General features: G+C 60.1%; 38 protein-coding genes. 12 read left to right on the top strand and 26 right to left on the bottom strand.

All coding sequences use genetic code 11. The annotated features are described in order from the left end of the window. The 12 genes from VJR29_02895 to VJR29_02840 form a co-directional block, all read right to left on the bottom strand. A partial coding sequence (locus tag VJR29_02895) for a class I tRNA ligase family protein (GenBank protein HKY62342.1) occupies positions 1–297 on the bottom strand: 297 nt, incomplete at its 3' end. After that, entirely contained in the window at positions 294–1,202 is a 909-nt protein-coding gene (gene holB / locus VJR29_02890; GenBank protein ID HKY62341.1) for a DNA polymerase III subunit delta', read from the bottom strand. The genes holB and VJR29_02895, both read right to left, overlap by 4 nt. Beyond that, positions 1,199–1,840 carry a dTMP kinase gene (gene tmk, locus VJR29_02885; GenBank protein HKY62340.1) on the bottom strand — a complete coding sequence of 214 codons (642 nt, stop codon included), beginning with the start codon at positions 1,838–1,840 and terminating at the stop codon, positions 1,199–1,201. The genes holB and tmk overlap by 4 nt, the downstream gene beginning before the upstream one ends. A gap of 20 nt (positions 1,841–1,860) precedes the next feature. Beyond that, positions 1,861–3,618, bottom strand: coding sequence for a tryptophan 7-halogenase (locus VJR29_02880; GenBank protein HKY62339.1), 1,758 nt, complete (start codon positions 3,616–3,618; stop codon positions 1,861–1,863). Positions 3,619–3,633: 15 nt separating this feature from the next. After that, on the bottom strand, positions 3,634–4,623 hold the full coding sequence (locus tag VJR29_02875) for an extracellular solute-binding protein (GenBank protein HKY62338.1): 990 nt from the start codon (positions 4,621–4,623) through the stop codon (positions 3,634–3,636). Further along, positions 4,613–6,079, bottom strand: coding sequence for an acyl-CoA reductase (locus VJR29_02870; GenBank protein HKY62337.1), 1,467 nt, complete (start codon positions 6,077–6,079; stop codon positions 4,613–4,615). The genes VJR29_02875 and VJR29_02870 overlap by 11 nt, the downstream gene beginning before the upstream one ends. 8 nt (positions 6,080–6,087) lie before the next feature. Further along, positions 6,088–7,212: a long-chain fatty acid--CoA ligase gene (locus tag VJR29_02865; GenBank protein HKY62336.1), complete on the bottom strand. Its 1,125-nt coding sequence runs from the start codon at positions 7,210–7,212 to the stop codon at positions 6,088–6,090. Between the two features lie 8 nt (positions 7,213–7,220). Next, on the bottom strand, positions 7,221–7,727 hold the full coding sequence (locus tag VJR29_02860; GenBank protein HKY62335.1) for a hypothetical protein: 507 nt from the start codon (positions 7,725–7,727) through the stop codon (positions 7,221–7,223). Beyond that, a complete protein-coding gene (locus tag VJR29_02855; protein ID HKY62334.1) occupies positions 7,724–9,052 on the bottom strand; it encodes an aconitase/3-isopropylmalate dehydratase large subunit family protein in 1,329 nt (442 codons plus the stop codon). The genes VJR29_02860 and VJR29_02855 overlap by 4 nt, the downstream gene beginning before the upstream one ends. After that, positions 9,049–10,269 (bottom strand): homoaconitate hydratase, encoded by a 1,221-nt coding sequence (gene aksA, locus VJR29_02850; GenBank protein HKY62333.1) that lies wholly within the window; start codon positions 10,267–10,269, stop codon positions 9,049–9,051. Before aksA ends, VJR29_02855 begins: the two co-directional genes overlap by 4 nt. 12 nt (positions 10,270–10,281) lie before the next feature. Next, entirely contained in the window at positions 10,282–11,334 is a 1,053-nt protein-coding gene (hisC, locus tag VJR29_02845) for a histidinol-phosphate transaminase (protein ID HKY62332.1), read from the bottom strand. A gap of 306 nt (positions 11,335–11,640) precedes the next feature. Next, positions 11,641–13,386 carry an outer membrane beta-barrel protein gene (locus VJR29_02840; GenBank protein ID HKY62331.1) on the bottom strand — a complete coding sequence of 582 codons (1,746 nt, stop codon included), beginning with the start codon at positions 13,384–13,386 and terminating at the stop codon, positions 11,641–11,643. 523 nt (positions 13,387–13,909) lie between these two features. Here VJR29_02840 and VJR29_02835 point away from each other — a divergent pair. Beyond that, positions 13,910–14,530 (top strand): hypothetical protein, encoded by a 621-nt coding sequence (locus VJR29_02835; GenBank protein ID HKY62330.1) that lies wholly within the window; start codon positions 13,910–13,912, stop codon positions 14,528–14,530. Here the strand turns inward: VJR29_02835 and VJR29_02830 are convergent. Then, positions 14,522–19,207, bottom strand: coding sequence for a sigma 54-interacting transcriptional regulator (locus tag VJR29_02830; GenBank protein HKY62329.1), 4,686 nt, complete (start codon positions 19,205–19,207; stop codon positions 14,522–14,524). The genes VJR29_02835 and VJR29_02830 overlap by 9 nt on opposite strands. Positions 19,208–19,356: 149 nt before the next feature. On the opposite strand from VJR29_02830, the gene VJR29_02825 reads away from it, so the two are divergent. After that, positions 19,357–19,746, top strand: a complete 390-nt coding sequence (locus VJR29_02825) for a helix-turn-helix domain-containing protein (GenBank protein ID HKY62328.1) — start codon at positions 19,357–19,359, stop codon at positions 19,744–19,746. 13 nt (positions 19,747–19,759) lie between these two features. Here the strand turns inward: VJR29_02825 and VJR29_02820 are convergent, their stop codons facing one another. Continuing rightward, positions 19,760–20,554, bottom strand: a complete 795-nt coding sequence (locus VJR29_02820; protein ID HKY62327.1) for a hypothetical protein — start codon at positions 20,552–20,554, stop codon at positions 19,760–19,762. Positions 20,555–20,890: 336 nt separating this feature from the next. Between VJR29_02820 and VJR29_02815 the strand changes: the two genes are divergently transcribed. Beyond that, the gene (locus VJR29_02815; protein ID HKY62326.1) at positions 20,891–22,210 is read left to right on the top strand and encodes an FAD-dependent oxidoreductase; all 1,320 of its coding nucleotides are present in this window, start codon (positions 20,891–20,893) and stop codon (positions 22,208–22,210) included. Between the two features lie 455 nt (positions 22,211–22,665). Here VJR29_02815 and VJR29_02810 read toward each other — a convergent pair whose 3' ends face one another. Continuing rightward, positions 22,666–24,657: a terpene cyclase/mutase family protein gene (locus VJR29_02810; protein HKY62325.1), complete on the bottom strand. Its 1,992-nt coding sequence runs from the start codon at positions 24,655–24,657 to the stop codon at positions 22,666–22,668. Positions 24,658–24,790: 133 nt separating this feature from the next. Between VJR29_02810 and VJR29_02805 the strand changes: the two genes are divergently transcribed. From VJR29_02805 to VJR29_02790, 4 genes are read left to right on the top strand one after another with little or no spacing between them, the layout of a single operon-like run. After that, positions 24,791–25,750, top strand: a complete 960-nt coding sequence (locus VJR29_02805) for a methyltransferase domain-containing protein (GenBank protein ID HKY62324.1) — start codon at positions 24,791–24,793, stop codon at positions 25,748–25,750. A 4-nt stretch (positions 25,751–25,754) separates the two neighbouring features. Then, positions 25,755–26,843: an aromatic ring-hydroxylating dioxygenase subunit alpha gene (locus VJR29_02800; GenBank protein HKY62323.1), complete on the top strand. Its 1,089-nt coding sequence runs from the start codon at positions 25,755–25,757 to the stop codon at positions 26,841–26,843. 13 nt (positions 26,844–26,856) lie between these two features. Further along, on the top strand, positions 26,857–28,122 hold the full coding sequence (locus tag VJR29_02795) for a sulfotransferase (protein HKY62322.1): 1,266 nt from the start codon (positions 26,857–26,859) through the stop codon (positions 28,120–28,122). Next, on the top strand, positions 28,119–29,327 hold the full coding sequence (locus VJR29_02790; protein HKY62321.1) for a sulfotransferase: 1,209 nt from the start codon (positions 28,119–28,121) through the stop codon (positions 29,325–29,327). The genes VJR29_02795 and VJR29_02790 overlap by 4 nt, the downstream gene beginning before the upstream one ends. A 58-nt stretch (positions 29,328–29,385) precedes the next feature. Here the strand turns inward: VJR29_02790 and VJR29_02785 are convergent, their stop codons facing one another. The 3 genes from VJR29_02785 to VJR29_02775 form a co-directional block, all read right to left on the bottom strand. Then, positions 29,386–31,845: a hypothetical protein gene (locus tag VJR29_02785; GenBank protein ID HKY62320.1), complete on the bottom strand. Its 2,460-nt coding sequence runs from the start codon at positions 31,843–31,845 to the stop codon at positions 29,386–29,388. A gap of 4 nt (positions 31,846–31,849) precedes the next feature. Next, positions 31,850–33,229, bottom strand: coding sequence for a delta-60 repeat domain-containing protein (locus VJR29_02780; GenBank protein HKY62319.1), 1,380 nt, complete (start codon positions 33,227–33,229; stop codon positions 31,850–31,852). Positions 33,230–33,575: 346 nt separating this feature from the next. Beyond that, positions 33,576–34,139: a secondary thiamine-phosphate synthase enzyme YjbQ gene (locus VJR29_02775; GenBank protein ID HKY62318.1), complete on the bottom strand. Its 564-nt coding sequence runs from the start codon at positions 34,137–34,139 to the stop codon at positions 33,576–33,578. 281 nt (positions 34,140–34,420) lie between these two features. On the opposite strand from VJR29_02775, the gene VJR29_02770 reads away from it, so the two are divergent. Continuing rightward, complete coding sequence (locus VJR29_02770; protein ID HKY62317.1) at positions 34,421–34,924, top strand: hypothetical protein; 504 nt, start codon at positions 34,421–34,423, stop codon at positions 34,922–34,924. A gap of 5 nt (positions 34,925–34,929) precedes the next feature. Then, positions 34,930–35,451: a hypothetical protein gene (locus VJR29_02765; GenBank protein ID HKY62316.1), complete on the top strand. Its 522-nt coding sequence runs from the start codon at positions 34,930–34,932 to the stop codon at positions 35,449–35,451. A 324-nt stretch (positions 35,452–35,775) separates the two neighbouring features. Here the strand turns inward: VJR29_02765 and VJR29_02760 are convergent, their stop codons facing one another. Beyond that, complete coding sequence (locus VJR29_02760) at positions 35,776–36,954, bottom strand: porin (GenBank protein ID HKY62315.1); 1,179 nt, start codon at positions 36,952–36,954, stop codon at positions 35,776–35,778. A gap of 234 nt (positions 36,955–37,188) precedes the next feature. Beyond that, a complete protein-coding gene (locus VJR29_02755; GenBank protein HKY62314.1) occupies positions 37,189–38,421 on the bottom strand; it encodes a porin in 1,233 nt (410 codons plus the stop codon). A 341-nt stretch (positions 38,422–38,762) separates the two neighbouring features. Here VJR29_02755 and VJR29_02750 point away from each other — a divergent pair, with 341 nt between their 5' ends. Continuing rightward, the gene (locus VJR29_02750; protein ID HKY62313.1) at positions 38,763–39,149 is read left to right on the top strand and encodes a response regulator; all 387 of its coding nucleotides are present in this window, start codon (positions 38,763–38,765) and stop codon (positions 39,147–39,149) included. A gap of 136 nt (positions 39,150–39,285) precedes the next feature. On the opposite strand, the gene VJR29_02745 is transcribed toward VJR29_02750, so the two are convergent. The 6 genes from VJR29_02745 to VJR29_02720 all read right to left on the bottom strand — a co-directional run bounded on the left by VJR29_02745 (position 39,286) and on the right by VJR29_02720 (position 48,740). After that, positions 39,286–40,263, bottom strand: coding sequence for an IS30 family transposase (locus VJR29_02745; GenBank protein HKY62312.1), 978 nt, complete (start codon positions 40,261–40,263; stop codon positions 39,286–39,288). Between the two features lie 364 nt (positions 40,264–40,627). Further along, a complete protein-coding gene (locus VJR29_02740; protein HKY62311.1) occupies positions 40,628–41,173 on the bottom strand; it encodes a RidA family protein in 546 nt (181 codons plus the stop codon). Then, positions 41,173–41,943 carry a methyltransferase domain-containing protein gene (locus VJR29_02735; GenBank protein ID HKY62310.1) on the bottom strand — a complete coding sequence of 257 codons (771 nt, stop codon included), beginning with the start codon at positions 41,941–41,943 and terminating at the stop codon, positions 41,173–41,175. The genes VJR29_02740 and VJR29_02735 overlap by 1 nt, the downstream gene beginning before the upstream one ends. A 44-nt stretch (positions 41,944–41,987) precedes the next feature. Next, entirely contained in the window at positions 41,988–42,815 is an 828-nt protein-coding gene (locus VJR29_02730; protein ID HKY62309.1) for a Nif3-like dinuclear metal center hexameric protein, read from the bottom strand. 47 nt (positions 42,816–42,862) lie between these two features. After that, a complete protein-coding gene (locus VJR29_02725) occupies positions 42,863–44,155 on the bottom strand; it encodes a hypothetical protein (protein HKY62308.1) in 1,293 nt (430 codons plus the stop codon). Positions 44,156–44,294: 139 nt separating this feature from the next. After that, entirely contained in the window at positions 44,295–48,740 is a 4,446-nt protein-coding gene (locus VJR29_02720; protein HKY62307.1) for a sigma 54-interacting transcriptional regulator, read from the bottom strand. 534 nt (positions 48,741–49,274) lie between these two features. Between VJR29_02720 and VJR29_02715 the strand changes: the two genes are divergently transcribed. Both VJR29_02715 and VJR29_02710 read left to right on the top strand, forming a co-directional pair. Next, positions 49,275–49,802 carry a hypothetical protein gene (locus VJR29_02715; GenBank protein ID HKY62306.1) on the top strand — a complete coding sequence of 176 codons (528 nt, stop codon included), beginning with the start codon at positions 49,275–49,277 and terminating at the stop codon, positions 49,800–49,802. Between the two features lie 56 nt (positions 49,803–49,858). Continuing rightward, a partial coding sequence (locus tag VJR29_02710) for an aldo/keto reductase (protein ID HKY62305.1) occupies positions 49,859–50,212 on the top strand: 354 nt, incomplete at its 3' end.

Raw genomic sequence — 50,212 nt, 5'->3', positions numbered from 1 at the left:
ATGCCGCGGCTCGCTGGTCTGGATGAAGTCGTCGTAGCTGATCTCGAGCTTCTGCCAGATCTCGGTGAATTTTCCGCGCATCTCGTCGCAGTAGGCCTTGGGCTCCATGCCTTTCTCGCGGGCCGCCTTCAGCACGTTGGTTGAATGCTCGTCGTTGCCCATCTGGAAATGGACCTCGTGGCCCTCGAGCCGCATGAAGCGGGCCAGGGCGTCGGCGCCGATTTTTTCGTAGGCCGTGCCGAGGTGGGGGATGGAATTGACGTAGTCGATGGCGGTGGTCAGGTAGAAACGCTTCATAGACGGCTTTCCAAAGGCTCGCGAAAGTACATCAGCAGCCGCGGCAAGTGCAGCTTGGGGTTGGCATTTTGCCTCAATTGGCCGCGGAACTCTAGAATTCTCTCGGCGAAGCCGAGCAGGTCGAAGCGGCGCTCGGGATGGCGCTCGGCCAAGAGGCATTGGTGGGTTTCGCGGAGCAAGGATTCGAGGAAGGGCTCGAGCTTGTCGTCCTCGGTGAGGGATTGGCCCAGGCTATAGGCCTCGGCCAGCCCGAAGCCCTCGCTCTCGCCCCAAAGCTGCTCCAACGAAGGGATGTCGGCTTCGACTTGGCCGAGCTGCAGGGCGGTCTTGGCCGAGCCTTGAGCCCAGTCCAGCGCCTGAGCCGCGCCGGAGAACCCTTTGGCCTGGAGGACGGCCTCGAGCTCGGCATGAGTCAGCGGCGAGAAGCGAACTTTCTGGCAACGGGAGAGGATGGTCCGGGGGACCCAGCCGGCGGCGTGGCTGCCGAGGATGAAATAAGTCGCGGCCGGCGGCTCTTCGAGGGTTTTCAGCAAGGCGTTGGCCGCGGCGGCGTTCATGGCGTGGGCCTCGGCGATCAGGACCGCCCGGGCCGAGCTGACCAAGGGCGGCAGGGCGAAGCTGCGCTTCAACTCGCGGACCGCCTCGATCTTGATCCGGCCCGATTCGGGCTTGAGCTCGAAGAGGTCGGGATGCCGGTCCTTGGCCAAGAGCTCGCAGGAACGGCAGGCGCCGCAAGGCGCCGATTTTTCGGAGCAGAGCAGGGCGGCCGCCAAATGCCGAGCCACCAAGGCTTTGCCGATGCCTTCGGGGCCGAGAAACATCAAGGCATGGGGCAGGCGGCCGGTTCGGCGCCATTCCTCGAGCTGGCGGTGGATCTCGCGGTGGCCGATGAAGGGGAGGCTCATCGTCCGCTCCCGAGCCGGGCCTCGGTCGCCGCGAGGATTCGACGGTGGATCTCGTCGATTTCGGCGTCGGCATCGATCAAAACGAAGCGCCGCAGTTCTTCCTGGGCCAATTGGAGATAAGCCCGCCGGATTTTTTCATGGAAGGACTCGGCTTCGGCCTCGAAGCGGCCCTCGCTTTTTCCGGTCGCCTCGAGCCGGGCCTTGGCCCGCTTCAGTCCGAGGCTGACCGGCAAATCGAGCAGGAAGGTGAGGTCGGGCTTAAGGCCCTGGGTGGCCAGCTCGTTCAAGCTCCGAATCAGTTTCAGGTCCAGGCCCCGACCGAAGCCCTGATAGGCCACCGTCGCGTCGGTGAAGCGGTCGCAGAGCACGATCTTGCCCTGGCTCAAAGCCGGCCGGATGGTCTCGGCGACGTGCTGGGCCCGGTCGGCGGCGTAGAGCAGCAGCTCGGTCCAAGGCGCGAGATGGCCGTTCTTTTCATCGAGCAAAATGCGGCGGATCTCGCGGCCGGTCTCGGTGCCGCCGGGCTCGCGGGTGGCCAGCACCGGCAGGCCGCGGGCGGCCAAGGCCGCTTCCAGCTTGCGGATCTGGGTGGTTTTGCCGCTGCCCTCGCCGCCCTCGAAGGTGATGAATAAGGCCATGCCCTGGGCCTAAATCATTCCTAGGTCCTTGGGCAATCCCAATCCACCATGTCCGAAAGCAGGGTCAATAATAGGATGTGCTTTTGCGGGTCACTCAGCTTTTCCTGGAGCTGGCCGTAGGAGTAATCGCCGCTTCGCAGCATGTTGACCAAATCCAGGCCTCCGTGCTGGTCCTCGATGAACTTGACCTTCACGTCGCTCGAATCGTCGTTGAAGTAGAGGCGGTGGCATTGGCGCGGCGTTCCGCAGAGCGGCAAGACCTCCTTGGCGTGCTTATCGGGATCGTCCCAATAGGGCCCATGGAGGAAACAGATCATCCGGCCGTCGGGTGCTTGGACCGGCCCTTCCAAGGTCATGCTCTCCTTGAGCTCGACGTTGCGCTTGAGGCGGATCCGGGCCTCCTTTGGCGGCTCCTTATCCTTGATTTGGTCGTTGGTCCGCCGCAGGGCGCCTTCCTTGCCCAGCGAGTTCACGCTGTTGGTGCCCTTGGTGATGACCTGGATCAGATCGCCGTGGATTTGGCCGTTGACCAAGGATTGGAAGGTTTCGGCCCGGGTGTCGAAGGTCGGCTTGCCGCCGCGGTGTTTCCAGTAGACGCTGTTGGGATTGTGGAGGGCGATCTCGGTGTACCATTGGTCGATGCCCAGGGCGAAGCCGCGGGCCACCGAGCCGAGCGACTCGTGGTAATCCTCCCAGAGCTCCTTTTTGAGGTTGTCGGCGAGCTTGTCGTCGAAAGCGGCTTTGATCATCTCGACCGCCATGCCGGCGTGCTGAAGGGCGAAGTGGACGCCCGAGGAAAAGAGCGGGTCGACGAAGTAAGCCGCGTCGCCGATCCGGATCTCGCGTTTTCCCCAATCACACATCCGGCCGCTGATCCGGGAGTAGTTGGGAGCGGTCTGAAATTTATCGGAGACCAGCTCGGCCTCCTGCAGGAGCTCACCCAGGATCGGAACCTTCCGGGCCGTCTCCATGAAGATTTTCGAGTCGGTGTAACGCTTCTTGGGGTCCTTCAGGGCCGAAGGATCGGTGACCACCCCCAGCGAGTGAGTGAGGACCCGCTTTCCCTGGATCAGCTTGGGCACCGGGATATACCAAAACCAGCCGTCTTCGAAGGCCAGGCTGCCGACCGGCGAAAGCCTTTTCTCCCGGAAAATATTCCAGTCGTAATCCAGTTCGAGGGCCAGCTTGCCGTTGACGACGTGGTTCCAGATCGCGATGTTGCGGTAGTCGGAGAGGAAGGCCCGCTCGCCGGTGATGGTGGTGTTGCCGGCCCGGCCCGAGCTGTTCACGAAGAGCCGGCATTGAGCCTGGCCGTAGACGCCGAGGTCCAAGGTCGTGATGTCGCCTTCGCGTTTCGACGAGAGAGCCGGAATTCCCTCATAGACCTCGACGCCGCTGTCCCGGGCATGGTCCAAGAGGATGTGGTCGAACTCCGACCGGTTGCAATGGATCGCCCAGCGGAAGTAGCCGTCCCTTTCATGGAGGGCGTGCTCGAAGAAAGTCGACCATGGCCGCTTAGGATCCCAGGAGTAGAAGCCGCCGCTTTTCTTGACCCAGCATTCGCTGGCCAAGACCTTCGGCAAGGCCCCGCTTTCCTGAAGCGAGGGCACGATCGTGTGGACGAAAGTCTCCCCGATATGGTCCCGGGGAAAGAACTCGGCCTCGAAGATCGCCACCGAAAGCTTGGTTTCTCGGGCCAGGCGAGCTCCCAGGGTTGCACCGGCCGGGCCGCCACCGACGATGGCGACGTCGTATATTTTTCCTGCGTATTCAGACATGGATCCTCTCCTTTGCTAAGCGGATGAAAATATTCTCTCGAAACGGTTCTGCCACGCCCTCTCCTGGTGGAGCTTCACTTGTTCCGGAATGTGCAAGATCCCCTGAAAATCGTCGGGCCCGGTCGGCAGCCCGCTCGCTTGGCCGAACAGGCCCGAAGGAGCCGCTTGAAGGTTCAGGGGCAAGGCCCCGAGCTTGGCGCACCAGTTTTGGAGGACCGGCGCCGAAAGGGCGAAGTCGATGAATTTTTTGGCCGCCGCGAGCCGCTCTTCGGCGATGTTTTTCGGAATCCAGAGCGCGTCGAGGGTGTCGGCGATCCCCTCTTTGGGCGCCGCCCAATCCACATCGAGGCCGGCTTGCTGGAAGGCGAGGGCGTTGGGCAGGGCCCGGAAGAACAAGTCGAGCTCCCGGCGGCGGATTCGCTCTTCCATCCCGATGCTGTAATCGAGGCCGCCGACCTGGGGCCGAAGGGCCCCGACGAAATTCCAGCAGGGCTCCATGGCTTCGGGAATGTCGTCGAGCCGGCCGCCGCCCATGACCTGGGCGATCGGATGAAGGCCGTTGCCGCCGGGATAGAGCGCGAGCTTGCCGCGAAATCTCGGCTCCAGCATCACGGCCCAGGAGTCGGGCTTGCGGCCGGCGAAAGCCTCGCGGCGATAGCCCAGGACGTAATGAACGGCGTAAGGGCAGACGATCGGCCAACCCCGACCCGAGGCCAGAGGCTTGGCTCGGGGATGGAGCGAGGCAAGGCTGGGCAGCTCGCGCTCGGTCAAGGGAAGGCAGGCATCGGCCGCGGCCATCCGCAGGGCCGGAACGGCGTTGGACCAGACGACGTCGCAATCGAGCGGATCGGGCAAAGTCAGGCCGACGTGAAATCGGGGCTCGACCCGAATTCCGGTTTCGCGCGCGAACGGCTCGATCACGGCCTCGAGCAAGGCTCGGCCCCAGATGCCGCGCCAGGACAGCAGGCGCAGCGCGGGCCGCGTTGTTCCCCCATCATTTCGCAAGCAGCTCCTCCGGCAGCTTGAGCTCGTGGTCGCACCAAGTCAGCATCTTTCCGAGGCAGGAAGAGCCGTCGTGGTGCCACATCATCGAAGGAGTTCCCATCAGGCCCGGCGGCGTGACTCGGCTCACTCCCCAGCGGGCCAGCATTTCCCGGATATCCTCGAAGCGGCCATTTTCGGCGGCCACCGCGGCGCATTGCAAATATTTTCGGCCCAGCGGGCGGATCATCTGATCGAGGGCTTCCAAGCCTTGGACCGGCACGATGCGGAGAAAACGCTCGCCGGGCGAGGGCTCGAAGCGGTCGGTTTCCTCGATAACGACGGTGAAGCTGTAATCCTCGGGAGCTGCGACGACCTTGAATCGGCCGTCGTCCGAATCGCGCATCAAGCTGAGGTCGCGCAGCTTCAGCTTGTTCGAGGCCGCCGACAGATCGAGCTGGCGGGGCGGCAGGCGCCGGGCCCAGGACTTCATGGCTTCGGCGCAGGCCTCGGCGAATTCGAGCGGCGAGACCGCGCCATCGCGCTCCACCAGGCAGACTTGGGGGCAGAGGCAGGCGTGGCCGTCGTGAATGGTGAAGTCGTAGGCGACCTTGTCGGCAAGCTCGGGAAGCCTGCCGGGCTGCAGGGATTCCCGGCAGACATAGGAGAATCCGAGCTTGTGCCCGTGCCAGGTGGCCTCGAGGCCCGGCGGCTTGATCGAAAGCAGCCTCTGGGTCTGGGCGTCGCCACCGTAGGCGACCAGATAGTCGATCGAGCTCAAGAAAACGTTTTCAGCGTCGAAGTCGCCGCGTTCCCAGTAGATGACCGCCAGGCAGGAGGCGAGCTCGGGATCGAGCTCAGCCAAAGTCCGGGCATAGAGCGAGAGAAAGATCGGCTCGCCGGCCGAGACCCGGCCCAGGCAAGCCGCCTTGACCAAGAAGGCCCGCATCACTTCGAGGTGGGGCAGGGCCGGGATATTGGAGCTGAAGATGGCGCCGACCACCTCGGGTCCTACCGCCATGCTGTGTCCGCCCAGTCGCTCGTTGAATTTGAACTTGTCGAGGAATTCGAGGTCGCCGATTTCGTTTTGCAAGGCTGCGAGCAGGTGGGGGCCACGGGAGCTGATTTGCTCCAGATCCATCGAATGAGCCACCATTTCGGGCGAGAATTTGGTGATTTGGGAAATGAGCGGGATCGCGTCGTGCCGCGGGGCGTAGCCCTTGTCGAGCCAAGTCAGCGAGGCCCGGTCGAGGACTTCGGCGATTTCCCGCACCGAGCGCCGCAGCAGGACCTGGCGCCTTCTTTCCCGAAGATGCTCGGCGGCGGCTTGAATGGCCGGCGGAGACAGACGCTGGAAAGAGACGACCAGCGGAGTCTCGCCCTCGTACTCCTTGACGAAGCGAGCGGCTCCGCCCGGAATCGCATCCAGCACTTTTTGCAAGTCGGGTGAAATCCAATCGGCGCGCGGTAAATTTTCCATCGTTTCCTCTAAGCTTGACGACCGTTGAACTCTTCCAGGCTCAGCGAGCAGCCGCGGGGCTCGGCTCCCTTGGTCCGTCTCAAGACCTCATAGCCGTTCCCGTGGGCGACGGCGATGTCCTCGGACTGGATCGCGATCGGCCGCTCGACGTTGGCCAAGTCGAAGTGCCGCAGCAAGCCGGGCCGGCCGGCCTCGGCCTCCGCCAATTCGCCGTCGCGGCTCTTGGCCGGATCGACCAGCAGGCTGCGAACCCAGTGGGGCGGAGCCTTGGCTCGGCCGTTCGCCGAACTTTGGCTTTGGGCGCCGACTTGGTCGTAGATCTGGCTGGCCAGCTCGGTCATGCCGAGCAGGTTGATGACCCGGTCGCTGGGCAAGCCGAGCATCGACATCGCCCATTGGACGAAGGCCGAACGCTCGATCTCGCGGCTCCGCCCCTTGTAGCCGCCGGCATCCATCAGCCGGCTGCCGGCCGGCAGCCGGAATTTCAAGCCCTGCTCCTCCATCGCGTCGAACAGATGGACGAAGCCGAAGGAGGAGCCGAGCAGGGCGACCGGCGCTCCGGTCTCGACGCTGCGCTTCAGCTCATCGAACAAAGCCGGTAAATCCAGCCGCGACATGCCGAAGCAGAAGCGGCTCTCGGCGTCGCCGAACTTCCGCAGCATCCGGCTCATGCCGTGGACCATGATGAGCTCAGGCGCTTGCTCGGGGCTGGGGGTGAGGGCCAGGATGCGGATTTTCTGCCGTTCCGGGAAAAGCCGGGCCCGGGCGTTGGCCTCGACCGACGCGTTCATCAATTGAAGGCCGGTTTCCGAAAAATGAGCTTGGCTCTGCCGGCCGGCTTGGGTGGTTCCGCTGCTTTTGAAGGTCCGGGCCACTTCTTCGGCTTTTCCGGCGAAGAGAAAGAAATGCTTCAGGGCGTCGGCCGGGACCGCCGGAATTTCCCGCCAATGCCGGACGTTCGCGGGGCTCCGGTCCCGGCTTTGGCAAAGCCTTCGATAGGGCGCGATCAGGCGGTACTGGCAGTCAAAGACTTCCAAGGCCAGTTCGTTGAACCGGGATTCGCCGGCGGCTTCTTCGGGGTTGGCGATGAAGCCGGCGACTTTCTCGCTGAGCATCGACAGTTCCTGTTCCACGGGTCCTCCTAGACTCGTTTTTCCTCGATTCCCAGATAGGGCAGCAGGCCGCCTTTCTCGAGCACCGCCTTCCAGAAGGGGTCGAGCGGTTTGAGCGGGAATTTTTTTTCGCCCTGGGCGTCCTTGAGGGTCAGGGTTTCGCGATCCCAATCGAGGCGAAGCTCGGCCTCGGGCGGAAGCGGTGCCGGCAGCTCCGGACATTCGAAGGCCGGTAGGCCCAAATTGCGGACGTTGCGGCTGAAGATCCGAGCCATCGAACGGGCGACGATGGCTTTGATGCCGGCGAGCAAGAAAACTCGGGCGCCGGTCTCGCGGCTGGAGCCGCAGCCGAAATTATCGCCGGCCAGCAGGATTCGGCCCGACAGATCTTCACCGCCCAGCCCCTCATAGCTCGCCGCCGCCTGCATGAAGCCCGAGCGGACCCGGGAGTCGTCGAGCGAAAAAAAGCGGGAAGGGTGAAGCATGTCGGTGTTGACGTTGTCGCCCATCACCAGGGCTTTGCCTTCGAGGATCATCGGGCACCTCCGGCGGCCGAGCGGAGCGGCCAAGGCTCGGCGTGAAAGTGCGGCATCTCGGCTTCGTCGAAGACTTCGCGGGGATCGCCGAGCTCGCCGCTGAGCGCGGCGGCGGCCGCGGTGTAAGGCGAGGCCAGGTAAATCAAGCCGTCGGGCGATCCCATTCGACCCCGGAAATTCCGGTTGGAGGTCGAGACGCAGACCTCGCCGGCTCCGATGAGGCCCTTGTCGATTCCGCCGCAGGCTCCGCAAGAGGAGTTGGTGATCATCGCGCCGGCGTCGGTCAGGACTTGGAAAATCCCGTTGGCCAAGCTTTCGCGGAAGATTCGCTGGCTGGCCGGCGTCACCACCAGCCGCACCCCCGGCGCCACCCGCCGGCCCTTCAGGAGCCGGGCGGCGATGGCCAGATCCTCGAGCCGGCCGCCGGCGCAGGAGCCGATGAAGACTTGCCGGACCTTCACGCCCTTGGCTTCGGCCGCCGGCACGATCCGGCTCAAATTCCCGGGCAGAGCCACCAGCGGCGCCATCTCTTCGGTGTCGATCCGCAGGGTTCGCGAATAGCGGGCGCCGTCGTCCGGCTGAAACCAGCCCTCCTCGCCGGGTTCGATGCCGTCGCGGGAGCGAAGATAGCGGCGCAAGGTTTCATCGGGCACGAAGATGCCGGCGGTCGCGCCGCCTTCGACCGACATGTTGGAGATCGTGAGCCGGCTGTCCATGCTCAAATCGGCCCGGTCGTGGAGCTCCAGCACTTGGTCGACGCCGCCGCCCTCGCCGATGCGGCGGATGATCTCGAGCGCGATGTCCTTCCCGAAGAGCCAGGGTGATTGGCGGCCGGCGATCTCGATCTTGATCGACTCCGGCACTTGGAGGATGGCCTTGCCGGTCAAGAGCACCGCCATAATGTCGGTCGAGCCCAGGCCGGTGGCGAAACAGCCCAGGGCCCCGGCCATCACGGTGTGGGAGTCGGCTCCGCAGATCACCATTCCCGGCCGGCAGCGCTTGTCCTCGACCATCAACTGATGGCTGATCCCCTGGTAGAGGAGGTCCTGGGGCACCTTTTCTTCCTCGACGAAATTCAGATAGCGGGCCAGGATGTCGGCCCGTTCCGGCGTCGAAGGCGGCGCGAAGTGATCGGCGGCGAAAAAGCAGCGCTCCGGATCCCAGATGTGGCGGCCGCTCTTCTTGAAGCGGTCGGCGATCAGAGCGATGGTAGCGTCATGGCCCAGCACCAAGTCCACCGGCACTTGGAAGAACTCGCTGCCCGGCAGGATCGGTTCCAGCGCCCTTCGCCGCAAAATTTTTTCAACGAGGGTGCGGTTGTTCAAAGCCGATTCTCCTTCAGCGCATAGGCCGAGGCCTCGGAGATCTCGCGGTCGACGATCTCCCAAAACTTTTCCTCGGGAAAAGACAGGTATTCGGACCAGAAACGGGAAAGGCGATCGGCCATTTCGGCGTAGGGTTTCTTGTCGCGCGATTCCTTGGCCGATTTGACCCGCTCCAAAATCTTGAGAACGACCCCTTCTTCGGCCCGGATTCCGCGGCTCGAGAGCTTGGCCTCGACGAGGCCGCGGCCCGAATGCTTGCCGAGGATGAGCTGGTGGCGAAGGCCCAAGGTCTCGGGCCGGATCGATTCGTAGGTCGAGGGGTCCTTGAGCATCCCGTCGACGTGCACGCCCGATTCATGGCGGAAGGCGTTGAGGCCCGCGATCGGCTTGGTCGGCATCAGGAAGACGCCCGAGGCCTCGGCCACCATCTGGCAAAGGGCCAAGAGAACGGGCCGGCGGATGCCGAGGTCGGTTCTCTCGAGGTCGGCCAGCGCGCAGACGATCTCCTCCAAGGGCGCGTTGCCGGCCCGCTCGCCCAAGCCGTTGACGGTGGCGGTCACCACGTTGCAGCCGGCGTGGATCGCGGCCAAGGTGTTGGCCGTGCCCAGGCCGTAATCGTTGTGGCAATGCACTCCCAAGCTCATCTCGTTCTTCATGAGCGAGGTGAGGCGCCGAACGTTGGCCTCCATGGTGTTGGGCATCATGACGCCGACGGTGTCGCAGAGAATGACGCTTTGGGCGCCGAGCTCTCCGATCCGGTCGAAAAGCGGGGCCAAGTCCTCGGGGTCGGCTCGCACCGAGTCCTCGGCGACGAAATTGACCCGGAGGCCCCGGCCGGCGGCATGCTCGATGGCCCGCTCGATCCGGGGCCGGACTTCGCGGATGCCGATGCCGAATTTATGCTTCAGGTGCTGGGGACTGACCGGCATGAAGAGGAAGACCTCTTTCAAGCCGCAGTCCACGGCCAGGTCGATGTCCTCCTGGTTGGCCCGAACGGTGCCGGCGATGGTCGCGCGGTAACCCCGGTCGACGAGGGTCTCGAGGATTTTCCGCTCCTGGGCCGAGACGCTCGGCATCCCGGCGTCCAGCACGTCGATGCCGGCCTGGTCCAATAAGTCGGCGATGGCGACCTTCTCCTCCAGGGTGAAGAAGACCCCCGGAGCCTGTTCGCCATCGCGCAGCGTGCAGTCGACGAAACGAAGTTTTCGCCTTTTCATAGCCATTTCCCTCTATAAGTTCGATTCCAGAGCACCGACCAGGCGCGCGTTCTGCACCGCCGATCCGATCGTGATGCGGGCGGCATTTTCCGGCACCGGCCGGATCAAGATTCCCTTTTTCATCAAGGCTTGGGTGATCGCCGCGGCCGGCCGGTGAAAATCGACGAAAATGAAGTTGGTCTGGGTCGGAACGTAGTCCAATCCCAGCCGCTCGAACTCGCGGTAGAGAAAGACCTTGCCCTCCCGGACGATGCTTCGGCTTTTTTCGATGTGGTCGGTGTCCTGGAGGCTGGCCAAGGCGGCGGCATGGGCCAGCGCCGTGGTATTGAAAGGTTGGCGGACTTTTTCGAGCAGGTCGACGATCTTGGGATGGCAGACCCCGTAGCCGATCCGCAGGCCGGCCAAACCGCTCATCTTCGAGAAGGTTCGCACCATGATCACCGAAGGGTGGAGCTCGGGCTGCAAAGGAAAGTCTTGTCCGGGATCGGCGTACTCGATGTAGGCCTCGTCCAACACCACCAGGACGTTTTCGGGTAGCGATTCAATGAAACGGCCGATCTCGGCCGGCGGCAGGAGGGTGCCGGTAGGATTGTTGGGATTGGCGATCATCACCAGCTTGGTTTTTTCGGTAACCTTGGCGGCCATCGCCTCGAGGTCGTGGCGGTGCTCGCGCAGCGGGACCAAAACGTTCTCGGCGCCGCTGAGCTGGCCCAGGATGTGGAACCAAGGAAAGGCCGGAACGGCCGAAACGATCTGGTCGCCGGGATTGATGAAGGTCCGGACGATGATCTCGAGGATGTCGGTGGCGCCGTGACCCAGCACGACGCTGTTCACCGGGACGCCGTGCCGGTGGGCCAAGGCCAATTTTAGCGGCCCCTCGTCGTCGGGATAGCGATGAATGTCGAAAATCGCCGCATCCAGGGCTTTCATCGCCAAGGGCGAGGGCCCGGCGGCGTTTTCGTTGCAGGAAAGTTGAATGACCTCATCCAGCCCGAATTCCCGGCGGATCGCCGACAAGGGCATCCCCGGGCTGTAGGGCCGGACGGCCAAGACAAATGGATTCACCAACCGCGTCTGAGTGCAGAATGCCCTCATCGGAACCTCGCGACTGTTTCAAACCATCGATTTGTATTTGAGCGAGCTGGCTAAGTCAGGAGAGGGGTCCTGCGAGCCCAAAGGACACCTATCGTGCCCCTCCACCTACCCACAAACATCTTTTCCGAACCCCAGATGCGAATGGTACTTTTCAATTTGAAGTCATGTCAAGAAGGCAGGGAAAAAAAAGACCCCCCTAAGCTTGCGACCAGGGGGGCCTTCCGTGCAGTGAGTTGTGTGCATCCCTCTTGGAGAGGAATTTCTTAAATACCCTTATCAATAAACGTACGCGACATTCAGCCCGACGGTGTTCTGACTGGTCGACGGCAAAGCGCCTTGTAAGAAGCTCGGGTTCGAAGAGCTGTCATGCCGGAATTCGGCACGGAGGCGGACGCCGCGAGCCCAAGCCGAATCCATGTGGGCCATTGGCACCACTTGGACGGTGGACCGGCTCGACCACATCGTTTGAGACGTTCCGGTTCGAGCTCCATCGGGGTCGACGAAGACTTCAAAACCTTGAGCCAGGCTGAGCTGAGGAATGAGGCCGACCCGGGCGGTCAAGCCAAGGGCATGCCAGTTGCTCTCGGGACCGCCGGCGCCCGCGCCCTCGTGGCCCCAGTCATAAGTCAAGGAAGCGGTGAAGCGGTCGAAGCCGCCTTCGGTCGAAGCGGCGTCGTTGTATTTCACCGCGGCGATCAAATCGAGGATGCTGCGGAGCCGCCCGCCCTCTTCGCCGACCGTGCCGGCGCCCGACAGGGTCAGCCAGTCGGTCGGAGTGCCGGTCAAGGCGCCGAGCCAGCCGATGCCGGCCGAGCGGTCCAAGACGTTGTCCCAGCCGTTGATGATGCCGGTGGTGGCGGTTAGACGGTCCGGGATGATCGGATACTCGCCCAAAACTCCCAGATGGGTGAAGGGCTCGGCCAAGCCGAACTGCCAGGAATGGCTGATGTGGTTGTTGAGCGGGCCCTCAATGACTTCGGTGCCGATCAAAGTCGCGAACTTTCCGCCGCGGAGAGTCAGTCCGTTGCCGATCGGCAGCCGCAGCCGGGCGTAAATTTGCTGGAGATCGTACCAGTCGCCGCTGAAGGAGGATCGGGCCTTGGCGATGCCGGCGTTTTCGCCGACTCCGAAGTCGGCCCGGAAGCCGAAAGGATGATCGGCGTCGGTCGGCCGGTCCAGCGAGAGCTCCAAGTAGTTGAACATCGGACGGTCGGCCCGGGTGTCGAAGATGCGCATCGCATTGAGTCCGTCGGCCGGCGCGCCCAAGTTGGCGGTGTATGTCGTGTCGAGAATGATGCCGGGCGTGATGCCGCGGGCGAACTCGGCGAGCGAGGTTTCGCGCGGGAAGCGTCCGCCGGCCCAATCGACCAATCGGGCCAGATCGAGGCCGCCCATGAAGAAATAGCCCATCGGATTGAAGCCGCGGGCGGCTCCGCCGTCGGTTCCCGGCACTTCGAGGCCGAAGTTGGGCTGGACTCCGCCGTTGAAGACGAAGATGCCGTGGCCCAAGGTGAAACCGCCGCCCAGCGTCAGGGCCAGCATCGATTGGTTGTTCAGCTCGCGGGTGACCGAAGGAGCGACTCCGGCCTGCTCGGAATAGAGGATATTGGAGCCCAAGCCGGCGTAGAGGAAGAGGCTGAAGATTTCCGGCGCCAACCAGGCTTCATAGCCGCCCTCGATGCCGAAGTGGACCAGCGAAATTCCGTTGCCGGCTTCGTCGCTCAAGCCGCCCATCCGAAAGACGCCGTTCAGGAAGAAGGCGTGCTGCGGATGAACGTGAAAATTTTGACCGACCGTCGCTTGAAAGAGCCCACCGGAATAGGAGGGTCCGCCGTTGCCGAGATTGAGCGAGGTGTAACCTCCGCTCAGTTGGAGCTTGAAAGGCGTCACTAAAGGACCCGGTGCTTGGGGCGCCGCGGCTGGGGCCGGCGCCGGGTTTGGGTTTGCCGGCGGTGGCTCGGCCGGCGGTGGCGTTGCATAAAGCGGGTCGACTACGGTCGACTGTGAAACTGGCGGTGTCATGAGAAAAATACTCCGTCCGAAGATCTTGGATTGGCGTCTTCGGCCGTATTTTCGTCACGTCCGCGAAAATAATGCCTAGCCCTCCAGACCTCCTCTTTCCCCTTCGAGAGATTTTGCAATGGGGGTGCCAGGGATTCAAAAATTCAAAGTTAAGTTTTTTCAGTGGTTTAGGGGAGAAAAGCCCGAAAGGAGTGCAGAAAATCTTGCCTATTCCTATAGCAATTGCCGTCGAGATAGGCAAAAAAATCAGCGTAAAAAAAATTAAAAAAAGAGCTAAACACCCCTGAATTAATCCGGTTGTTTAAGCGCCGTTGCCCCAGGCAACTCTCGCTCGTAATGAAAGATAATAGAGGCTGGAGGCGCAGTGGCCCGTCGTCGAATTTATTTTCTTCTTCTGATCCTGTTAAGCCTGAAGGTGGCGCCCGCCTGCGTCGGGGTAGGATCGAGCTTCTCCGGCGGGCCTGAGGGGGGGAATGCGATCGGGGGCCCTCTCCCTTTTCAAGGCGCGGCCGCGCCGGACGTGATGGGACCCAAGGCAGACGACACCCAAACGAACGACGATGAGTGGGTGGGCCCGGCAGTCTTGAGCAAGGGGCAGCGCCTTCTCTATGGAGCCGCTCCGCAAAGCGCCGCCGTGATGGATCCCAACGCAGATCCGGTCATGCTCTCTCTCCCCAATGGCGGAAGCTTAAATCTCTTGGTGGAGATTTCTTTGGACGGAATCGACTGGAGCGGCGACCTTGCCGGACCCTATATCCGTATCGTCTACCTGCCGCTGGACGCGAACGGGCAGCTTTCCTTGAACGGCCTTTTCCGCGACGTCCGACTAAACGGCGAAAACACCCAGGGATGGAACGCCGTCTTCGACGATTTGAACCTGGCTCCGGGCGAGATCAGCGTCTGGTACTATGAGCGGGCCGAAACGCTAGTCACGAAACAGAATTGGGATGACGCCTTCTTCTTCGCCCCGCCCTTGAACGTCTCCTTCGTCGAGGAGATGACTCCCATCCACTTCGCTGACTTTTGGAATTTCGCCGCCGAACCCTTCACGCGTCTCCTCGGCCGCTTCCGCCAGACGGCGGTCAGATACTGGACCCAACCCACCCAAACTACATGGCAACCCGTCCCCGCGGGGCTATATTAATCTCCTGTCGATGAACACCTTCAATTCCTTCACCCCCAAAGGCACGCCGAACTTCTCCAATTTCAGGTAGAGATTTCTCCGCGACATCCCCAAGGCGCGGGCCGCATTCACCTTGTGATAGCCGTGGTCCTTCAAGGTGAGCAGAATTTTTTCCAACTCCGGTTCCATGGAAGCAAGGACCGGCCTGCGCAGAGGCGAACCCGTTCCCTTTTTTTTCGAGGCAAAGAGTGCGGGCTTGAACTGGAGGGATGCCGGCGTGATGACCCTTTCTTCCGTGAAGAGCGCCGCCGTCTCCAGGGTGCTCTGCAGCTCCCGGATGTTTCCCGGCCAGCCGTAAGTCATGAGGACGCGCAGGGCCTCCGGATGCAGGCGGCAAGGCTTCGCTTTCGCCGCTCCCGCGATCTTTTGAAGAAAATGCTCGGACAGAAGGGGGAGATCCTCCAGACGCTCTCTTAAAGGGGGCAGGGTCACGGTGATGCCGTTGATGCGAAAGAAAAGGTCCTCGCGAAATTTGCCCTCCGCCACGAGCTCATGCAGGTCCCGATTGGAGGCGGAGACGACCCGCACGTCGACCTTGATTACTTCGTTCGACCCTAGGGGACGAACCTCCCCCTCTTGAAGGAAGCGCAAGAGCTTTGCCTGCAGATTCAAGCTCATGTCGGCGATCTCGTCCAAGAAGATGGTGCCCTTGTCGGCGTAGGCCAGAATGCCTTTCTTGTCGCGATCTGCGTGGGTGAAGGCTCCTTTCTTGTGTCCGAAGAGCTCCGATTCCATCAGGGTCTCCGGCAAGGCGCTGCAGTTTTCCGTCGCGAAGGGAAATTTCGCGCGGGAGCTGTTGTAGTGCAGGGCCCGGGCGATGGCTTCTTTGCCCGTGCCCGACTCGCCGTAGATCCACACCGGCACCTTCGCCTCGGTGATCCGATCGACCATGGAAAGGACCTGGACCATCTTCGGAGAGCGCCCCACGATCTCGCTGTATTCATTTTTGAGCTTGATGCGGTTTTCCTGAAGCTCCCGCTCCATGAGATCCATGCGGCCGCTTTGCTCGGTCACCCTCTCGGACAGATCGGCGTTGGATCTCTTGAGCTCCTCGATCATGCGGTCCTTCTGCAGGGCGAGGGCGGCCAAGTCGGCGAAGGCCTTCAAGGCCTTCAATGTTTCCTCTTCGAAAAGTCCCGCCTCGAATCGGTGGTCCAGATAAAACGCGCCCAAGACCCCCCGAGGGCCGTGGATGGGGAGGGCCAGGATGGAGGTGAGCTCCAACAGTTGAACGCTTTTCGCCTCCAGGAAGCGAGGGTCGGAGAGAGCGTTGTCGGTGAGCACCGGCTCGCCGGTGCGCATGGCCTCTTTTACGGCGGAGAGGCTGAAGGCGTATTCCTCGGTTTTGAGCTTTTCGCGGTTCACGTTGCGCGCCACCGCCACCCGAAAGCCGGGAATGGGGCCCTCTTCGCTCTCGCTTCGAAGGACCAGGAACCCGTTCTCCGCGCGAGAAAGGTTCATGGCCGTGTCCATAAGCCGGTTCAAGACCCGCTCCATGTCTTCTTCCCTTAAAAGCTCGCGGCTCAAGGCCGATAGGGAGTTTATGATTTCCATTTGCTTTCCTCCGGGTCGAATGGGGGGACTGGTCTTTGGCGATTGAGTCCCCGCCTGAACGAATTTTCGATAGTCGCTTCGTTCGGCGAAGCTCACCTTGAGGCTCAAAGGCAGATGAAAAAAGATTTCCGTTAGGATTTCGCGGATCGATTCGGCGGGCCCTCCGGCCGAGGTAAGGCGCCGAAGCTCTTGCTCCAAATTCCAAGGCGGAACGGGTTCGGTCTCGGAGCTTTTCGGCGCGGCTTCGAAAACTCCCTCTTTCACTTCCTTAAAAAACCGAAGGGCGTCGGAAGCCGCCTCCTTGGCCTGGGGCAAAAAATCGCCCATGCGGGACAGCTCCTTCAAATCCTCCTCCGCCTTGAAAAAACGTCCCGCGGCCGCCTCGGCCATGCAGCGCTGCTTCAAAGACTCGGCCAGATCGGCCAAGGGACTGAAAATGCGGAAGCCCTCCACGGCCTTCCCAAGGCGATCTAGCGCCGTGTGGAGACGCCCCCGTTTGCGGGCCAGAACTCCCCGATTGTTTCGCACCAAGGCGAGGTTCAACTCATCGCCGCTCTGAAAGGCCACGGCCTCGGCACGGGAATAAATTTGCTCCGCGCTCTCGGCTTGTCCAACGCTTAAATACAAGTTTCCTTCCTGCAAGAGCGTTGCGAAATAACCTTTGGCGAATCCCTCCTCTTGGTAGAGTCTCGCCGCCTCCTGAAAAAGTCTGCGGGCCCCTTCCCAATCTTTTTCCTCGCCAAGGGCCAAGCCTAAGTTTCTCAAAAGTTCCGCCCGACGCCGCCCGGATGGCCCCGCAAGCTTCAGGCCCGCCTCGAAATGCTTCTTGGCGGCGCCGAGATCTCCCTTTTGAAGATCATGGAGACCCAATTGGGCGAGGGCTTGAACGACGAAGGGATGGTGTGTCTCGTCCTTAAAGCGCTCCGCTTCCTTCACGCAGCGTTCCAATCGGCGAACGCCTTCGGAAAAATTTCCCAGATTTCGGTGAAGGATCCCCGAGGCGAGCCAGTACTTGACGGTCTTCAAGGGAAGAGGCTCATCGTCGGCCTTAAGCGCGAAGGCCTCCTCGCAAGACTCCAAGGCCTCCGGATTGCGGCCCCGTTGAATGAGAAAGTTGGTCTTGAGACGAAGAAGGCGGGAACGCTCCGCCTTGCCCTGGATCATCGGCAAGGCCTCCTCGATCAGCTCAAGGGCGCGGGAGACTTCACCGGCCTCGCCGTAGATCTCGCATTGCTCCCGCACCTGGGGATCCAAGCCCTTCGCATTCTTTAAAAAAAGGGCATGGTGAATTTTTTGAGGATGGGGATCCTTCGCCTTGGCCAAGGTCTCGGCCCAGGCCTGATGAATCTTTTCCAAGTCATCCAGCGGGACACTTTTCAGAAGGGCGGAAGCGAAGGAGGGAAGGGAAAGACGATAGCGCCTGTTCTCTCCCGGCCTCTTCTCCAAAAGACCCCGCTCGATCAAAGGCTGCAGGAGGCTTTTTAAAGGCTTCCCCCCTTCACGGAGGCCAAGCTTCGGACGCAGCTCGATCAGATTTTCCAGCTCGACGGGCTCCTGGGCCGCGGCGAAACAAAGCAAGAGGGTCTTCTCGTCGGCGGAAAGCCCTTGGAGACGGGCGAGGAAGAGGCGGTCGAGGCGGTTCAAGCTTTTTAACTCCTCCAGCCAGCGGAGGGAGAAGGGCTGTTTCGAAAGGGCCTGCTTCTCGCGGAGAAAATTCAGGGTTTCCAAAAGTAGCTGCGGATTTCCCGCCGTCTGCTCGAAGAGGGTCTTCGCCGCAACGGAAGCCGCCTCTTCCCCTAAGGCGCTCCGGACCATCGCCAAGACGTCCTGCCGGTTTAAATTTTTGAGAAAGATCTCCACGCATTCGGAGACCTGAAGCAAATTGGAGAAAAATCTTCGGCCCCCTTCACTTAAACCCTCATCGTTCCACTCGAAGAGAGCGGCGATTCCTTTTTCGCTGAAAGCTCCCCGCCTTAAGGAAAGCAACGGGGCCAACTCCGTCGGATCCAGGCTCTCAAGGGACCGAAAGAAGAAGGCCTTCCGTCGGGCGCCGGGCTGGATGAGCTCGCCCAAGCCTCGGCTGAAATTTTCCGGCTCGATCTCACGTACGGTGATTCCTTCCAAGGCGCATTTGAAGGCTAGCTCACGAAGAAATCTTTTCTTGCCCGTGCCGCTCATGCCATGAAGGGCGAAAATCGCCGAGCGTTCGTGAAGCTCCGCCAAGGCCCGGCCCGCCTTTTGGAAATGCCCCTCCGCCCCAAACATGCGCGCCGAATGGTAGTCGCCGAAAGGGCCTTGAGGCCGGTCGGCACCGCTCCCGCTCAAGGCCTCCAAGGCCTCAACGGCGCTTGAAAAACGGGAGCTCAGTTCCGTTTCGACCATCCGGTCGATGACCCGAGCCGGGAGGGCGAACTCGGGAGGAAGCTGAGGACAGGCTTCCGACAAAGGCAGCGCCGGCTTGCGGATCAGCTCCTGAAGGGAGCGGCAGCCGGCCCGGGGATGTCGCCTGGCGATGGCCTGGTAAAAGAGACTGCCTAAAGAAAATAGGTCGGAGGCGAAAGACGCAGAGCCGCTGAAGCACTCGGGCGCTAGATAAGGCAAGGTGCCCGCTGCCTTCTTTGGCGGGGCGCCTTCCAGGCTCGCCAGACCGAAATCCAAAATCCTCAAACGGCCTTTCCGGTCGATGAGCAGGTTGCTCGGCGAAAGATCGCCGTGAAGCACGGATTGGGAGTGCAGATACTGAAGGGCCTGCAAGGCCTCCTTCAACCAGGCCAAGATTTTTTCAAACCCGGCCTTTTTCGCCCCCAAGAAAAAATTCTCGCCTTCCACATAGTCCATCCAAAAACAGGGACCCTTTTCTTCTTCGAAGAGGGGAGCGCTTTGAACCTGATAGCCCAAAACGGAGACCAAGGCCGGGTGCCGGAGGCGAATCAGAAGCTTGGCCTCTTCTTCAAAAAGGCCGGGAGAGCTGTCCGGGTTCAAGACCTTGACGGCCACCTTTCGGCCTTGGGGATCCAAAGCGCCGTAGACCTCTCCCATGCCGCCTTCGCCCACCCTCCCCAAAATTTTCCAGCTCCGCCGCATCGAGAGATTTTAATACAAAATGTGCAATGTGCAAATACAAGATGTGTAAAAAATGTGTAGTTCATCTTCGGTGCATCTTAAAAAATTAAACAAAATCAGTAAATTAGCGACTGGCACCTGCATTGCTTTGCATGAGGTGAAGGTTTTTTATGGAAGACATCAACCCGGTCGAAACTCTCGAAGCCTACCTCAGGGGCGAATTAAGCTTGGAAGAGGCTTGCAGCCGCTTAAAGATTCACCGCAGCACCCTCTGGCGTAAATGCCGACGCCTCAAAAAGGCGGGCATTGAAGGCCTGCGCCATGGGCTCAAAGGCCGCCGCTCCAACCGGGCCGTTCCCATGAGCACCCGGGAAGAAATCTTAAAATTTTGGATCGAGAAGGCACAACCCGCCAGCATGTCGATCTACTCCTTTCACCGAAAGCTGCTCAGAAGCGAATACAAGGTGAGCTATTCCACCCTGCTTCGCTGGCTGTCGGGTAAAGAAGCGCAGGAAAGAGCATCTGAAGGTCCGCAAGAACCAAACAAGATGGCTGAGTAAGGTTTTTCAGCCATTATAGTCCGATCAGATGATTATCGAGGACGGCGCTTGTCGGTGCCCGCTGTATTGTATAGGTTTGATTCGTCGGTTGGTCGTGAAATTCGAGATTCTCCTGTCGGAAAGTGCCCAGGTGGCGGGTGAAGGGCTGAGCCGCGAAGTCCCAGAGCTGCTTGAAGTCGATGGCCGCCAGGTCCGCCTGCGCGGGGTCGTGCAGTTCCGGCGGAAGGAAGAGGGCCTCGTCCCAGGTTTGCTTCTTCACCGGCATGCTGCCGCACTCGTAATACCAGAGGCTCAATTCGCCGGGATTCAAGGTCAAATTCTCGAAGACGACGTTGAATCCTTCCGCATTTTTGTCAATCAAGCGGGCGTCTTGAAAGAAGCCGTTCATCATGAGCCGGCCATCGGCGTCGTAAGGTAGGTAGACCAAACGAAGGTAAGGTCCGCCGATGCCATCGCTCCTCCATTCTCCAACGCTGCCTTCCTCAAAATAAAGCTCCACGATCAATTTTAGGTCGCTGCCCGGAGGAATGTGCAGGCCGATGGGGCCGGCGTCGGGGTCCACCACATGGGTGTTTTTGGCGATGGGGCCGAAGCGCATGCGTTGGCCGTCGCTAATAACCTGCTGGGCGGTCCACTCGTTGTCACCCAAGTGGGAGTCGTCTCCCTTGGGTTCCATAATGTCGGGGGCCGCGGCGTTGGCGCTGCCGGCCGGGCTTTGAAAGGGCGGAGGCGCGAGGCTGGGCTCCTCTTCGCTTTCACTTGGGGTTTCGATTTGGGTTTGGGGCAGGGGGGCCGTGACCGGGTTCAAGCCTCCACCGGAAAGGTTCAATCCCGAAGTGCAAGCGAAGGATCCGGTGAGGCACAAGACGGCCCAGAGTAAAATCGCGATCCAATGTGGGGCACCCGTGCTCCCTCCGGTTGAATGCTCGATTTGTATTCGTTGTCTCATTTCTAAAGACCCTAACAACAGCCCTTGTTCTCAGCGATCATGTATTTATCGGATAGCACATGACCGTCTCCGCAAACCAGAAACGATGCCCAAGATAAAATTTTGGCCATCGGATTTTGGTAGCACTTTTATTGAACAAATGACATCCGACTTGTCGTGTGGTGAAATGAGTCTCGACTTCGTTCTTGTCGGCTCATGGAAAAATTCCATTTAACTCCTGATTTGGCGATCGTGGGCGCGGGACCGGTAGGCTGTTTGACGGCCTTATCGTTTGCGCATCGCGGAGCCCAGGTTCTCCTTTTGGAGGCCAACCCCGCCGGAGCGGATCGGCTCGCGGGGGAATGGCTTCACCCGCCGGCCGTTCAAATCCTGGAAAGACTCGGCGTCAATGTCCCGGCTTCCGGTGGGCATAACACCGGAGCGGGTTATGTGGTTTTTCCCGATGACCGCTCCGAGCCGATTGTTTTGAAATATCCCGAGGGTTTAAAGGGAATAAGCTGTGAGCATAAACATCTGGTTCTCGCCCTTCGCGAAGCGGTGGTGTCGCAGCCTTCCATCCAATTTATCTCCTCCGTCCGCGCCACCCGGATTGAAGGGAAAAAATTGACTTTCCGAAATGAGGATCAGGATCTTGCGAAGACCGTTACGGCCGGCCAGATCGTCGGCGCTGATGGCCGCGCGTCTTGGGTCCGAAGGCAGTTGGGGGATCCGAATCATAGTGTCACGGTTTCTCTCATGGCCGGAATTCTTTTAGAAAATGCCGAGCTTCCCTATGAGGGGTTCGGGCACGTCGTGTTGGGAGGGCCTGGACCGGTTTTGATTTTTCGGATTAGCCCCCGGTATTTGCGGATTTGTTTGGATGTTCCCGCTCATCGGCACAGCGTCAAAGAAGCATCCGCTTATCTTTGGAACGCGTATGGCCCAGTTCTTCCGTCGGCTTTGCTCCCTGCGTTTCAAGATGCCTTGCAAAAACGTCCCATCCTTTGGGCGGCGAACCAATTCCGTTCCCGATTTTATTATGGGGAGAATGGAATCCCCTTGGTAGGAGACGCCGTCGGCCACTTTCATCCACTCACGGCCGTAGGGTTAACTCTGGGCTTCATGGATGGGGACTGTCTAGCCCGCAGTTCTTGTTTTGAGGACTATCGGAAAGAGCGCTCGGCTCTCAGCTATGTTCCTGAGTTATTGGCCTACTCTCTCTATCGAGTCTTCACCAACCAAGATGCGGGAAGCGTTGCCTTGCGAAAATCCGTTTACCGTACCTGGCGGGAAAATCCCTTTGAACGCCAGCGGACCATGCGACTTTTAGCGGGGCTTGAAACCGACCCATCCCAGTTTCGCAAAGCTTTTCTCAAGATGATGCGGTCGGCTATGTCGGGGGCCCTGAAAACCTATCAATGGCGTTCGATGATCGGTGCGTTCGGCGGGTTTATGGAATGGTTCCAATGGTTGCGGGCGAATGCCGCTGAGCTACGCCAATCCGCCAACGCCCACGACGGGAAGAAATGCCTGTAGTTGTCGTACTTCTACAGTTTGTAGTTTTTCTACTGAGGCATACGTTTCGAACAATTCTTTCCCAAAAAAGACGATACGATATTTGAAACCAAATCATCTCAGATCTTCGAGGGCTCTCATGAACGCATTATTTTCACGAATCCATCTCCTATTTGGTTCCGCTAACATCGCAGGAGCCGTCGCGCTTCCGGAACTGGCCAGGCTTTCGAGGCCCGTCCCTCAAAAAATTCCAGCGACGGCAACGCGCCTTATCCGCCAACTTGATCCTGAAAACCCGTACTCCGAAAAGAACTCCGGCCCCTTGCGGCAGGAAAGCTCTTCGTCGCAAAGGGTCGTGCCGCCCCTTTGGAGAGAGCGCCCTGTCCGCCAACTGGATCTCGAGAATCCCTACTCCGAAAAGAACTCCGGCCCCTCGACCGCACCGGCCGAAATGAGAAAACGCGAGATCGATGAGGTCAATCCGTATGCCGATGAGAGTCGCGCCACTCCGCCAGTGCCCACAACGGGAAGTAATGCCGGTAGTTGTCGTAGTTGATGAGACAGGTCTTGTTGAAGACGCCGACCAGCGACTCGCGCGCCCAGCTCCCATCCACCTCCTGGCGGCCGACAAGGAACCGGGCGGCGCGGCGAGCCGGCTCGCTGGCGCCCGCCCCCGCGCGCACGAGCGCGGAGAGCGCCCACGCCGTCTGCACGACCTGTCCGCGCGAATGCTGGACGTAGCGCCGCTCGCGGCAGCTCTGGCCGCTTTCGCCCCATGACCCGTCGGGCTTCTGCCGGCCGACGAGGAAATCCACCGCTCGGGCCAGCGCCGGATCGTCCCGGCGGGCCCCGGCCGCGACCAGGCCGCTGACGCCGAACCAAGTGCCGTAGGTGAAACAGACGGCCCATGATCCCTCGAAGCTGCCGTCGGCTCGCTGGCGGGTCCGTAAGAAGTCCCCGCCACGGGCGATGGCGCGATCGACGCCCTCGAGATGAGGGAAGCGCGTCCGTGCCTGCGCTAGCGCCTGCAGCACGGCGCTCGTGCACTCGACGTAAGAGTAGTCCACCATAATGTCGCCGAATACTTCCGACGGATTGAGTCTCTCCAGCCAGGCGCCGCCTCGCTTTAGCTCATAGGTCGCCCAGCCGCCGTCCTGGTTCTGCCAGCTCTGGAGCAGGCCGACGGAGGCTTCGAGGAGCTCGGGCGGAATCCGGTCCGAAGCCTCGATCTTGGACTCGAGTGCCAACGCGCACTTCAGGCCTTCGGCGGTGCAGTCGGTGATGGGCCAGCCATGAGGCCGGTTGGAGAACGGCCAGCCGCCGCGCGAGCGGTGGCGGTAGTGCGCTTCGAGCTCAGGGACGTCGTCGAGGATCTGATTGTCGCGGACGAACGTGTAAGCGCGCCTGACGACCGGGTCGTGGCCGCCGGCCGCCAGCACCGCCTGCAGGGCGAAGGCGGTATCCCAGAGCTCGCTCGAGTTGTAGCTCTGCATCTTCATGCCGTCGTGGCCGTCCCAGAGATAGCCTTCGAGCGCGGTGAAGCTGCGCTCGACTTCGGCGTCGGCGCGGCGGAAGCAGTGGACGAGCGTGTTCAGGACCGCGTTCACCGGCCCGATGCGAATGAAGCTGGTCGTGCGATCCTCGAACTGGATGTGGCGAAGGCACTCGTCGAGGGCACGTCGCCGGAGCGATCGCGGCACCAAGCGCTCGAGGCCGTCGAGGGCGCGGTTGACGGCGCGGAGGGCCAGCGAGGGTGCGGTGTAGCGGTCGGTGGCGGCGAGCACGTTGCGCTGGGCCTCCCAAGCGATCGCGGCGTAGCGCCCTTGATAGAGCTCGGCCCGCAGCGCCCGGATGAGGTCCCCGGCGGGGACGGCAGAGCGCGTCCCGTAGAGCCAGGCCATGGGCAAGTAGACCTGGCGGCAGTGACACCACAGGCGCGCCGGGTGGAATGGAGCGGCATAGGGCAGGAGCCAGAGCTCCGGCGGGACCGGGTGGATGCCTCGCCAGTCGTAGAGGTTGAGCACGCAGAGGAAGTGCTTGCCCCAGGGCGCCGCGCCGAGCGGCGACCCGTTCGCGTGGATCCAGCGCAACATGCGGGCGGCGCGGGGGTCGTCGGGAGCGGTGCCGAGGATGCGTAGGGCCACGTAGCCAAGCACCGTGGTGAACATCGAGCCCTGGGTGTCCTCGGCGTGGAGCCCCAGGCTTCCGTCTTCGCGTTGAGCGCTGGCTAAATACTCGAGCATGCGCCTGCGGCGCCGCTCGTCGACGGGGCGGCCCGCAGCGTGGGTGAGGCCCACGTACATCGGCAAAAGGAACATCGGTCCGCCGTAGTCGCCGGCCCAACTTCCGCGCGCTTCCTGGCGGCGCGCGAGGTTCTCCACGGCCCTGGCGATGGCGTTCTCGACGATCACAAAAATGCCATGCGCGACCGCGACGCGGAACGCAATTAAAAAGAGATTCACATCCACGGCCGCGCGCTAAGACGCTTCACGGTTTCATTTCTACGTGAGAGGAATTCGTGACTTGTCGCTTGCTTGGGGAACGACCTTCACTTTATATTTTCGAGAAATTGGAGCACGCGACGAAGAGGAAGGGGGCCCGATGAATGCCACTAAAGCTGCCAAATACGTCGGCTACTTCGACAAAGAGGTCCTGGAGCGCAAGGAAAACTACGCTTCATTGGTCAACACCTACTACGAGCTCGTCACCGATTTCTACGAATTCGGCTGGGGCAGGTCCTTTCATTTTGCGCCGCGTCGCCGCGGCGAGAGCTTCAAAGATTCTCTGACCCGAATGGAGCGCTATCTGGCCCAAAAGTTAGGTCTGGCCCAGCACAGCGTCGTTCTCGACGCTGGTTGCGGTGTCGGCGGTCCGATGCGCGAAATCGCGCGCTACACCGGCGCCAGGATAGTCGGCATCAACATTAACGCCGATCAAGTCACGCGCGCCCGTAAATATAACCGTGCCGCGCAACTCGACGGCCAATGCAGCGTCGTCCACGGCGATTTCATGGAGCTTCCGGTGGAGGACGCGTCGTTCGACGCCGCCTTTGCCATCGAAGCCACGTGTCATGCGCCTGATCGCACCGCGTCGTTCTCCGAAATCGCGCGAGCCCTCCGGCCAGGTGGACTGTTCGCGGTTCAGGAATGGTGCATGACGGACGCTTACGAACCCGGTAACCCGTTGCACGAACAGTTGAAGCATGACATCGAGGTCGGAGACGCCTTGCCCGAGCTCACCGGGACGAATGCCGTCGACGAGGCGTTCATCGCCGCCGGCTTCGAAATTCTGATGCGCCGCGACCTTCGGCAGGACTCGGATCCGGAGCTGCCCTGGTATCACCCTTTGACCGGCCGTGAGCTCTCGCTCTCCGGCCTGCCGCGCACGCAATTCGGGCGCAAGCTCACGAACAGATTCGTTCATCTCCTCGAAAAGCTGCGGCTTGCGCCCAAGGGCACCAAGGCGGTAAGTGACATGCTGATGCGGACTTCGGATGCCTTGGTGGCCGCCGGCGAGCTGGGCATCTTCACCCCCATGTATTTCGTGCTCGCTCGGAGGTGACACCATGCAAACCGATGTATTGCAGACCAAGCGACCGCCGACGTTTGCAGAGGCGAGCACCCGCCGACAAAAAGCACGAGCCGCCGGCCTCGTTCCCGATCACTGGTATATCGTCGCTCGCGCCAACGAACTCCGACCCGGAGACATGAAGGAGATCGTATTCTCCAAGCAATCGATCGCGCTTTATCGGGGCCAGGACGGAGAGTACCGAGCCATTGAGAACCGTTGTGCGCACCGATCGCTCAAGCTGACGACGGGGGTCGTCGAGGGTTGCAATCTGATTTGCCAGTATCATGGGTGGATGTACAACGGCGACGGCCGGTTGATTGGAGTGAAACACGATCGATTTGGCCATGAATTGCTGAATCTCCGTATTCGGAGCTATCCGGTTGCGGTCAGTGACGGGCTTGTTTGGATGTTTCCGGGCGATAGTAAAAAGGCGAACCAAACGCCGATTCCGGCGCTACCGGAGATGGGGTCCGGCAGCGGATGGAGTCACTACGTGCGCGAGTACCGCTGGCAGTGCCACCACTCCATGGTTATCGACAACTTGTGCGACTTGAGTCACGGGTACTTGCATCGAAGGACCAGACCCTTCGGCTACGATGCCAGGCTCACTCGCTACCAATCGGGCGCCGACGACGTGACCATCGAGTATCAGGTCCGGATCGGCGACAGCAAGCTCATGAACGCGCTATTCGATCGTCGGCAGATGCCATCCGGGTCGCTTCTTCTGAAGTGCGACTATCCATATTTTTGGTCATGGACGGACGATTACATCAAGATCTTCGTGAGTTTCATCCCAGTGGACGAACGGACCACGCATTTCTTCATGGTCGGTCTGGTTCGACCTATGAATTTCCCTTACACCGGCTGGAAACTCCCGAAGTGGGCAATGGAGGCCGTCGTCAGGTACTTGTCTCCCTTGGAGCTCGACAAGATCATGAAAGAAGATCAGGCCGCGCTGAGTTGGGAAATCGACGCCTACGAGCGCCATTGGAATGAACCGGCCATCGAGCTGAATCCGGTGGTCAATGCGGTGCAGGATCTGATCATTGGGAAGTGGACGGCATACATGAAGTCCGAGGCTTAGTGAGAATTTACCAATGGACCCGTCGCACGCCACCTCAACCCTCTACGCCCGGCCGTACCGGCCGCGCGCAGTCGCTTTCGTCAACGGCGCCGGCCGCCTCTTCGAGCGGGCCCGGCTTGGCCGGGTCGACCTCGGCGAGGAGCGGCTGTTACGGACCGCCCAGCGCCGGGCCGGCCTCGAGGATTTCGGGGAGCCGTCGTTCCGGGAGCCGCTCGCCCGGCTGCTCGCCGCCATTGAGCGCGAGGCGCGGCTCACCCCGGTCGGGCGCCTCCTCATCCGGGAGCGGCTGAGCGGGCTGCTCCAGAACCGGTTGCGTGCGGTCTCGCTCTTCGCGCGCCGACCGGAAGTGCTAGACCTCGAGCTTGCGCCGCCGATCGTGATCGCCGGTCTCCCTCGGACCGGCACCACGCTCCTTCACCGGCTGCTCGCGGCGGACCCCTCGCTTCGGGCGCTTCGTTCGTGGGAAGCGCTCAATCCGGCGCCGTTCCCGGGTCGGCACCTGGCCCAAGGCCGGCGCGACCCCCGGATCCGGATGGCCGAGCGAAGCGTGCGGGGGATCACTTACCTCGCCCCCGACTTCCTGGCCGTTCATCCGGTCGACGCCCACGCACCGGAGGAGGAGCTCCTGCTCCTTGACGTCTCGTTCCGGAGCACGGTGGCGGAGGCGCTTCTGCGGGTGCCGAGCTTCGCCCGGTGGCTCGAGGAGCAGGATCAAACGCCGGCCTACGTGTGGGCCCGCGATCTGCTGAAGCTTCTCGCCTGGCAGGGGGGCGGACGGTGCTGGGTGCTGAAGACGCCGCACCATCTCGAGTGGCTCGACACGCTGCTCGCGGTTTTCCCGGGCGCGACCATCGTGCAGACGCATCGCGACCCGGCTCGGATCCTACCGTCGCTCTGCAGCCTGTTCGCCCACGCCCGGGGGGTGTTCAGCGATGAGGTTGACCCGATCGAGATCGGTCGCGACTGTACGAGGAAGGTGCGGCGCATGATCGATCGGGCGATGGACAGCCGCGACCGGCACCGCGAGGCGCGCTTCGCCGACGTAGCCTATGAGGCCCTCGTCCGGGATCCGATCGGCGAGGTCGAGCGGCTATACGCGCGGGTCGGGCTGGTCCTGTCGGCCGAGGCGCGGCGGGCGATGGAGGGGACGCTCCGCGACCACGGCCGCGAGCGCCATGGGAAGCACGTCTACCGGGCGGCCGATTTCGGCCTCGACGAGCGCCGGATCTCCGAGACATTCGCCGACTATCGCAAGCGGTTCGAGGTGGGGTCGGGGTGATCTTTCGGTTGCCATTGTCGGTACGAATTGCCAACCGCGCATTCGGTGGGTTGGAAGACCTCGGCGTGCGCGCCCTCCCCATCGACGCGGATCGCTATCTCGCATCCGCGATTAAGGCAACGGGCTGCGCTGACCTTGGCGAGCTCGGCGACGGCTTCCGCGTCTTATGCCGGGCCTTCGAGGCGGAGGCCAACCTCAGCTTGATCGGTAGGATCGGAGTCGGATCGGAGATCGGCAATCGCCTGAGACAACGCTTGCGCATCATCCGAGACCTCTCGTCTCATCCCGAGATCCATGACGAGAAAATCGTCGCGCCGGTATTCATCGTCGGGTTGCCTCGCACCGGGACAACCATGCTGCACAAGATGCTTGCAACAGACCCGAAGCTCCGCGCTCCGGCGAACTGGGAACTGCTGGAGCCATCGCCACCATCGACCCCAAGCGATGGGGCGGATGACCCGCGCATCCAACGCGCGAAACGCAAGGTAAGAGCCCTCGAATATCTCGCTCCGAGCCTACGCGCCATACACTCCATCGAAGCCACTGCTCCGGACGAGTGCTATCACCTCTATAGCCTTTCATTCACCGAGATAGCGTTCAATGGCATGGGACACATACCATCCTACATCGACTGGCTGACCACGACGAATTGGTTGCCCCCGACGCGCTTTCATCGCGACGTGCTGAAGCTCCTCCAGTGGAAACGCCCGGCGAAAACTTGGGTGCTCAAGGCTCCCGCTCATCTGTCTCGCATCGCGGAGCTCCTGGCGGTATATCCGGACGCTCGCTTCATCTGGACTCATCGGCCGGTCGGCACCATTGCTGCTTCCGGCTGCAGCCTGCAAGAACACGCGCGAACCATGCTCGGACGCGCTGTCGATCCAGGGCAGGTGGGTCGCGACTGGTTGCGTCTTTGGGGGTGGATGGCAAGCCGGGCGGTAAAAGCACGTTCGTTCATTCCCCCCGCCCAACTCTTCGATCTTACGATGGCAGAGATCGTGGCGGATCCTCGGGGCGCAATCCAGCGAGCGTACCGACATCTTGGGCTTGATTACAGTCCCGAGCTGGACGGCGGCATCACCGCATGGGTCCACAGCAATCCGGTCGACAAACATGGAGCCCACAAGTACTCGCTCGAACGCTACGGCTTGACGGCCAATGTAGTCGACAGAACGTTCGAGGAGTATATGAGCATTCGGCCCTGACCATGAAACGATCTCACCGAACTGGGCAGTTTAGCCCCGCTCCTTTTGGGCCCAAGCGTCATGGGGGAGGCACAGAAAAAATCTCCCGAGACTGGGCCTTCTCGATCTTATTGAGTCGGGACAGTAAGTGTGGGGGGACATAATTTTTCCAGCGGCCCGATTCCCTTGTCTGCGTCACAAGGGACTTGACCCTCGAGTAATCTTTAGGTGGATTACCGAATGGGATTGGAGCGGGAAACACCATCCACGTCTGGGTGAATTGGGGATAGGCTTTCTCCAGGCCCTTAATATACCAATGGGCCACTAAATCGGCGAGAAAGGGATCGGACTTAAGCCTTTCGCTCCGTTCGAGTTCACGGCTTAAAATAGGGTCCCATCGATCATAAACGCTCCTTCTCGCACGGGGATGAGGACCGACAGGTGCATAAAGGATCAGGTCCACCATCGTTTGGGGGGAGATAACAATTCCGGCCTCGGGCTTGTTTTGTGCCAGGTCTACCGAACCTTTTTTGGGCACCGGGGCCTGAGGAAAAGCGGAGCTATCATTCGTGTTGAGCAATTCCACTTCGATAAAATTTTCTTCAAGAGAAGGGGGGGACCAGGCGGTCTGTTCTCCTTTTGCTTCCAGGTAAGTCACTTTTTTAGGGTCCGATAGAAAGACACCCAAAGGGGTGAAATGTCTCTGCGATTCTTTGAGCTTAGGGAACTTTTCGAGGCCTCGAACAATGCTTAAATTCTTTATCCGTGCGGAAACGGACCCGACCTGATTTATCATCAAAATAATATCTTTGGGATTTTCTTCAATCGATCGGAGGAAAAGCCTGTTTTTCTCGGCGACGGCACGTGTGCGGGAAAACGGTTCTATAATCTGGGTAACCGCCAATTCTCTTATTGGATCGTCATCAGTTAAGGAGACGTTACCTGGCAATAGACGCGATAAATCTTCCAAGAAAACCCGCATCTGATCCCATTCCTTCAGAAATAAGATCACTTGATCTAAATCCGCATCTTGAAGAGTCGGAAAAATTTTATAGGGATCGGCCATTATCGTTTCTATCTTCCGAAATCGCCCGGAGGCCTCCCGACGTGCTAAGGAACCTCTCGCCAACGAAGTGAGAAACATCATCCTTTCCGAGTCGGTCTGAAGGTTTAAGAAACGATCCCTTTGCTCAGAAGTGCGAAAATAAAGTATCGAATCGCCCCCTTGATACCAAGCCACCCCAAAATCAATCCAACGATCTGAGAAAAGATCTGGCGCGTCGCTGAAGAGGCGATATTCCCTTCTTTTTCCTTCTTTCTCCTCGATGGGGCCGAGAGAATCTTGGGTAAATTCTGACCCTTTCACCGGATTCGTCGAAGGTGAAACGGTTTCCTCCCTTCCCTCGAAGTCAGGGGGCGAAAGTACCTCCTCTTCCATCGCTTCGAATTGGGGGACCTCCAGAATCGCATCCTCCGGCACATCGCCGTTGAATGGAATATCGGATGAAGGCAAATCGATGGAGTCCTCCTTGACAAAAAAGCCCTGCTCCGCCCTTTCGTCAGGCATGGGATTTGAGCTGACTCTTGGAGAAATAAGCAGATCTTTAAAGCTCATGGGTGAATCTTGACCTTGTTTGATGAGAAAGCCGGCATAGACAATCGCAGGATCATAAATCGGGGCCACCACCTCTTTACTCTTTCTTCCGGAAATAAGATTCTGCACCCAATCGATTTTTCCATCGGGCCTTTTGTGGAACAAGACAGGCTGAACATGTCTTTTGAAAACTTGCACCCCGATGCCGTAACTTTCGGGCAGCGCAATGCCTGAGTGAAAAAAGGCGGCCAAAAACATCTTGGTCTGGGCGCTGCAGTTCCCTTTTTTAAATTCCAGAAAATCGCTGATCCGGGAAAAGCTTCTCCCGTAATTCATAAAGTGCCGGTAATAAAGTTGGGTGGCGAGTGAGAAGGTATCCTTCAGCTCCGAATAAAGGGAAATGCTCCTGGGAAAATCCTCGAATTCGCTTTGAAGATTTTGAACTCTCTTTCCGGTTTCGTCATCCGAAAGGGAATTGGCCCCGATGGTCTCGATCTCGATTAGGAACGTGCTCGGGTCGGGTTGAAACTCAAGGTCCTCTTTCTTTTGCTTAAGCGCATCCGTTGCTACCTCGATCAGTCTTTCCTTGCGTCTCTTGGCCTGATCTTTAAGGGAAACCTTCTCTTCTTCGCTCAATGCGGCGGCTCCCAAGGCCACCCCATGCACCGCGGTCGAGATCCCCAAATAAATAATGAAAGGGGGAAGTGCCGGCGTATCAGGAAAGGAAGCTTTCAGAGGCCGAGGACCATGCAGATATCCTTCGGTCGGACCGAAGAACCGAGAAAAGGAAAACCGTCTCGATGGAATCGGCCATGGGAGCGAAGGTTTAGCTTCCGAATCGCTATAAGAAAAAAGACGAGGAAGTTGAGGAAGCGAAAACGAGGGTAGGGAAGGCTCCCAAGTCGAATCCCGGTTCAAATTTGAAATGGAAAAAAGTTCGGACACTCCCTTATTTCCTTTGGGTGGACTTCAAAAGAAGTGCTCTCATGCTAAGAAGGCTAAGCGCAAGCAGACCTAGAGACAAAGGAGTAAAGACGGCTTGATCTTTGCTCAGTTGACAACCACCTCCCGTTCCGGAGTCGGCCAAGCGAAACACAAGAAAATCATCATCTTGGTTTCCAGCCACCAAGATTTTGCCATCAGCTTGAAGAGCTAAAGCATTAGCCAATTCGAAGGTTCCGAAATTGAACTCCGCCTTTCCATCGCTGCCAAAGGAGGTATCCAAATCTCCGTTGCTCTCATATCGTACAACAAAGATATTTAACTCTAAGGGGTTTGGAGGAGGAGCCATAACCGCAAATCCCGCAACGATAATCTTGCCATCCGATGACAAAGCGACCGCCGTTGCCAAAGCCGAGCTGCCAAAATTTGTGACAACCTTGCCATCGGTGCCAAAACCTGAATCTAAACTTCCATCCGGGTTATATCGGAGGATAGCGAAGCTTCCGGAAGAGTCAGTCTCCCCGGCTGAACCAACGAGGACCAACTTCCCGTCATTCTGCACCGTCAAAGCGGATTCAACATCAATCGTTGCGATATCAGTCCTTACCTTTCCATCCGTACCAAAAGAGAGATCGGGCAAGCCATCCCCTTCAAAGCGAAAGAGCGCAAAATCAGAATTTCCCCCATCACTAAAATCTCCCGAAATCAGGATCTTTTCTCCACTTTGTAAAGCGACCCCACCAGCCGTCTCAGAACCTCCAAAGTCCTGAATGACAATCCCTCCGGATCCAAAAGTACCGTCCAAATTTCCGTTAGCGTCGTAGCGCGCCAAGGCCACGTCGGTCACGCCCCCTCCTAACTGGGCACCCGTCACCAGAATTTTTCCATCGGGATAGAGCGTCGCAGAGATGACGCGTTCAAAGGAGCCTAAATCACTGACGGTCGTTCCTCCGCTTCCGAAACTGGCGTCCAAAGTCCCATCGGAATTATAGCGAGCCAACAGAAAATTTCCGTTGTTGGTTGTTTCGGCTGTTCCAACGGCTAGTATTTTTCCGCTCGGTAATGAAAAAATCTTGACCGCCCCTTCATTCTCACCAAAGTTTGAAATTACCCGGCCGCCGTTTCCAAACGTGGAGTCCAATTCGCCCGTAGGCAAAAACCTCAAAAGAACCAAATCGTCATCCACTCCATTGCTCGCCGCGCCGCCGGAGAGAATCTTCCCATCCGACTGCATAGCTAAAGTAAAGATCCGATCAGAAGGACCGACATTCTCCACAACTTTGCCGCTGATTCCAAAAGTTGTATCAAGATCCGCCGGGTTTGCCCCCGCCTTGAGGCTCAGCGTGAGACTAAAAATAAAAACAAATAGTAGTAGAAATTTTTTCATAGGGGTCCTGGCGAATGTATCGGCGGAAGAAAAATTACTCTCTTGGTTGCATTTCTAAAATAAGCAGCGTGAGGTTTGCTAAAAATTTATCGGACCGTTTTTCGGGAAGTTGTTCCTTCCACGGTAAAGATCCTTCAACCTCATGTCGCATTCTTTTCGAAATACTGGGAAGCCCAGGCTACTGCTCGAATAGATGGAGGCGAGAGATTTTAATGGGACGACTCGATGCTTAACAAATAGGTTTTCAGCAGGCTATAAAGGCAAAAGGAAGGCTTTCGAAGCAGCTCCTGATGCTGACGCAAATCTAATAAGTGCATCTCCCATCTTCCGGCCGTAGCCGCCGAAACTAACCTGTCCCGAGCACCTGGACAAGGACCTCGCGGGGGCGCGGCCCGTCGAACTCGATCAGCGCCACTTTTTGCCACTGGCCGAGGACCAGGCGGCCTTCACGGACGATGAGCGTCACGCTCGGATGGCCGAAGAGGGTGGATTTCACGTGGGCGTCGCCGTTGCGGTCGCAATGGCTGTCGTCGTCGCAGAGGTTCACCGTCCTCATGGGGCTGTTGTGGAGATACGAGTCGCTCTTGGGGGCGAAGAGGCGGATCTTCCTCATCAAATCCGTCAGGAGCATGGGTTCGTCGAGCTCGTTGACGACGAGCGTGGCCGACGTGTGAAGGATCTGAGCCGTGAGAATTCCGTCGACGATTCCCGCCTCGCGAACGATTCGCTTCAGCTCCTCCGTCAGGTTTTGGATGTGAAAGCAATCCGACGGTTCGATGAACGGCGCGAGCCGAGGATCGAAGTCGGTTAGGTTCTGCTGTTTGGTCTGAACCGCGATCCGGGCGTGATGGGCGAGCAAAGAAATTTCGCCTCTCAAATTTTCGGTGGTCGACTGACTCGTACGTTCCATTATCTCCCCCTCCTTATCGGGATCTCGACGGCTTCGAGGAGATCTGTTTACTTGGTTGGTTCACTTAAAAATAACATTTTCAAGTCCAGTGACAAAACAAAAACGACCGTGGAGAGAAGATCCAGAGCCGCTTTCAACCGCTTAGTTTCACTCTTAATGACGTGAGAATTTTTTTTACCACTCCCGCTTTGCTTGACACTCCAGTTCCCTCGCTATGTAAAATCCTTCCCAATTCCACATCCGAATAATTCATCTTCAACATAAACAGGGAGGGACTTCTCATGAAGATATTGTCGGCCTTCGTGGCGATTTTTCTTTTGGGCATCACAGCCGCACTGGCGGGAACCGGCAAGCAGTCTTACAGCTTGCCCGGCGAGTTGCCCGCGGGCAGCTCGGTTTGGCTGTCGGAGTATGTGGAGGCGGTCGGCGCGGGGGCGGCGATTGCCTCCACCTTTCGGGTTCCGCCGTCCAATCCGGCCAACTTTTACGCCGGGATCACCCACGTGAACTCGGACGGAACGCTCAACACGACAATGGCGCCGGACGGCGTGTTGATTCATCCCAACAAAACTAACATGTATGGGTTCGACTCCGCCTTCGACAAGCTGGCCTTGGCCGGCACCTGGGGCCCCAATGGCAATCCGAGCTATATGCAGACCTTTTCGGCCCTTGAGCCGGAATTCGATTCGCCGGCCATCGGTCTCGGTGGCACCCTTCGCTTCGCGGCGGTGCGACGGGTGCTCTGCTGGCCACGGCCTCTCCACTCATCGGTCATACTTTTGTGAAGGATATGGCGGTCGACTCGCAGGATCGCATCGTCCTCGCGGGCATTTTTTCCACGGTCACTCCGGCATCCAGCCACCAGGCGACCGTATTGCGCTATACGAGCAGCCTTCAGGCCGACGCGAGTTTCGGAACCGCCGGCAAGGCGACTTATGCTTTTCTCTCCGCCCCCGGCGCCACCTCTTGCCCGACCGGCGGGAGCGGCACCGGCTGCAACGTCGGCGGAGTGGCGATTCAAGCGGACGATAAGATCGTGGTCGGCGGGTATCGCAACGCCTTCACGGCCCTCGCGGTGGCGCGGGTCAATGTCGATGGAACGCTGGACACCACGTTCGGCAGCTCGGGCGTCGAGTACCTCACGATTAGCGGCTTCACCCTCTATGATAACGGCTCCATCGATCTGGATGAAGATGACGGGATCTGGATCACCGGCGGCGCCTACCAGGCCGGCTACTCCAACCGGAAAACTCTCTTGGCCCTGCTGACGCCGAACGGCGCGCTGGACACAAGTTTCGGCTCGACTCCTTAAGGCCGGCTTTATCCTTGAAGAGCCTGGATCTCCTCAAAGAGATCCAGGCTTTTCTTTTAAGCAAGTCCCAAGAATTCGCAGGCTTTGAAAAAGCAGCCGTTCCGATCGGCGTGCCCGAAGACGGCGGTCATCCCGTCCCCGAGATGATCTCCGACGTTTTTTCGGCGCCGAATGCCTTTGGCAGATAGTTGATGCCGGTTCAAGTCCATAGAGGCTACGGGAGATTTGCTCATGGGTTTTATGGAGAAAAATTTGTCATTTCGAGGCCCAAAAAAAAGCCCCGATCCCGGAGGATCGAGGCTTTTAGAAGAATAATGGCTTCGCTTAGAAGTTGTAAGCGAACTCGGCAGCGATCGCGTGCGACAGCGAGGTGGTGTCGCCGTTGGCGGCCGGGGTGACCAGGGTGGCTTGGGAGCCGGTGGTCGAAGCGAAGTGGTGGAGATCCATCCGGTACTCCAGCTTCATCTTCGCGCCGTCGGTGATCTGGTAGCCGGCACCGATCACGAAGTTGTGGATCTGTTGGTCCGCGCCGGTGAACTTACCCTGGAAGTCGTGGATATAGCCGTAGCTGAAATAAATATCCCAGACATCGCTGAGGGCATAGTCGAGGACCAGCAAGCCGCCCAAGAACTTGGCGTTGGGGCCGGCCACCGTCGGCAGGTTGTTGCGCTGCTGATAGTGGAATTCGGCCGCGAGCAGGAAGTTCTCGGTGATCTTCCAGGCCAGGTCCATGTTGATCATGTGGTCGAGGTGGGCGTTGTTGTCCGGTTGCTCGGGGCCACCGGCATAGCTCAAGCCGACGGTGCTCTTCTTGCCTTCCTCGCCCCAGTTGAAGCCGAGACGCATACCCCACGAGGGAATCGCGCTGTCGGCGCCGGAGCCCGGAGGGCCAACCAAGCAGGCCGCGCCGATGATGACGCAGTCATAGAGGTTGTTCACCAGGTAGAGGTGGAAGTCGAAGTGATCGCCGAAAGCCCAGTACATCTTCGCACCGGTTCCGTTGGTCGGGGTGACGAAGTTGTAGATGTTCGAGAAGGAGATCGTCACGTTGTCGGCGCGATCGACCAGGTAGTAACCCATCGGGATGTTGAAGCGACCGATCAGGAACTCACCCTTCAGGACACCCAGGGTGACATAGCCTTGTTCCAGCTCGAAGTTGGAGCCGGTCAGGCCGGTATCGGTGTTACGACCCGAGCCGGAGAGCGAACGTCCGAAGTCGAGGTCGGCGCGCAAGCGGATCCGCTCGCCGAAGCTCTTCTGGATGTCCAACTCGACCTGATCGACGTAGAAGCCGAAGGTGTCGCGGTTGGGGGCGGTGGCACCGCGGAAGTCGCGAAGACCGCCGCTGATGTCGCCGATAGCGGCGTTGTCGTCGTGCTGCCAACCGGTCACGATGTCAACGTTACCGCTGAATTCGACACCGCCGGCCGCCGAATCCTCGGCGTGAACGGGCAAGCTCAGGCTCAGAGCGAGCAGGCTTGCCGCGATGGTTAGTTTTTTCATGGTCATCTCCTTCTTTCTCCCAAGGTAACGAGGATCCCAAAAGGCCACGCAACCCGGCAGTTATGTACAAAAAACTTGTGGAATTTTGCTGACTTAGGCTGCAAGGGGGGTGCCAAAAGAGAAGGCGGAAAAACGATGGAAATATGCTGGCTTAAAAATGGGCCCTTCCCGGTTTAGCCCGATCAATCCGCCTAAATTATTGGCACCTGACGAAAACTGCAGCACTCCTTTCCGTTAAAAGTTGTAGGCGAACTCCAGCGCGAGGGCGTTGGAGATCGCCGAGCGATCGCCACCGGTCAGCGCGGCCGCGACGGCGGCGCTGTAGTTGTGGAGATCCAATCGGTATTCGAACTTGAGCTGGGCTCCATCCGTGATCTGGTAACCGGCGCCGATGCTGAAGTCGTGAATCTGCTGGTCGAGGCCGGTGTAGGCTCCGGTCGGATCGATGTCGTGGATGTAGTCGTAGCGGAAATAAATGTTCCAAGTCTGATTGGCGATGAAGTTGACCAGCAGGAAGCCGGCCAAGCCCTTGCTGTTGGGAGTGCCCGGAGGAAAAGCTCCGGTCACGTTGTCCTGCCGATAGAGGAACTCGCCGCCCAGGTTGAAGCGCTGGCCCAAGTAGAGATTGAAATCCAAATCGATGATGTGAGTCAGATGGGCGTTGTTGCCGAACTGCTCAGGACCGCCGGCGTAGCTGAGGCCGACGGTGTTTTCCTTGCCCTCGCCGCCCCAGGTGAAGCCCAAGCGAGTTCCCCAGGAGGGAATGGCGCTGTCGGTCCCGACTGCGCCGCCGAAGACGTCTTGGAGGTTGTTGACGAGATAGAGGTTCCAATCGATGTTGTCGTTGAAGGCGTAATAAATCTTGGTGCCGGTGACGTTCTGGGGACGAAGGTAGCGGTAGAGATTGGAATAGGAGAGGGCGACATTGTCGACCCGGTCGACGCTCTCCAAGCCGATCGGCGCGTTGAAGCGGCCGAGCAGCAGCTCCATGCCCTTGCCGACCGGGATATTGGTGGTGATGTAGCCCTGCTCGAGGTTGAAGTTGGAGCCGGCCTGGGTGGTGCGGCCCGAGCCCGAGAGGAAGCGGCCGAAATCGAGGTCGGCCCGGATCCGGATGTTTTCGCCGAAGGTCTTCTGGAGGTCGAGCTCGACCTGGTCGACATAGAAATTGAAAGTGTCGCGGTTGGGAACGGCCAAGCCGCGGAAATCGCCGAGCTGGCCCGAGCCCGATCCGGCGGTGTCGACCGCGTTGCAGCCCAATCCGCCGGGCCCGAAGGCGCAGCTGCCGCCGACGCCCGGTGCCGGGCCGTCGAAAGTCGAGCCGTCATCGTGCTGCCAGCCGGTGACGATGTCGACGTTGCCGCTGAACTCGAGGCCGGCGGCCTTGGACTCGGCGGCAAGCGCCTGGCCGAAACCGGTTAGGGATAAGAGGCTGGCGGCGAGGGCGTAGGCTAATGGCTTCTTCATCGTATCTTCTCCGTCGAAAAGACCCGAACAGGGGTGGCGGATAGAGGAAGGCCCTTTAAGAATGCCCTTCTCATCCGCCTTAAATCCGAAATTTGGCTTTGGAAACCTCGCCCGATATTCCCTTAGAAATCCCAGTCCTACCTCTCGGGCGATAGAAAAATAAAATTACTTATATTAAAATCACACTTAAATTATATATAATTATACGTCAAGTTTTTTGCTCTATCCTTAGGCAAAGGCTCCAAATTTTGCGGCTAAATGGCGGATGCTTGGGGTAAAGTCAAATAGAATCTTTATGCGCTGCGTTATGAATTTTCTAAACGCTCGAAGGGTCGAGGAAGATGGCTGAAGTAGCGATTAAACGGAAGGTTTTGGTGGTGGATGACGATCCGCAGATCCGCAAGATTCTCACCCGGATGCTGGAGCCCTCCATCTATGAGATTCGGAGCGTCGACGACGGCTTTACGGCCATTCAGTCGGTTCGAGAGTGGGAGCCGGACCTGGTCATCCTCGACATCATGATGCCGGGCATGTCGGGCATCGAAGTTTGCCGGCAGATCCGAGCCGAGCAGGCCGGGGCCAATCTGCAGATCCTCATGCTCTCGGCCAAGGACTCCCAAGCCGACCGCCTCCGCGCTTTGGAATACGGGGCCAACGACTACGTCACCAAGCCCTTCCACATCGCTTCGCTCGGCCGCAAAATCCAATACATGTTCGAGAAGTCCTAAGAGTCCGTGATGCCGCTGGCTTTTGTCTTTCTGCCCGGTCGGGGTCGGGGTGGGAGTGCCTCTCAGAATTCTGCCCGGTCGGGCTAGTCGGGCCAAAAAATCCGCTTCGCAATAAAACTTGGTGGGCTGAATTCAACTAGCAATTGCAACACTCAAGGGCGAAGGCCTCAGCGGGAGTTTTGAAGTTGAGGCATTTCCGTGGACGATGATTGAGCCAGCGCTCAATGGATTTTATCTTATTCTTTGAGACCTTAGCGAAGTCCGTTCGCTTGGGCAAGAATCGCCGAACCAGACCAACGGTGTTCTCCACCGTGCCCTTCTCCCAACTATGGAAGGGAGTGCAGAAGTAGGACCGGGTGCCCAATACGGCGTTGACGCGTTCATGCTCCACGTTTTCCCGGCCATTGTCATAGGTGAGAGACTTGAGCAGTTTTCCAGGGAGGCGGCTCAAAGAGCGGTTCAAGGTGCTCCGCACCCATGCCGCTGTCTTTCGATTAAGTTTATGCAACCGGGTAAAACGTGTCTTTCTCTCCACTGTCACCAGCAGAGCGGCTTGGCCTTGCCAAGAGACGGCCGTATCGGATTCCCAATGGCCAGCTTTAAGACGCTTTTCGACGTGTTTGGGACGCCGTTCAATGCCATTTCGCCCAGGAATATGGAGGCTTTTCTGCTTTTTGCCCGGGTAGCGACGCCGCCGTCGTTTTTTCCCCCGAGCCAGAAACCGGACCAAATTCTCAGCCTCGGCATAGATCCATTGGTAGATGGCCTCATGGCTGATACGAAGCGAGGGTTTCTGCAAAGCTAGGCGCCCTGCAATCAGCTCGGGCGACCAACCCAGCTGAAGCTTGCTTAAGACATAACGGCGTAGTTCAGGGCTTTTGAGCCGGGGTCGCCGATGACTCTCTCGGTTTCTCTTGACGGCACGCTCGTGGGCTTTATGGGCAAGGTAATAACCGGTGTAGATGGGAGGAGCATTACGCTTAAACTCACGGCTAATGGTGCTGGGGCAACGGCCCAACTTGCCGGCGATCTCACGGAATGATTTCCCTTGGCCGCGCATCACGGCTATCAGGTCTCGCTCCTCGATGCTTAGGTGCCTAAACTTTTTGCTCATGCGGCTTGGGTACCGCAGAAACCTTATAACCCTAAGTGTTGCATTTGCTTATTGAACCCGTGTGGCTTCCTTCGTCAGCCCCTAAGTTTTTTGCTCCGTCGGATTTTTTGCCCCTCCTACGCCCTCCCTCCTGCAGAGATATTCTGAGAGAGGCACTCCCACCCCGACCCCGACCTCCCACTGTGCCGACTTGCCTGTCATCCTGAGCGAAGCGAAGGATCTATGACCGCCCAAGGTGGATGATCTACCAAAAGAGGTCACAGATCCTTCGCTTCGCTCAGGATGACCTTGCATCAGCACGGAGGTAGGTCGGGGAGGGCCGGGCAGAAACATCTTAAGCAACGCGCCGAGATCTCGCGCGCGCCTACCGCACTTCGAAGATGTATTCGATTTCCACGCAGGAGCCCATGGGGAGGTCGGTGACGCCGACGGCGCTGCGAACATGCTTGCCGTTCTCGCCGTAGATTTCGACCAGGAGATCGCTGGCGCCGTTCAGCACCTTGGGCTGGTCGACGAAGCCGGGCATGCCGGAGACGAAACCCACCACCTTGATGACTCGCTTCACCTTGTCGAGCCGGCCGATCTCGGATTTCAGCAGGGCCAGGGCATTGAGGGTGCATTGCTTGGCGCCGCGGATGGCGGCTTCGAGGGTGATCTCCTTGCCGAGCCGGCCTTTGTAGGCACCGAGACTGTTGTTGAAGATCGGGAGCTGGCCGCTGATATAGACCAGGTTGCCGACCCGCGTCACCGGAATGTAGCTGCCGAGGGCCGGCGGCAGGTCGACCGGGAGCTTGAGCAGCATTCCCAACAGCTTCTTCTCGATCGGATCGAGCTGCTTGCCGCCGGGGCCGGTGGTGGTGGCCGGCAGGGCGGTTTCTTCGGATGCGGGCGCGGCCGGCTTTTTTTCCATTATTTTCTCCTCCGCGCGAGGCGCAGCGCCTTCACGGTCAAGACCAAGGGCAGGCCGGGATAGCGCTTGAGGTCCTCACTCAACTTTGGCGGCAAGGACACCGACTTCATGATGTCGTCGATGGTGCCTTCCTTCAACTCCTCGGTGAAAAAATTATGCTTCTTGAGGGTGGAGAACAAAGTGTCGATGTGCTTCTTGAATCCGAGCCGCGGATTCATCAGGTATTCGAAAAAGGGATGGATCGTCGTGAACAGGACCCGCCCGCTGTCTTTGAGACAGCGCGAAGCTTCCGGGATCAGGGCCGGCAAGTCCGAGCGCCAGGCCAGGGCCGAAGGGTAGATCATGAAGTCGAAGCTCTCTTCGGCGAAGGGCAGATGCTCGATCGAGCCTCGGGCCTTGGCATGGGGCGCGGCGGTGGGAGCCGCCGCCGGAGCGGTGGCCGTGGCCCGCGAAACGTCGAGCTCGACGATGTCCTGGGCGCCGCGCTTGGCCAGAGTCTCGAGGTAATTCTCGCCGCCGGGGCTCAGGTGAAGGCACTTCTTGCCGTTCAAGGCCGGAAAGAGCGGGACGATCTCCTTGCGCTCGGCGCCGGCGAGCAGGCCGTGGAGCTGGCGCTCGTTCCATTGAATGAAGCCGAAGTCCTGGCCCTCGGTGTCGATGACCCCGGTTTTTTTGGGTTTGGTCGCCGGCTTCTTCTTCGAGACGGTCGACGCGACTTTCTCGACCACGGTGCCGACCTTGGTCATGAGGCTGGTGAGCATTTTCTGCATAGCGGTTTTCAGTTTAAGCAAAGGGGCCCGGCTTTGCCAAATGATTACGGGGCTTGGGAATTCCAAAATTGAAAAGGATCGGCGCCGCTTTGGCTTTCGAAAACCGGCAGCTTGTGCTTCTTGCGCCGGGCCCAGGTCCGCAGCTCCCGGGCCAGAAGCGGGACCATGCCGATCTCGCCGGCGAAATGGCCGACGTCGACCAGCGCGATCCCCTCGGCCAAGGCGTCCAGCGCATGGTGGTACTTGACGTCGCCGGTGACCAGGAGATCGGCGCCGGCGGCCTTGGCCTCGGCGAAAAATCCGCCGCCGCTGCCGGTCATCACCGCGATCCGCCGCAAGGGATGGTTGGGATCGCCGACGTAGCGCAGGTTGGCCAAACCCAAAGCCTGGGCCGCCTTGGGCAGCCAGCTCTTGAGCTTGGTCGGCGTCACCGACCCGAGGCGCCCCAGGCCGGCTTTGGGATGCCGGCGATCGCGCGAGGCAAGCAGCGGCCGGAGGCCGCGCAGCCCCAGCTTGCGGGCCAAATCTTCGTTGAGGCCGCGGTCGGCGGCATCGAGATTGGTATGAAAGGAAAGGATCGAAACTCCGGTCTGGGCCGCCAAACGGGCGACCCGGGAGGCCGGCGTCGAGTCGTCGAGCCGCTTCAGCGCCTTGAAGAAAAGCGGATGGTGGGTGACCAGCAAGTTGCAATCGTGCTCGACCGCCTCCCAGAGCGCGGCTTCGGTGGCGTCCAAGGCGACCAGTAGGCCGTGGATTTCCTCGGAGCGGCTGCCCACCTGCAAGCCGACCGGATCCCAGTCCTCGGCCAGCGTCGGCGGCGCCAAGCGCTCGAGATAAGCTTGGATCTCATGGAGCGAAACGAGTTTCTTCACCGCTCCGACTCTAGCGCGGGCTCGCCGCCGGGAGAAGGAAAATTGCTCTACTGCTGCGGCGCCGCCGGCTGAGTCTCGGCCGATTGATATTGCGGCGTCCAGACCAGCCGGACGTCGTCGTTATAGGTCGCGGTGTAACCGGTGGCCGAGTTGTTGCCCGGCGTGTAAGTCGCCTTGAATCCGTTCACCGGCGTGTAGCTGTTCCCATTCGACGGCGGGCTATAAGTGGCGCTGAGATCGGTGATGGCCTCGTACTGTTGATTCTGGTTCACGGTGGTGCTGGTCGACAAGTTGGCGTCGAGGACGGCCTTGGCTTCGAAGTAGCCCAAGGCTTGGAGCAGGCTCAGCTCGGCTTGGACCGCCTTGTATTTCTCGCGCAGGACCGCCGCTTCGGCGCTTTGGTTGGCGACCGCCACCTCGAGCTGGGCTTCGAAGTCCTTGGCTTGGGCGACGACGACCGCGATCTGATCCTTCAAGGCGGTCATCACTTCTTCCTTGGTCGGCCGGAACTCCAGCGCCGCCTCGTCGGCGATGTCGACCAAGGTCACGACCGCGGTCTTCTTCTCGACCGAGAAACCGGTGTGAAGGACGTAGTCCTTGTCGCCGACCCGGACCGCGATGCCCTGAGCGATGGTGGCGACGGCGTCGCGGATCCGATCCTTGCGGTAATGGTTCAGGTGGTATTGGGTCGAGAAGCTCGCGTCGTCGAGCTTGGCCAAGAAATCCTTGATCGCGGTGACGTTGGCGATCTCGCCGTCGTAAGCCGGCACCCAAGCGATCGATCCCGAGAGGCCGAAGACCGCGGCATAGGCCGCGTAAAGCGTCTGCCGAAGCTGGAGCAGCCGGACCAAGGCGACGTAGGCTCGATCGAGGTTTTCCCATTTTTCGTCGGTCGGATCGGAGCCGTAGCGCCCGACGTTGCCGCCGAAGCGAATCACCGCGTTTTCGATGTCGGCGTTCAAGGTGCCGTAGACCAGCTTGTCGGCTTGAACGAAGTAGTTATGAATCGCGCTGAGGTCGGCCACCGTATAGCTGGCCGGCTTGGCCTGATAGACGGCATGGAAGCCCGAAACTTGGGCGACTTGAAAGACATAGTCCCGCGGTTGATGGGTGAGGACCGCGAAGCGCTCATAGGCGTCGCCCTCGGCGCTGCAGAGATCCTTGCCCGGCTCGCCGCTGATCTTCACGGTGCCGAGGCCCTCGACGCCGAGATTGGAATCGGCCGAGCTTTCGGCCCCGGGGACCGACACTTCACCGCCGTCTTTTTTACTGCAGGCGCTGAAGCTTAGGCTCATGGAGAGGGTGAGAAGGATGGTCCAGAGACGGAAGAAAAAAGACATGAAAGGGCCTCCAAAAAACATCAGCGAGCCCGATCTTTGTTTATTGCAAAATTTAGACCATGGCTAACAAATTAAGCCAAGCAAAATTAAGCACTTAGGCCCGTTTGGCTGCTAAGTCCTTATCAAGATGAGAATATTCTCAATTTGAAAGAGAGGCCTCCGGAGCCTCGCGCAGCTGGCGGTAAACCGTGCCGACGTTGATCCCGAGCTGCTTGGCGACGGCATAGGCGCTGGAATGAAGTTTCCGGTGGGTTTCGAGGATGACCTTGCGGCGGAGCCCCTCGACGGTGGTGCCTTCGGGAAACGAAGGGAAGCTTCGCCAGGCCTCGGCCTTGGCCTTGAGCTCGTACTTCCGGACCTTGACGTAGACCGTGGCCACGCCGACGCCCAGCTCGCGGGCCGCTTTTTCGCAGTTCATCGCGCAGCGGGCGAGGACCGTTCCGTAAAGCGCCTCCTCATAGCGTTCCCAGGTCCAGTGGTCGAACTCGGCCGCGGCCGGCGCTGTGGCCGACTTGACCGCGGCCAGCGGCGGCCGGTCGGGAATCGCCGGCGCTTCGGGCGGCGCGCTCAAGCGCTGGCGCAGGAAGGCCGGGATGGCTTCGAGCCGGATGAGCCCGCGCTCGGAAAAGGCGGCCGAGGTCCGGATGAAATTTTCCAGCTCCCGGATATTGCCCGGCCAGTCGTAGGCGTTCATCAAGGTCAAGACCTCGCGGGCGAGCCGGGGCGCTTTGGCCAAGCGATGCTCCTGGACGCTCTGCTCCAAGAAGTGATTGGCCAGCAGCAGCATGTCCTCGCGGCGCTCGCGCAGCGCCGGCAGTTGCAAGACCATCTGGGCGACCCGATAGTAGAGGTCCTCGCGGAATTTTCCATCGGCGATCCACTCCTCGAGCCGGCGGTGGGTCGCGGAGATGACGCGGATGTCGACCGCCAGCGGCCGGGTGTCGCCGAGCCGCACGATCTCCTTTTCTTGCAAAGCCCGGAGCAGCTTGGCCTGAGTGTTGAGCGGCAGCTCGGCGATCTCGTCGAGGAAGAGAGTTCCGCCCTGGGCTTCCTCGAGCAGGCCTTTCTTGTCGCGGATCGCGCCGGTGAAGGCGCCGGCCTTGTAGCCGAAGAGCTCGCTCTCCATCAGGTTCTCGGGGATGGCGCCGCAGTTGACCGCGACGAAGGGAGCCTGGCGGCGCCGCGAATGCTCGTGGATCGAGCGGGCCACCAGCTCCTTGCCGCTGCCGGTCTCGCCCAAGATCAAGATGGCCAAGTTGGTGTCGCTGACCCGGTCGAGCAAGCCGAGGATCTCGACGATGGCCCGGCTCTTGCCGAGGATCCGCGGATAGGGATTCTTGAGCTGGCCGCGCAGGTCGACCTTGAGCCGGTCGATCTCCTCCTCGGCGGCTTCGAGCTGGCCCTGCAGCTTGGCGTTCATCTGCTCCAGCCGCTTCAAGTTCTGGACGTTCTGCAGGGCCAGGCCGGCTTGGTCGCCGAAGGCCTCGAGCAAGCGCAGGATCCGGGGATTGAAGAGGTCGGTCTGGAAGCGGTGGGTGAGGTAGAGGACGCCGACCGAGCGGAGGCCGGCCCGGATCGGGACGCAGGCAATCGAGCGGAGATGCAAGGCCACCACCGACTGGAATTGGCTGAAGCCGCGGTCGTGCTGAGCGTCGGGCGTCACCACCGGGTTCCCGCTCTCCAAGACTTGGCGGGCGATCTGCTGGCTGATCTCGATCTGGCCGGGATCGAGCTCGGTGTTGAAAGCTTCGCGGACGGTCAAGCCCTCGCGCTCGTCCTCGAGCAAGAGCAGCGCGGTCTCGGCTCCGCAGAGCTCGGCGGCGTGCTCCAAAATTTTGCGGAACAAGAGCCGGGGGTCGCGTTCGGTGAGCAAGGCCCGGTTGATCTTGAGGATGTTGGAGAGGGCCGAATCCGAAGCCTCGGCGTCGAACTTCACCCGAGAGACCGGCTTTTCCTCCCGTCCGGCCCGCGGATCGACCGGCGCCCGTCCGAGCAATTCTTGCAAAGCCTTCTTCTCGGCCTCGCCCTCGGAGAGATGAATGAGGTCGGGCGCCAAGCGGCGGAAGCCTTCCAAGTCGCCTTCGTCCAGGGCCAAGGCCGCCATCGAGGCCAGCGGATAGAAGCGGAAGGATTTGAGGTGGATGTCCTCCTCCGAGCGGTTGCGGGCCTCGGCGAAATAGGCCCGGGCGGTCGCGAAGTCCTTGCGCTTGCGGCAGATCTCGCCCAGCTCCAAGGTCGCCCGGGCCATCAGGTAGCGGGTATGGGAGGACGGATGAACCTTGGCGACCAAGCGCTTGGAGAGCTCGATGTCGCGGTCGGCCTCTTCGAGCCGGCCGAGCTCGCTCAAGATCACCCCGCGGTTCTGGGCGACGGTGGCGGCGCAGAGGAAGTCGCGGCGGTACTCGGCCAGGGCCAAGCTGCGCTGGTAGTAGTCCAGCGATTCGGGCCGCTTGTCGACCAGCGAGGCGACATTGCCGAGGCCGTTGTAGGCCCGGATCAAGTAATCCCAATGCCGCTCGAGCCGTGCGGTTTCGGCAACCCGGCGGTAGGCCTCGGTGGCGCCGGGATAATCCTTGGCCTTGGCCAGGGCCTCGCCCAAGTTGTAGGCGACTTTCATCTTGAAGAAGGCGTCGGGGTGGTTGGCGAAGAAATCCAAATCGGTCTTGAGCTGGGCGATGCCTTCGTTCAAGCGCCCGGCCGCGAGGTAAGCGTTGGCCAGCTCGTTGTTCGTCACCAGCCGGGCTTCGGCCGGCGGCAGGGCCCGGGCTTCTTCGCGGGTCCTTTCGAATTCGCGGATCGCGGCTTCGGTCCGGCCTTCTTGCAGATCGAGGAAGGCGAGGAAGTTCCGCAGGCGCAGGCTCAAGCTCCGCGACGGCTCGGCGGTTTCCTTGAGCAAGGAGAGGGCGGCGGCGAAATCCTCCCGGGCTTCGGCGTAGCGGCCCTGCTTGGCGAAGATCCAACCGCGCAATTCCCAAACCCGCGGTTTTTGCTCCAAGCGCTCGGCCCGCGAGAAGAGGCTCGGCAAGTCGGACTCCAAGCGGCCGAGGATCTCCCGGGCCGGATCGAGGCGGTTTTCCTTGGCCAAGGCCTCGGCTTGGAGAAGCTCCAGCTGCCAGCGCCGCTCCGGCGATTTTTCTTGATCAAGAAGACGGTTCCAATCGGTTTCGGTCGAGGCCAGGCCGAAGAAATCGGGCACCGACTCGCGGTAGGCCGCGAGGTGCCACTTGCCGGAGGCGTCGACGATCAGCGGATCTTGGAGCAAGGACTCCAGCGCGGCCCGCATGGTGTCGGGATAGCCGCCGCTGAATTTTTGCAAGCCCTCGACGAAAGCTCGGGGCAGCTCGGCGTTGCGAGTGGTTTCGCGGAGGTATTGTTCGGTTTCGGCGAGGTTCAGCGGCCGCAGCTGCAAGAGCCGGGGTTGCCAAGCGGCGAGCTGGGCGGCCGCGGCGGCGGCGGCCTCGGGTTCGAGCGCCGTGGCCAGCGAAGCGAAGCGCGGCTTGGCCGGCAGATTCCGGAATTCCTCGGCCGAGAGAATGGCCAGCCCTTCGCCCTTTTCCTCGGCGCCGGTTTGAACTTCCAAATCCTGGAGCTCGGCCTCGTATTTCAGCTCGGTGAGCAGGGCTTCGGCTCCCAGGCCTTTTTCGCCGACCAGCAGCAGGGCCCTCTCCTTGGCGCCGCGCTTCAAGCCGGCGAGAAAGCTTTTGGCCTCGGCCAAAAGCTCGCTTCGCCCGACGAAGCTCTTGGGCAGGGAGCGGGGCCGAGCCGGGGCCAAGGCCACCGCGCCGTTGGTCTCGAGGTATTTCAACGCGTCCTCGGCCGAAGCCGGGCGCTGGCGCGGGTTCTTGGCCAGCATCAGGTCGAGCAGGGCCGAGAAGGCCGGCTCGACCTCGGGCCGCAAGGTGGCGATCGGCGGCGGCAGATAGTGGAGCTGGGCCCGGAAAGTGGCGAAGATGTTTTGGCGCAGGAAAGGGTTCTTTCCCGCCAGCAAGCTGTAGCAGGTCACGGCCAGGGAATAGAGGTCGCTCCGGGCGTCGACCGTCTCGCGAAGAATTTTCTCGGGCGCCAAGTAAGGCGGTGTTCCGCCGGACTTGGCCAAATCGGGCCGGGAGATGCCGAAGTCGATGAGCTTGAGGCGCGGCGCTTCGCCGGGCCTCGAGAGCAGGAAGAGATTTTCGGGCTTGAGATCGCCGTGCAGGACGTCGTGCGAGTGAAGATAGGCCAGGCCCTGCAAGGCTTGAATGAAAATGTCGCGGACTTGCGGATAGGACCAGGCGGCGCCATCGGAGGCCAGGGTCCGGCCCTCGAGCCATTCCTGGGTGAAATAGGGCCGGCGCAAATTTTCGTCGTGGCCGAAATCGAAAATGCGGACGACGTTGGCGTGCTCCAGGCCCTTGAGCAGGCTGAACTCGAATTTGAAAGTCGCCAGCCTCTCCTCATCGCTCAAGCCCTCGACTTTTTCGCGGAGCAGCTTGAGGGCGGCCAGGCCTTCGGGCCCCCGAACCTGAAACACTTCCCCGGCCATGCCGCTTCCGACCCGGGAAAGAACTTCGTAGCGGTGATCGATGAGGGCCGGGGTTTCGCTCATGGGCCCACTTTATCGAAGGCCGGCCGGCGCGGAAAGAGGGAAAATCTTAAAAATGAATAATTAGTTTGCAATCAATAATAATTTATTATTGTTTTTAAATATATAATGAAGAATCAGATTAGCAATGCCAAGGGACGGAGCATCAGGCGAACCCAATGATAGAAAATAAATCAAATAATATTAATCATATAGGTAATGTTTTTAGAAATGAACCAGGTATCAAAAATTATTCCGCCAATTTGGCATTTGACTTGCTTATATACTTTAGCAGAGGGACGAAGGTTGGCGAAAGATAAGGATCCCCGATCTGCAAAGCTCGCCGGCCTGAAAGGATGAAAGGCCGACGGGCTTTTTGAAAAAAAGATTTAAGGTCGCGTTCACAAAGGTTTCTGTCGAGGTGTATGGAGTGCCCCTCGATCGTTATCGAGAGCGCGACCTTTTTTTCCGTTTTCCGCGTTGTTCCCTGAGACGGAAATCCGCTTGTCGAGGCGGGGCGGCTCGATTCATAGTGTATCGCTTGGAGGAGAGGTACCGATGGCGAGATTGAGAAAAGGCATGTTCCGGCGGGCGATCCGCCATGCCCTTGGCTTCGCCGCCATGCTCCTGGCTTTGAGCCTTGCCGGCTGCGGCGGCGTTTCGCCGCCGGTCGGCATCCCGGCTCCGGTTTCCCAGCTCATGCAAATCCAAGGTCCCGATCCCACCGGAGTGGTCGCCGTGGTCGGCGAGCCCGGCTCGGTGCTGCCCGACGCCGTGGTCAGCGCCGCCAACCTCGACCAGGGCGGCCAGGTCATCCAGGCCAGCCGGTGGCAGGCCTGGCTCTTCGGCGTGGCCGTTGCCCAAACCAGCCCCAATTCGCCGATCGATCAAACCGAGCGCGCCGTGGTCGCCGCTTCCGACGGGTCCTTCCGGATGCGGCTCACCGGCACCCAGGGCGACACCCTGCGCTTCGTCCAAAACGTCGGCGGCGAAAAAAGCCCGCCCACCGACGTGACGGTTCCTCCGCCGGCGACGCCGGTTCCGGCTCCCTTGGCGCCGACGCCTCAGCCTGGTGCCACGATTTAATCCTATCTTGGCCAACACGCTTGTCATCCCGAACGAAGTGAGGGATCTCCTCGGCGATGCGTTACCGCAGTTTCGGCAACACCGACCTTAAAGTCTCGGAAATCGGCCACGGCACTTGGGCCATGGGCTACATGTGGGGCGCGCGCGACGACGCTCAATCGATTCGGGCCCTGAGCTTGGGCCTGGAGCGGGGGATCAATCTCATCGACACTGCCTGGATCTACGGCAAGGGCCACGCCGAGCGCTTGATCGGACGAGTCCTGCGCGAGACCGGCCATCGCCCCTACGTGGCCACCAAATGTCCGCCCAAAAACATGGTATGGCCGCCGACGCCGGGGATTCGGGCCGAGGAGGCCTTTCCGGCCGATTACCTGATCGGGAAAACCGAAACGTCGCTCAAGAACCTCGGC

The organism is bacterium, from assembly GCA_035281585.1.
Classification (GTDB): Bacteria; UBA10199; UBA10199; order DSSB01; family DSSB01; genus DATEDP01.
Note: the sequence above shows the minus strand (reverse complement) of the source record. Positions and strands in the feature narration are given on the sequence as shown.

What these genes read in the sequence shown, in the direction of transcription:
- aksA (HKY62333.1), bottom strand. Translation starts at nt 10,269, where the DNA reads ATGAAAAGGCGAAAACTTCGTTTCGTCGACTGCACGCTGCGCGATGGC.
- VJR29_02715 (HKY62306.1), top strand. Translation starts at nt 49,275, where the DNA reads ATGGCGAGATTGAGAAAAGGCATGTTCCGGCGGGCGATCCGCCATGCC.
- VJR29_02740 (HKY62311.1), bottom strand. Translation starts at nt 41,173, where the DNA reads ATGGAAAAAAAGCCGGCCGCGCCCGCATCCGAAGAAACCGCCCTGCCG.
- VJR29_02720 (HKY62307.1), bottom strand. Translation starts at nt 48,740, where the DNA reads ATGAGCGAAACCCCGGCCCTCATCGATCACCGCTACGAAGTTCTTTCC.
- VJR29_02835 (HKY62330.1), top strand. Translation starts at nt 13,910, where the DNA reads ATGGGACCCAAGGCAGACGACACCCAAACGAACGACGATGAGTGGGTG.
- holB (HKY62341.1), bottom strand. Translation starts at nt 1,202, where the DNA reads ATGAGCCTCCCCTTCATCGGCCACCGCGAGATCCACCGCCAGCTCGAG.
- VJR29_02880 (HKY62339.1), bottom strand. Translation starts at nt 3,618, where the DNA reads ATGTCTGAATACGCAGGAAAAATATACGACGTCGCCATCGTCGGTGGC.
- VJR29_02765 (HKY62316.1), top strand. Translation starts at nt 34,930, where the DNA reads ATGGCGGTCGACTCGCAGGATCGCATCGTCCTCGCGGGCATTTTTTCC.
- VJR29_02750 (HKY62313.1), top strand. Translation starts at nt 38,763, where the DNA reads ATGGCTGAAGTAGCGATTAAACGGAAGGTTTTGGTGGTGGATGACGAT.
- VJR29_02860 (HKY62335.1), bottom strand. Translation starts at nt 7,727, where the DNA reads ATGATCCTCGAAGGCAAAGCCCTGGTGATGGGCGACAACGTCAACACC.
- tmk (HKY62340.1), bottom strand. Translation starts at nt 1,840, where the DNA reads ATGGCCTTATTCATCACCTTCGAGGGCGGCGAGGGCAGCGGCAAAACC.
- VJR29_02735 (HKY62310.1), bottom strand. Translation starts at nt 41,943, where the DNA reads ATGCAGAAAATGCTCACCAGCCTCATGACCAAGGTCGGCACCGTGGTC.
- VJR29_02760 (HKY62315.1), bottom strand. Translation starts at nt 36,954, where the DNA reads ATGAAAAAACTAACCATCGCGGCAAGCCTGCTCGCTCTGAGCCTGAGC.
- VJR29_02870 (HKY62337.1), bottom strand. Translation starts at nt 6,079, where the DNA reads ATGGAAAATTTACCGCGCGCCGATTGGATTTCACCCGACTTGCAAAAA.
- VJR29_02815 (HKY62326.1), top strand. Translation starts at nt 20,891, where the DNA reads ATGGAAAAATTCCATTTAACTCCTGATTTGGCGATCGTGGGCGCGGGA.
- VJR29_02755 (HKY62314.1), bottom strand. Translation starts at nt 38,421, where the DNA reads ATGAAGAAGCCATTAGCCTACGCCCTCGCCGCCAGCCTCTTATCCCTA.
- VJR29_02830 (HKY62329.1), bottom strand. Translation starts at nt 19,207, where the DNA reads ATGCGGCGGAGCTGGAAAATTTTGGGGAGGGTGGGCGAAGGCGGCATG.
- VJR29_02725 (HKY62308.1), bottom strand. Translation starts at nt 44,155, where the DNA reads ATGTCTTTTTTCTTCCGTCTCTGGACCATCCTTCTCACCCTCTCCATG.
- VJR29_02825 (HKY62328.1), top strand. Translation starts at nt 19,357, where the DNA reads ATGGAAGACATCAACCCGGTCGAAACTCTCGAAGCCTACCTCAGGGGC.
- VJR29_02770 (HKY62317.1), top strand. Translation starts at nt 34,421, where the DNA reads ATGAAGATATTGTCGGCCTTCGTGGCGATTTTTCTTTTGGGCATCACA.
- VJR29_02840 (HKY62331.1), bottom strand. Translation starts at nt 13,386, where the DNA reads ATGACACCGCCAGTTTCACAGTCGACCGTAGTCGACCCGCTTTATGCA.
- VJR29_02800 (HKY62323.1), top strand. Translation starts at nt 25,755, where the DNA reads ATGCAAACCGATGTATTGCAGACCAAGCGACCGCCGACGTTTGCAGAG.
- VJR29_02780 (HKY62319.1), bottom strand. Translation starts at nt 33,229, where the DNA reads ATGAAAAAATTTCTACTACTATTTGTTTTTATTTTTAGTCTCACGCTG.
- VJR29_02775 (HKY62318.1), bottom strand. Translation starts at nt 34,139, where the DNA reads ATGGAACGTACGAGTCAGTCGACCACCGAAAATTTGAGAGGCGAAATT.
- VJR29_02745 (HKY62312.1), bottom strand. Translation starts at nt 40,263, where the DNA reads ATGAGCAAAAAGTTTAGGCACCTAAGCATCGAGGAGCGAGACCTGATA.
- VJR29_02795 (HKY62322.1), top strand. Translation starts at nt 26,857, where the DNA reads ATGGACCCGTCGCACGCCACCTCAACCCTCTACGCCCGGCCGTACCGG.
- VJR29_02805 (HKY62324.1), top strand. Translation starts at nt 24,791, where the DNA reads ATGAATGCCACTAAAGCTGCCAAATACGTCGGCTACTTCGACAAAGAG.